Raw genomic sequence first — 57,671 nt, forward strand, 5'->3', positions numbered from 1 at the left:
CGGCATGAGTGGGGAATCGGTCTTGGCGAGATGGACTGGGTTACGTACCGTGAGGAACGGGTCCCGATTGCGACACCGGCCCGCCGGGGCGCGGGGGAGGATATCTTTGACGCGCTGGCCTCTGGAGAGGTCGATGCCATTATGACGGCGAGACGTCCTCCGGCACGCTACTTTCCTGCATCGGGCGAGGGCGGCACGCTGCGTCGGCTGATCCCGGAGGTCTGGGAGGCAGAGCGCGATTATTACCGCCGGACAGGTATTTTTCCGATCATGCATCTGGTGTCGGTCAAGGCGGAGACCGCCGAGCGGCATCCGGAGCTGCCGAAGCAGCTCTATGAGCTGATGCTGCAGCGCAAGGATGAGGGCATCGCCCAAGCGCTGGAGACAATCAAAAATCCAACCTCCGTGCCATGGCTGCTGGAGGCGGCTGAACGGAGCGCGCAGCTGATGCAGGACGACATGTGGCCTTATGGCCTGCAGGCCAATTGGCCGCAGATCGAGTTGTTCATGTCTTATCTGCAGGAGGACGGGCTGTTGGATCGCAAGCTGGCAGCCGAAGACATCTTTCACGCTTCTGTTCTGCATACGTAGCTCCTGCCCGTGCATAGGCTTGTGGAAAGAGCCGCTGCGGCGGTTCGTGTACGAGCCGAAACGGGGGGAGAGTCATGCGAGCCATTATAGCAGCATTGCGCCGCTGTCAGGAGGAACGACGTTCCTGCGTCATCGCCACGATAATCCAGGTGGAGGGTTCCGCTTACCGCCGGGAGGGCGCGCGCTGTCTCATTCATGTGAATGGCGAGATCACTGGTATATTAAGCGGCGGGTGCCTCGAGGAGGAACTGAGGTTGCAGGTCTGCACGGTGTTCGCTGACGGGGTCCCGAAGCGGGTCGCCTACGATCTCAGGGCAGGCGAGGACGAGCCATGGGGGCTCGGACAAGGCTGCAATGGTGCCGTGACGATCTGGCTTGAGCTGTTCGACCCTGTCCTTCGTCCGGAGGCAGCAGCTGTGATGCTCGCAGATGGCGAAGCAAGACTTACTAGCGAGATCCCTTACTGGGCGCTAATGGTAGTAAGTGCTGAGACAGGTGGGCCTTACAGACCTGGAGATCGCTTGAAAATCTCGGAAGAGGATAGGCAGTTGGGAAATCCGTTGGCAGCGCCTGACACCGTTACGGGCCTGCGTTCAGTTACTATAGAAAGACATTCCCTTGAGGTATTTACGGAGCACATCCGGTCAGAGCCGAGGCTGTACATTATTGGCGTCGGCGCCGATGTCGAGCTGCTCTCGCGGCTGGCAGGACTGATGGCATGGCCCGCTACCGTGGTCTATCATCAGACTTCGCGGGCGGATGAAGCCATGTTCCCAGCTGCTGAGCAGGTGCTTCACGTGCCGCGCGGGGATTTCTCTCGTCTCGGAGAACGGCCTGGCAGCTATGCCGTCGTGATGACGCATCAGCTGGAGCTTGACCAGGAGGCGGTGCGCCAGCTACTGCCGATGGCTCACCTCGCCTATGTTGGCGTACTAGGCTCTCGCAGCCGGATCCAGCGCATCGTGACGCATGCCGCGACTGCCTCAGGCTTCCGTGCCGAATGGCTGCACAAGCTGCATGCTCCTATTGGTCTGGATATCGGCGGCGGAACGCCTGAGACCATCAGCCTGAGCATTATGTCAGAAATGATGGCGCATCGTCATGGCAGGCTGGGCGGCTCACTGCGCGACATGGGCATGTTGCTATCTTCCGCAGAGGATGAGGCCCGTCTTGTGGCTGGAGGCGAGGAGCCAGGGGAGAAAGTGAGCCGAGAGCAGCGTTCGGGCCGGATCTTGGGCTGGAGCCCAGAGTTAAGTCCTGTCTCTCAAGACGGGAGGGCTACCGAATGAGGAAGGCGAAGCTCTGGCTAGCCATCATCGCGGCCGGACAATCGCAGCGTATGGGCTCACCCAAGCAACTGCTGCCCATTGGCGACGTGCCGATGCTGCAGCATGTCACACGCCGGGTCCTGAGGGCTAGGTCCGGCATTCTCTCGGAGGCTGGGGTTCCCTGCAACCAACTGTTTCACCTTGATTTGCCAGGGGCTGAACGTTCTCAGCGTAACCCCCAAGGGGAAGAAGGGACGCCTGAACATAACCTCTTGCCCACTGACATACGGTTGCTACAGGAGTCGGTACGGGAGCAATTGCATGTACAGGTCCAAGTGGCGGTCATTGCCTCAGCTGATCCGGAGCTTCGCGCCCACTGCCAGGAGCCGGGAGCCCTATGGCTTGTTAACGACCAGCCCCAGCTCGGCATGAGCCGCTCGATCGTAACGGCGGCCCGGCATGCTGCAGATGCTGGGGCGGATGCGCTGATGATCTTGCTAGGCGACCAGCCAGGCATTGAGCCTAACACTGTGGTGCAGGTGGCTGCGGCTTATCTGACGGAGGGTACGGTCATCGTGCAGACCCGTTATTTGGACGGGCCGGGTCACCCGGTCCTTTTCAATAGACAGTTGTTCCCCCAGCTGCTTCAGCTCCAAGGGGACCACGGGGCGCGGGAGGTGCTGCGGCAGCACCGGGAATCCATTCATTACGTCGACGTACCGGCCCGCGCCCCCGTCGATCTGGACACGCCAGAGGATTATGAAGGCTACTATACAAGTACTAAGGAGGGGAGCCAGCATGGCTACACTTGATTCATCCCAGCTATGGACGCCGCCTGAACCGCTGCATCACCCTGACAGCCCGTTGTCCAAAGCTTTTCAGCAGCCCTTGATGCTCGGTTTGTTCCTGCCTTTGCAGACCGGTGGCTGGTCGCAATCCACGCTGCCAAGAGGCACGGATTGGTCCTACGCGTACAATGCCAAACTGACCAAACAAGCGGAAGCGCTCGGCTTCGATGTGGTGTTCGGGCTCTCGCAATGGCTGCCCAAAGGGGGATTTGGGGGCGAGGCCCACTACCGCGAAAATTTCCTGGACCCATTTGTTTCTACTGTCGCGCTGGCTGCCGAAACCAAGCGCATCTTGCTGCTGGGTACGATTCATGTGTTGTACGGCCCGTGGCATCCGATGCATCTGGCACGCTTCCTCGCGACAGCCGACCATATCTCCCAGGGCAGGTTCGGGGCCAATATTGTGACGGGTTATGCCGAGAATGAGCCGCGGATGTTCGGGGCGACCCGACTGGATCATGACTCGCGCTATGATAGATCAGCTGAGTTCATACGCATCTGCAATGCGCTCTGGTCGGGCGAGGATAATCTGACGTACCAAGGCGAATATTATGCGCTGGAGGATGCCTATGTCTCGCCGAGACCGCTCTATGGGCGTCCGGTCCTGGCATCCGCCTCCGGATCGCCGGCAGGGTTTCAGTATGCGGCACGATACTCCGACATTGTGTTTGTCTCCAGCCCCGCAGGAGAGAAGCTGGCGGACGCCCTCCCCAAGCTGCCCGCTCATGTAGCAGCCGTTAAGGATGCGGCCACGGCACAGCAGCGCCAAGTCCGGGTTATTATTAACCCGACCATTATCGTACGACCGACGCGGGAAGAGGCGCTTGCGTATTATCAATCGATTATGGATCACGCCGATCTGGGCTCGATTCGCAATTTCTATGCTCGACACGCGGCGGGGGACAGTGTCTCGTGGCTGGAGCACTCGGCCAAGGGACGAGCCGTGGGCGGCCACCTGCATATCATCGGCTCGCCCGAGGAGGTCGCAGAGCAGCTGCGGCAGCTCCACGCAACAGGGATCGACGGCATCCAGATCACCTTCTACGATTACGAGCCGGAGCTCGCGTACTTTGGCGAGAGTGTCATTCCGCTCTTGGAGCAGGCCGGTCTGCGATTGCCGCTGGATGCTACTAATTAAGCGAAGTATGATGGCTAAAACTCAAAAAGGACTGATGGAAAGCATTCGTTTCCAACCAGTCCTTTTTGCATATCAGTGGGCCGGACTGCGCCGCTCCAACTTTGTATCTCCACAGCGCCCACATTGGGCTAACTAATTAGATCTATCGCGCCTTTGTTCCTATGCAGCTCCGAATCCAGCAAACTCATCCGATCCAACGCACCCTAGTTCCTCTGCAGCGTTACATTCGTTCGGGAAAGGTTTGGTGGAGGGTGTTAATGATATCGATAATAAGGATATGAGAGAGGGCTAACTGCTTGCCAGGAGTGCTTAGCATAGGTAGCATTTTTTCCGCTAAACGGTCTGTTTCGCGCATGAAATCAAAAATATGGAATTTATTTTCCGCTATTCACTGCAATCCATCAGATAACCAATGGTTAGTTAGCCAATAACGGAAAATATGCTCCTTATACCCGGCTGAACCACCGATATGAAGCGAATAACGGAACATATGCACCATAAGCATTCAACCTATCGAACACGCTCTCATGGCAAGCGTTAGAACGATTTCGAGCGGGTAAGCGTACGCGATAGGTTTGTCAAAGGCTTCACGATTACGTTGATGCAGTCAACTCGTAAAGATATTGTCCAGAAAGCAAAGTTATTGCTCTTTTCCCCAGATGTGCGCTCCTTATAATTAATAATGTAAGCGCATACGAACGTAAAGGGAGAGAGTATATGAAAACGATCAAGCAAAAAAGCCTCATGGTTATGCTGTGTCTGGCGCTGCTGCTGGAGGGCTGGGCTATTGGAGGTGCAGCCTCGGCAACGGAAGTAGAGGCTGGACCGCTGTCGGCAGCAACCACTTACTATGTCAGTCAATCGACTGGCGACGACAGTTATGATGGGCTGGCCCCGGAATGGGATGGCACGCATGGGCCATGGCAGACGCTCGCCAAGGCATCTACTGTCACCTACACCCCAGGCGATAGTCTTCAGCTCAAGCGTGGGGATGCGTGGAATGAACAGCTGACGATGCGCGGGAGCGGTACGGAGAGCGAGCCTGTCATCGTAACTGGCTACGGAGCCGGAAATCGTCCGTATATCTACCGGAATAATGGTGTGGACGACGAGGCCATTCGCATCGATAATGCGGACGGCTATCGAATCGAAGGGCTGGAGCTGGCCAACGCCAGGCGCGGCATCCGCATTATTGCCAACGGCAACGACAAGCCCCGCTTTGAGCATTACTGGATCGAGGATAATTACTTCCGTAACATCACGAATCCTTTCGGCAGCTTGCCCGGCGAGGAGGGCACGGCCATTGATCTCGTCACGGTGCCTGGAAACATGCCGGTGTTCGCCAATCTGACAATCAAGAACAACATTTTCCGTCGCACGGAGATCAGCTACATCATGTGGAGTGACGGCATCGCCCCGCGGCAGGAAAATGTACTCTTTGAAGGCTCGACCTTCCTGGAGAACGGCAGGAATCAGGTGTTTCAGTGGAGCGGGGAGAATATCGATCTCCGAAACAATTTGTTCTACTACAACTATCCCTGGAAATATTTTGGGGTCGGTCTGACCTCCGTTCTGACGGAGCATCTCTCTGGCGCACCCGGGGTGTACAACGAAGTGGACGGCAATGAATTCGGCTGGTCGGGCACTTATCCTGGCGACCACGACGGCACCGCCTACGATTTTGAGAAATCCGGTGACTACATTCATTTCACCAACAATTTTGTTCATGATTCGTACCGCTACGGCGTTATGTTCATGGGCGGTCAGACCTTTAACCACCTGGTAGTTGCCGATAACTTGTTCAAGGATAATACGCTGGGCACTAAGGATCAGCCGTACAACATCTGGTTGCGCGCGGACAATACAGGCTCAGGAGAGTTCACCAACAACCAGTTCTATAGTGATTCGGGTGTGACCGGCTTCTTCCAGAAGCCATCGAGCTTCACCTATACCAATAATACAGATCCGGCGACGACTCCAGGCTTCGTGGCGATGCCATTGGTCACCGAGCTGGCAGCACCGACGCCGCAATCCCGCACCTATACGTTTGAGAGTGCGACATGGGGAGCCGAGCTGCGCTATACGCTGGACGGCAGCGTACCGGACAGCAGCAGCATACTCTACACCGGACCGATTACGGTGTCGGACAAGTCAGCTGTCGTGAACGTGAAGGCCTTCGTCGCGGGGATGCACCCGAGCAAGACGAACGCCGTACTGGTGGACCTTAGAGAAACGGAGGAAGGCGAGGGTCCTGCTCATTGGTGGAAACTGGACGAAACTGCAGGCAGTACGGCAGCAGATACGGTCGGCGGCGCGGACGGGACGGTGACCAACGGCACATGGACGACAGGTATCATGAATGGCGCACTGGCCTTCGATGGTACAAGCGGTGGGGTTGATGTGAATGATGCGGCGCTGGCTGTGATCGAAGACGACTTCACGATGGCGTTCTGGGTGAAGCCGCAAGGGGAGATTACGCTGCCGCCAGAGGCTGGTGACGGCATTAGCGGCGATCAGGGCCAGCGCTACGCGATCGCTCCGTCTTACAGAGGCGGCGGAGTAGATAGCACGCATGCAGGAGTCGGCGTATCGGTAGGCACCAACGGCATTGCTGTGGTCGAGCACTCGGACGTGTATCTGCCAGCCCTATTAGTGGATGGTGGAATTTCACTGGACTCTGACAAGTGGACCCATATTGCGATCGTCTACAAAGATAAGCAGCCCTGGCTCTACGTCAACGGCATCTTCCGCAAAGCCGGTCATAGAAGCACCAAAATAGTTCATCCAAGCGGTGACATCGGCGGCTCCGGGCTGGGCAGATACACCGGGTCGATTGATGATGTGCGCATCTACGACCGACAGCTTGCAATCCAGGAGGTACAGACGCTCAGCCACTTTGCTCATGAGCCAGAGCTGCCAGAGTACGTCTCGCAGTGGCAGGTGTTTAACAGTCCGCTGGATGGCGGGCTATATCCCACGGGCTTCGGACTGGAAGCAGACGCCATTACCTTCTCGGGAGAAGGCTACTACACGATTACAGAGGGCGAGGTGGAGAGTGCCAACGGTGCTGTCTTCACCCCGTCGATTAATCCAGAGCACTATTCCGTTGTCTTCACACCGCAGCAGATTGCAGGCAATCAGGCTGCGGACGACGATTCATGGCTGGCACTCGCGCTGCTCGACGCGCCACGATACTTCAATGTGCTGAAACCGGAGCAGGCCCGGGGACTCGTGGTGCTGCTCCGCAACAGCAACAACCAGCTCCGGCTGGAGCCCTACAAGCTGGTCGATGCGGGCTTCCTTGCCCAGCCGGCACTTACCCTTGGCACCGCCGCAACTGGTCAGACCTACGAGCTGAGGCTGGCTGAGTCCGGTGGTGAATGGAAGCTGATGGTGGACGATACAGAGTTCACCGGCGATTACACCGATATCGTCTCGCTGCTGTCGAGCGACCCGGCATATGCGATGGTTGGTCTGTCTGACAAGGACGGCGGCGAGAATCGGATCGCCATCCATACGGTCAACGGTCAACAGGCGTACGGTACCCCCTCGTATCCGGAGTGGCGAGACGGCTACCTGAGCGTATCTGGCATTACCGATACAGAGGTGACGCTCGATTGGGGCGGGGCGGTCGACCGCGAGGGTGTTGACGGTTACCGGATCTATCGTGATGGCACAGATGTAGCGGAGGTTGAGGGCGATACGTCACAGTATGTCGTGACCGGATTAAACCCCGCCACCGACTATACCTTCCGCATTGAGGCTCGTAATGCCGCCAACGGCTGGAGTGTCGGTGGTCCGACCGCCCAAGTGACGACGGACTACGCTTTGCCGGAGGACCTGAGCTTCGCTGCTGACTGGCAGCTCTTCACCGGAAAGGCGAATGGCGAGGACGTGCCGACAGAGGTGCGGCTGGGTCATAACGGCATCGTCTTCATGGGCTCGGGCTACTACACGGTAGCTAATCAGGCGGTTGTTCCTAGCAATGGCGCGGTATTCACGGAGCCGGTCGACGTGAATCAATTCAAGGTGCGATTCACACCGGAGCGGATCGCCGGCAGCCTCAGCCGTGGCGATGATTCGTGGGTGGCGATCAGCCTGATGAGCAGCCCGGACTATTTTGATGTGCTGGACCCTGCGTCTGGAGAGGGGCTTGTCGTGCTGCTCCGCGATACGGATGGGCAACTGACAGTCCAACCGCATCTGCTGACAACCGGAGCAGGCTTCCAGGCGATGCCGGAGCTTACGCTGGATGCGCCTGTGCGGCAGCAGCACGAGCTGCAGCTCACGGCAGTTGATGGTGTGTGGCGACTCGGCGTGAATGGGATGCTGCTCCCGGGCGACTATTCCTACCTCGTTGATACAGTGCTGGGCGAGCAGGCGTATGTCCAGATCGGACTGTCGGACAAACAGCATCTGCAGAACCGCATCCGCGTGCATACGGTGAACGCTGCGCCGGCTCATGTGCCAGGCTGGGAGCAGCGGGCCATGCAGCCGTTCTGGCAGGGCAAGACGATGGTTGACGAGTCACTGCTCATGGTGGCAGGCGACAATGGTCTGCCAGAGGCAGATCTCTTGTTCGAGCCGACGGAGATTCTCTCCGTCCGCAGCGCGACGCTGGACAAGACCTATGTGGAGGGAGTGGACTGGACCTACGCTGACGGCAGGCTGCGGTTGCTGCCGGGTTCAACGATCCCCTTCATGACGGAGGCGCAACTGTATCCGGAGCAGGTCGTGCCAGGTGAAAGTGTGGACAGGCGAGGCGGCGGTGCAGTTTTGCTGCGCGAAGGCAGTTACTTCCATGAGCGGCAAATCGTTGTCACCTATCGTCATGCGGGCGGGGCCTGGGCAGGACCGGTCCCCGAGCTTCAGAGTGAACGTCTGCCGGTGACGCTCGGCAAGCTGCAGGACGGGGAGCCGTTGAAGCTGCTCGTCCTGGGTGACAGCATTGCCACAGGGGCGAATGCGAGCGGCGTCACCAACGCCTCGCCCTACTTGCCGGATTGGGCAGAGCTGCTGAAACGGGGGCTCCAGGCGCACTACGACGCCGATATTAACCTGATTAATCGCTCCAAGGGAGGCATGACCTCGATGTGGGGGATGGAGGAGGCGGAGGTGGCAGCGGGCGAAGCGCCTGATCTGGTTATCGTCGCCTTCGGCATGAATGACGGGGTAGGCAGCGACGAGCTCTATGCGCCGGCGCTGTTCCGTTCCTATATTGCAACGATTATGGATCATTTCCGTGCCGCCAACAATGAGGTGGAGTTCATCCTGGTCGGGACGACGCTGGCCAATCCCGAGACCTATTTTGACGGCAAGCAGCCGCTCTATATGGCCGAGCTGGACGCACTGGCCGAGGATGGAGCGGGGATTGCAACGGCAGACATGACTGGGGTGCATGCGGAATTGCTGACGCATAAGGCATTCCGGGATATGACGGGCAACCATGTCAACCATCCCAACGATTTCCTTGTCCGTTGGTATGCGCAGATGCTGTCTGGCCTGCTGATCCCTACCGCTCCTGAAGAAGGTCCGGGCGGCGGCGATGGCGGGACAGGTGGAGGGGATGGGAACGGCTCCGCTGGCAGCGGTTCAACTGGTAACAGTTCGGGTGGTGACGGGTCCTCTGGCAGTCCTTCAACCGGTAACGGCTCTGGCGGCTTGACCGAAGCGACAGAAGAAGTGGCGTTTCGTCTGCTGGGCGCACAGGAACGCTCCCAGCTGTTATCCCGAGCCGTCTTGTCCGGCTCAGTAAAGCTGCAGCTTGCAGGGGAAATGGTAGAGGTGACGGAGGCGGAGCTTGCGGGAGAGGCAGTCTACGAGCTGATGTTGCGTATGGAGCAATCCTCCGGGCACGTCGAGCTGACAGGCATCTACTATTGGGATGAGGCGCATGCAAGCTGGACCTATGTCCGGAGCTTCCGCAACCTGGAGGAAGGGAGCATTCGCGGAAACATCAACAAGCCCGGCATCTACGGCGTCCTCGTCTATGACCGTACGTTCGCTGATGTGCCAGCGACGCACTGGGCGGGAGAGGCGATCAAGGTACTGTCCGCCGCTCAACTGATCCAGGGCGTCGACGCATTGCATTTTGAGCCCAGTCGACAGATATCCAGAGCCGAATTTACCACGCTGCTGGTCCGACTGCTGAACCTTGAGCCGGGGCAGCCGGGCCCGTTCTCGGATGTCATGACCGGCGTCTGGTACGAGGCTGCAGCTGCGGCTGCTTATGAGGCGGGCATCGTCAAGGGCAACGACAAGCAGGAGTTCATGCCTCATCAGATAATTACCCGCGAGGAGATGGCCACGATGCTTGTCCGTGCTGCTGAACGGGGCAGCTTGCCGTTGCAGGCGGCTGCGATGGAGGAGCCTTCGGCCTTAACTGGCTACACCGATGCTGAAGCCATCGCTGCGTGGGCCCATCAGGCGGTTGCCACAGTAACAGCTGCCGGGCTCATGCAGGGCCTGGACAACGGCAAGTTCGGACCGGACGAGGGGGCCACACGCGCACAGGCTGCGACGGTGATTAGACGACTTGATGGAATGCTTCGCGCTCTGGAAATGCAGACTGTAAATAATGTTGCTACAAGGTAAAGATCTTTGTCTTATGCCACAAGGCATCATGCTCTAAGATAAAGATAAGCACGGAACGAAGCCAACACATGGGGGGACTTACAATGCCACGCAGACAACCATCCACAAAATCATGGCTGCATCTGTTGACGGTTATCACACTGACCACAACGGTGGCCTGCTCAACGGGCAATACAACGAATAATAATTCATCGGTGAATGATCCGGCCGCTACGCCGCCGGACAGCAACAATACGGTGCAAGAGGAGACGAACCTGGGGGCCTATCCGGAGACGGTCACGGTGTCGATCGGCGCCAGTGTCGGGGCAGGCATCAACTATCCTGAAGGCGAGAGTGTGGAGGATAACATCCACACCCGGCTGAACAAGGAGATGCTAAATATCCAGTACGAGAACAAGTTCGTGGTGGAAGCCTCCAAAATGTCCGAGAAAATCAATCTGGCAATCGCGAGCAATGACTTGCCAGATGTCCTGCTCGTCGGAGCCGAGCAGCTCCAGAAGATGATCAAGAACGATCAACTGGCCGATCTGTCGTCCGTATATGACAGTTATGCCTCTGACGAGCTGAAGCGTAATCTGGAATACCAGGACAGGGTATCCTTCGCGCCTGCCGAGATGGACGGTAAGCTCTATGGCATCCCCGCTCCCAAGGATTATGGCAACTCGATTCCGGTCATGTATATCCGGCAGGACTGGCTGGATGAGCTGGGACTCGAGCCACCGCAGACGATGGATGAGCTGACAGCTGTGGCCAAGGCTTTTGTGGAGAACGATCCTGATCAGAACGGTCAGAAGGACACGTATGCGATCTCCCTGGAGAGTGGCTTGAATACACTCGCGATGGATGCCATCGCTGCGGCGTATGGGGCTTATCCCGGGATTATGGTAGAGGATGAGAGTGGCAACATCGTATATGGCAGCACGCAGCCCCAGATGAAGGAAGCACTCGGTAAAATGCAGGAGCTGTATGCGCTCGGCGCTTTCGATCCGGAATTCGGCATTAAGGACTACTCTGTCACGGTGGAGAAAATCATGGCGGGCAAAGTAGGTATTCTGTTCGGAGCCTTCTGGAATCCGCTGTACCCTCTGAGACAGAACCTGGAGAACGAGCCGGATGCTCAGTGGAATGCCTATCCGATTCCGACACTCGATGGCGGGGAGCCCACACCCAAGGCGCTTCCATTCACGAACGAGTGGCTTGTGGTAAGCAAAGACTTCGAGCATCCCGAGGCGATTATCAAGTCGATGAATCTGTGGACCGACATGTTCATCAGCTCTACGCCAGAGCTGTTCCCTGAGGCACAGACACGCTGGTATGAGGCGCTGAGCGGTACGCACAAGGGGCTGGAGGCGCATAACTATGCCCGACCGTTCTTCTTCGATTCACCGTTTGGCAATCTGGAGGTAGGTCGGGAGCTGCGGGAGTATCAGGCAACGAATGATGAGTCGAAGCTGGTATCGGCCAAGGCGAAGGATGTGTACAACAACCAGATCAAGCCCGGAGGACTGCAAGGCTGGGCCATGGAGAAGATGTATTACGAAGCGGAGGCCGTGCTCGACAGCTACGAGTCGCTGACCTATCCAGCCTTTGTCGGGGCAGCGACACCTTCTATGCTCTCCAAGGGCTCCACGCTGGGCAAGCTGGAATCCGAAGCCTTTGTTAATATCATCATGGGCGCTTCGCTCGACACATTCGATGAGTTCGTCACCAAGTACCACAAGCTGGGCGGAGATGACATCTTGGAGGAAATCCAATCCGCATCCTAGCGACGGAAGGACACAATGAGGGCTGGGCGACCGTTGCCCGGCCCTCACTTGTTCGGGGGAGGAAAACGCATATGCTGCGTTACATTCGATTTAAGCCGGTAAATTGGCGGCGTAACTGGCCGCTGCATCTGATGCTGCTGCCGGGCTTGGCCATGCTGGCAGTGTTCCAATATGTACCGATGGTGGGGATCGTCATCGCCTTCCAGGATTTTGTACCTACCCGGGGCTTTTTCGGCTCGGAGTGGGTCGGGCTGGAGCATTTCGAGTTCATGCTGAGCTTGCCGGATACAGCAACGATTGTCATGAACACGCTCATCATTGCCGTAATGAAAATTATAATGGGCTTGCTCGTGCCGGTGGTTTTTGCCCTGCTGCTCAATGAAATTCGGCACCATCTGGTCAAACGCACGGTTCAGACGATGGTGTACTTTCCACACTTTCTGTCCTGGGTCATCCTGGGCGGCATCCTGGTCGACGTCCTGTCCATGAATGGTGGGGCTGTGAATCAGATCCTGTCGTGGTTTGGGCTGGGTCCGTATTTCTTCCTTGGCGATCCCGGTCTCTTCCGGGGGGTTATCGTTGTTACCGATGTATGGAAGGAATTTGGCTTCTCGGCCATTATCTATCTTGCTGCTCTGAGCGGTATTAATCCTGTGCTGTACGAGGCCGCAGTTATGGATGGGGCTACCCGCTGGCGGCAGGTGTGGCATGTGACGTTGCCTGGTATTATGCCCATCGTTGTCCTGATGGCGACGCTAAGCATCGGCGGCATTCTCAATGCCGGCTTCGACCAGATTTTTAACCTCTACAGTCCGCTGGTTTACAAGACCGGTGACATTATTGATACGTGGGTCTATCGGGCAGGTCTGCTTGATATGCAATATGGTCTTGCCACGGCAGTGGGGCTGTTCAAGTCAGTGGTCGGTCTTGTGCTTATCTCGGTATCCTACTGGGCCGCCTCGCGCTTTGCCAACTACCGTATCTTCTAGGAGGCCGTTATGAAAACCTATGATTCCAACGCCTACCGCCTGTTCTATGGGGTGAACCTGCTGTTTGTTATCGGGGTGGCCGTGCTGTGCGTGCTGCCGCTTATCCATCTGATGGCGGTGTCCCTTAGCGAAAAAGGGGCCGCTAACGCCAACCTGGTCGGCTTGTGGCCCGTAGGCTTCAATCTCTCAGCGTACAAGGAAGCGCTGGCTAACGAGAAATTCTATGACGCCTTTCTGGTCACGCTCCGAAGACTACTGCTAGGCACGACGGTCAACATGATCCTAACCTTCCTCATGGCCTACCCGCTCTCCAAGGAGGAACGCGCTTTTCCCTACCGCAACGTCTATGTGTGGGTGATTGTGTTCACAATGCTGTTCAGCGGCGGTCTGATTCCTGGTTACATGCTCGTCTCGCAGCTCAATCTGATTGACTCGATCTGGGCGTTAGTGCTGCCGTCAGCGGTACAGACCTTCCATGTGATCCTGCTGCTCAATTTCTTCCGGCAGTTGCCCAAGCAGTTGGAGGAGGCGTGCTACATCGACGGGGGCGGCCACTTCGTTACGCTCTTCCGGATCTATCTCCCGCTATCGATGCCGGCAGTAGCGACGCTGATCCTGTTCAGTATGGTCATGCATTGGAATGACTGGTTCTCGGGGTTAATCTATATGAACAAGGTTGATCTATATCCGCTGCAGACCTATCTGCAGGTGCTGCTGGATCAGACGAAAAAGGCCGTGACGATCGACGATGCCCGCAATGCGGCGGAAGCATCGCGGCGCTCGCTCTACTCGGCGCAGATCTTTATGGCCATGCTCCCGATTCTGCTCGTCTATCCGTTTCTTCAGAAGCATTTCACGAAGGGAATTGTTATGGGATCTATCAAGGAATAAGACTTACTTGGGATAGGGGGACTGTGAATGGGTTCCGTCAACATCATCCTGGATACTGATATCGGGCCCGACTGTGACGATGCTGGAGCAGTGGCAGTGCTGCATGCGCTAAGCAGGCTAGGAGAGGCACATATCGTCGGCATGATGCATTGCACGTCGAGCCGTTGGGGGGCCGGATGTCTGGATGCGCTGAACACTTATTATGGCCGCTCTGATATTCCGGTAGGTACGTTGAAGGATCAAGGATTCCTGGATGAGGAGCGCTATGCGTCATACAACAGGCGGATCGCTGTGCAGTTCCCGAATCGGTATCGAGGGGAGCATCTCGCGCCTGATGCCTTGGGTCTCTACCGACAATTGCTTACGGAGTCGGAGGATGCTTCGCTGGTCATTGCAGCCATCGGCCCGCTCCGCAATCTCGCCCTGCTGCTGCGCGAGGAGCCGGAGCTGGTGGCGCGCAAGGTGAAGACACTGGTCGTGATGGGGGGCAGCTTCCCTGCCGGCCGGGAGTGGAATTTCGAGATGGACCCGGCGTCTGCACGCCAAGTCGCTGCCGGTTGGCCGACGCCGATCCTCTTCGCAGGATACGAGGTTGGCTGTGCAATCCTCACGGGCAAGCGCCTGCTAACGGATGCGCCGGCTGATCATCCGGTGCGCCAGTCGTATGAGGCGTTCGGCGTAGGGGTGGCGGGACGGCCTAGCTGGGACCTGATCGCAGTCCTCCTGGCGGTGAGGGGTGTGCCGGAAGAGTGGCGCTTGTCAGACCCTGGAACGATTGAGATTGCCCCGGATGGCACCAACCGTTGGCTGCCTGGCGGGGGCCAGCATCGGTACATCACGGCCGTGGATGCTCCGGAGGCGATGGAACAGTTGCTGGAGTACTGGCTGGTTGATATGATGGGCTAGGGGTGGTATAGACATGAGGGCCATGGGGTCATGGGACAGAAGCGTTCGACTAAGTGTTTTCCTGAAGATCGTTATTGGCTTTATGCTGGTTACGATCCCTTTGCTCGTCTTCTCCCAGCTGGCGATCCGGGCCGGAATGGATGCGGCAGGGGACCGGGCGGAGGACTCATCGACAGTTCAGATGAATCTGTTTATGAAGATATTGGATGATGAGCTGACCAACATTGGACAGATGCTGATCGCCCTCAACAATGACCCTGATCTTCCGGCTTACTATCTGCAGCAGCATGAGAATTTCACCTTTCAAAACGTCTCTCTGTATCAGAACTTGAAGTCCAAGATGGGTCTGATCGCTTATGCCAATAATTATATTGCCGATGTATATCTAGTCGATCCGGAGTTGAACAAGGTTGTATCGTTTCGGGACGGCGTTCGTGAGATTGATGCAAGGAAGCAACAAATGATGGAAGCGGCTTCACGGAGCGAGACGATGTACAATCGCTACCTGGATCGGGATTATCTGTCGTATACCACACAGTTCTCCGGGCTCGGTGATGATCCGCTGAGCATCTCCTACTACTTGGGGGTCGACATCTATAAAGAACGAATTGTCGATGCGCTCAAATCGTTGGAGGAAGACAATGTGTTCCAGGTGTTCCTCGTTGAAGCTGGCTCCAACCGGCTAATTGAAGGTTCCTCGCGCCCGGAGCGTGATCGGGATATCTATGCAAGCATGGGACACGCCATACATGCCTCCGCTCATCCCTCCCGTGTCTCGTTTGGTGGCGACCATTATGTTGTCTATAATCGTACGACTACGGATCACTTATTCAGTATCGTAGCTTATGCCGACGAGCAGGAATTGCTCAAGCCCATGCATCAACTGCGACAATGGTCGACCTACCTGTGGATCGCAACAGGAATCGTCGTTTTGCTCTTTGCGTTCTTCATTTACAAGCAGATTCATTCCCCGCTAGGGAAGCTGGTTGCTTCGATGAAGGGGGTGGAGCAGGGAGATTACAGTGCGCGCATTCTGTTGGAGCAGGGCGATGAGTTTGGCTATGTCTACAAGCAATTCAATCGAATGGTTCATCAGATTCAGGTTCTGGTTGAGGAAGTGCTGCAGAAAAAAATGGAGCTGCAGGAGGCGCATTTGAAAATGCTGCAGTCCCAGATTAATCCACACTTTCTCTACAATTCGCTGTACCAGGGCTACCGGATGGCCAAGTCCGGCGAAACGGAGCATGTGGCCAGTCTGTGCAAATATCTTGGTGACTACTTCCGGTTTGTGACCCGCAACGCAATGACTGAACATGTCAGGCTTGCTGATGAGTTGCGTTTCACGGAGACCTACCTGGAGATTCAAAAGCTGCGCTTCTCTGACAGGCTCCACTCTCGTATTACGGTTGAGGATGGGCTGGAGGAGCTGCTCGTACCGGTACTAATGCTTCAGCCATTAGTCGAAAATGCGATTCTGCATGGGTTTGAGGACTACTCGAGCTTCAGTCAGATCGATATCGACATTGCGAGAACCTTGCATGATAGCGTGGTTGTAACGGTCAGGGATAATGGGGGCGGGATGTCGGCAGAGCGGCTGCAGGAAGTGAAGAAGCTGCTGGAGGCTCCCATCCTGGATCAGGAGCATTGCGGGATGTGGAATGTGCATCAGCGTCTGCTGCGCAGCTTCGCGGGCTCGTCAGGATTGATCATCGTGAGCGATGACAGCGGCACCGAGATTACATTTTCAATCGACGATAAGATTGCCACAGCAGGAATAACACCGTCGGAGGAGATGAGAGAGCATGTACAAGCTGTTGATTGTGGATGATGAGCCTTCCATTGTGGAGGGATTGGCGGAAATGATTGCTTCGCAGGATTTGCCCCTCAAGGAGATCCGATTCGCCTACTCTGCCGCAGAGGCGCAAAGCTATATCGAGCTCTCGCCTTTTGACATTATTCTGGCGGATATTCGTATGCCGAAGGCGACTGGTCTGGATCTGGTGGCCTCGATTCGGGCTGCCGGCTGGAATTGCAAGGTCATTCTTCTGACAGGCTACTCCGAGTTCGAGTATTCCAAGAAAGCACTCCAGTTAGGCGTCAGCGACTATCTGCTCAAGCCAGCGGACGACGAGGAGGTCGTTGCCAGCATCCGGAAGGTGATCGGCGAGCTCGACAGACAGCTGGAAGAAATGATGGCGTTAGAGAAGGCAAGACTGAAGCTGCAGGCCTCTGCCAGCCAGCTGAGGCATCAGATCCTGGCGGACTTGCTGCAGCCGTCCCGCGCTGCTAGCGGTGCCTCACTGCAAGCAACCCTGCAACTGCTGGATCTTGCGCTGGAGCATGGCAAGGAAGTCTATCCCGTCCTGATCCGCATTGATGACGGTGGTGGACGATTTAGTAGAGGCGACGCACCTCTGGTTCGTTTTGCGGTCCAGAATCTGGCGGAGGAAATGCTGAACCAGGCTTTCAAGGTGGAATCCGTGCATCTGGCGACCAGCCTCTCTGGCATGCTTCTCCAGCCGGTCACAGACCCGGGTCAGGAGAACCTGCAGCAGCATATTCGCATCGCCTATATTATGGAGAACGCCCAGAATACCATTTTTCGTCTACTTGGTGTGCATACCTCCATCCTGTTTCGCTCGCTGCCTGTGAGCTGGGCCGAGCTCGGACCGAATTTCCGGCTCATGAGCGATGATTTGCAGCGCCTGTCAGGGAAAGGGCTGTTAATCGACGCTGCGGATCAGACAGACCGGCTAGTGAAATCTGAAGAGGAGGCGTCCGGGTCGGTACTGATTGAGCAATTGAAGCTGTACATTGTCCAGCACTTAAATGAAGATTTGTCGCTGGATCAGCTTTCACGCCGTTTCCACGTCAATCCCACGTACTTGTCCAGGCTGTTCAAGCAAACGACGAATGAAGTACTCAGCTTGTATATCACCAAAGAAAAAATGGGCGCTGCCCGGCGCCTGCTGCTGCAGGATGGCATGAAGGTGGGGGAAGCGGCGAATCGGGTGGGCTATAACAATCCCAACTATTTTGCCAAGGTATTTCGCAACACGTTTGGCATGTCACCGCAGGAGTACAAGTCACGCATGTTCTTGTAACGAAGCATATAACCGACAGGAGGGCTGGCTTCATGGAACGTCAGGGCAGAATCGCGGTCATTGGAAGCATGAATCGGGATGTGGTGTTGAAGGTGAAGACGCATCCTCTGCCAGGGGAAACGGTCTACAGTGCGGATCTGGCTTACAACCACGGGGGAAAAGGCGCCAATCAAGCAGTGGCGGCTGCGAAGTCGGGCGCGCAAGTCGTCATGATCGGAGCAGTTGGCATGGATGACGCAGGGGCTGACTTCATCTCTTCCTTACAAGCCCAAGGCATCTGCACTAGCGGAATTAAGAGAAAAGAAGGCGATTCGGGGCAGGCATTTATCCAGGTCGATGAAGCAGCGGAGAACTGCATCATTCTGTCGCCTGGCGCAAACGGCAGATTGACGCCGGAAGACGTGCAGCAGGCTTGGACGGCTGCCGCTACCTGCAGTGCCGTATTCATCCAGAACGAAATCCCATATGAGACATCGATGGCAGCAATTATTCAGGCGGCAGCCACAGGCAAGCGTGTGTATTACAATCCTGCGCCAGCCATACGTCTGCAACAAGAAGCTTTGTCTGCCATACACTGCCTCATCCTCAACGAGATCGAAGCGGCTACGGTTCTAGAAGGAGATGGAATAGAGGATACAGACAGGGATGCGGAAGAGACTGTGCGACAGCTTCTCGCCGCAGGCGTGGAGAGCGTCATTCTCACCCTCGGCGCCCGTGGCGCTATGTATGCTGATCGGTCTGGACAATGGTATGAGGTAGCGGCATTTCAGGTGCAGGCTGTAGATACGACCGCTGCCGGCGATACCTTCATCGGCGCTTACGGAGCTATGCGGGAAATCGGTGAGGATGTAGCTTATGCGCTGCACTATGCCGCTGCTGCCGCTGCGCTATGTGTCACTCAGCACGGTGCCCAATCATCGATCCCAACCCGCACCCGAGTTGAATCCTTCCTCCAACATAACGTTACCTAAGCAGGCTTACCGCTTAAAAAACACATCCAACTCGCTCTTATTCACCGCAATGAGCCATTCCTCGGCGATGATGTCATGGCCAGCCGGGGTTGGATGGACACCGTCCCAGAGCCAGTATGCGGCGTCTGCCCGTTGGGCGGCGCGGTCGAAGGCACCTTGCAGCGGCACAAACACTGCGCCATAGGCCTCGGCCAGCCCCTGTAGTACTTCGCTGTAGTGCTTCACTTTATCCTGCCACTCGCTCCAGCCTTCCTGCGTCGCCGATCCCGGAAGCGCAAACGGTTCACACAAGACAAGTGAAGCGTCAGGCAGCACCTCACGCGTTTCCTCCAACAGATGACGATAGATGCGCTCGAAGCGATCCGTTACGCCACTGGGCAGGCCCCTCATGGTGCGCCAAACATCGTTAATTCCGATGAGGATGCTGATGAGATCCGGTTTCAGACTGATAGCGTCTTCATTCCAGCGCGCATACAAGTCGGATACCCGGTTGCCGCCGATCCCGCGGTTCAAGAACAACGGCTGCTGCTCGGCATACAGATTCCCCAGCTTGCTGGCAATCAGATTCGGATAGCCTTGGCCCAAGACGTGATTCTGATGCTCTTCTCTGCCCCTGCCACAGTCTGTGATGGAATCCCCTGTAAATAATATCGTTGTTGCCTGGCCCATACCCTCATCTCTCCCTTGTCCACAATTGATTGTCTTTTGTCTATCTTAAGCACTCGGCTTACGCTTGGCAATAGGAACAACGGAGTTCAAAATTTCCCTCGCCTGTCCAATCCGTCTTCATTCTGGCCGCTATCCTTTAGATTGTGCTATAATGAAAGGATGAACTTAGCATTCTAGAAATAAGTTAAAGGACGGGATGAGATGATTAGCACTAGCGGCGTGACGTTGCGTTACGGCAAGCGTCCGCTTTTTGAAGATGTAACGATTAAGTTTACCCCCGGCAACTGCTACGGTCTAATCGGGGCCAACGGAGCGGGCAAATCGACGTTCCTCAAAATACTCTCCGGCGAGCTCGAGCCCAATAGCGGCGACGTGCACATTACGCCAGGTGAGCGGATGGCCGTGCTGAAGCAGAACCATTATGAATATGATGAGTTCCCGGTACTAGAGACGGTTATGATGGGTCACGCACGTCTCTACGAGGTCATGAAGGAAAAAGACGCGCTCTACGCCAAAGCGGACTTCTCCGATGAAGACGGCATGCGCGCAGGAGAGCTCGAGGCAGAGTTCGCCGAGCTGAACGGTTGGGAAGCCGAATCCGAGGCTGCTGGCATGCTGAACGGACTGGGCATTCCTACAGACTATCATGATAAGCAGATGAAGGAACTCGAAGGTAACGAGAAGGTCAGAGTCTTGCTGGCTCAAGCTCTTTTTGGCAATCCACAGATCCTGCTGCTTGATGAGCCGACGAACCACTTGAACCTGGAGTCGATCCGTTGGCTGGAGAACTTCCTGCTTGATTATGAAGGCACCGTTATCGTCGTATCCCATGACCGGCACTTCCTGAACAAGGTCTGTACCCAGATTGCGGATATCGATTTTGGCAAAATCCAAGTGTATATGGGCAACTACGATTTCTGGTACGAGTCCAGCCAATTGGCGCTTAAGCTGGCGCGTGAGCAGAACAAGAAGAAGGAAGAGAAGATCAAGGAGCTGCAGGCGTTTATCCAACGCTTCAGCGCCAATGCTTCCAAGTCCAAACAGGCGACTTCCCGGAAGAAGACGCTCGACAAAATTACGCTGGATGATATCCGGCCTTCGAACCGTAAATATCCGTTCCTGAACTTCAAGCCGGAGCGTGAAGCTGGCAAGCAGTTGCTCACCGTGGATCAACTGAGCAAATCGGTGGACGGCGAGCAAGTCATCAATAACATCAGCTTCGTCGTCAACAAAGGCGACAAAATCGCTCTAGTTGGCCCGAATGGGCTGGCCAAGTCGACGCTCTTCGAAGTGGTTATGGGCGAGCTGGAGCCAGATGCTGGTGAATACAGCTGGGGCATTACGACCACACAGGCGTACTTCCCTAAGGACAACTCGGCTTATTTTGACGGCATCGAGATGAACCTGGTGGATTGGCTGCGCCAGTACTCCAAGGACCAGGATGAGACGTTCCTGCGCGGTTTCCTGGGACGGATGCTGTTCTCCGGCGAAGAAGCGCTCAAGAAAGCCAGCGTTCTCTCCGGGGGCGAGAAGGTCCGCTGTATGCTGGCGAAGATGATGCTCAATGGCGCCAACGTGCTGTTGTTCGACGAGCCAACGAATCACTTGGATCTCGAATCGATCACTGCGCTCAATAATGGCCTGATTGACTTCGACGGCACGATCCTGTTCACTTCGCATGACCACCAGTTCATCCAAACCATCGCTAACCGGATTATCGAGATTACGCCAAATGGCCTGATCGACCGGACGATGAGCTATGATGAGTATCTGGAGAGCGAAGAGGTGAAGGGGCTGCGCGAGAGCATGTACGCTACCGTGTAATCTGAAGCCTGGCGTTCTATTATGAATCAACCCCGCACCAGTCGAACCAAGGCTGCTGCGGGGTTTTTGCGTATGCGGACGAGGGGCTGGTTTTTTTTGTCGAGATAAGCCGTAATTTGTTTGAATGTTCCAGCGTATGTTTATTATAATGGTATTGACCAAGTTCCGTTTCTTATAAAGGCCTATCAAAGGAGAGAGCAGCGATGTCGTTTTTTAACAAAGTGAAGCAGGGCGCTTCAGACGCGGCCAAAAAAGCCCAGCAGACGGTTGAGATTACGAAAATGAAGAGTCAGATTTCATCCAAAGAGAAAGACATGGACAAAATCCAGCTCAAAATCGGCAAGGCGGTGTACCGTGCATTTGTGTCGGGCGACTTGGCCGAATCGGAAGTCGAGGTATTGGATTATTGCGAGGAGCTTGTCCTGCTCCAGCAAGATATTGATGCCATCGAAGACAAGATCAAGAACATGAAATCGGAGAAGACGTGTACATGCGGCAAGGTCGTGCCGATCGATCTGAAGTTCTGTCCGGAATGCGGCAAGCGGTTCCCCGATGAGCCGCGCGTCGAGGACACCACAGGCGACATTCGCGTCATCTGCCGCAAGTGCAGTGCGGAGAATGACATTGGCTCCAAGTACTGTATCCAATGCGGGGATGAGCTGTCGGAGACGCCAGTCACCTAACAGCAATCCGTGGTCTTATTTTGAGGTCTATGCGCCATGCGCATAGGCCTTTTTTAACCGCCCGCAGTAACGCACCTTTGTTCCTCTATTTGCTCGGCAACTCGCTGATTGGCTGCAGTAACGCACCTTTGTTCCTCTATTTGCTTGGCAACCTGCTGATCGTCTGCTGCAACACACCTTTGTTCCTCTATTTGCTTGGCAACCTGCTGATCGCCTGCTGTAACACACCTTTGTTCCTCTATTTGCCCGGCAACCTGCTGATCGCCTGCTGTAACGCACCTTTGTTCCTTTATTTGCTCGGCAACCTGCTGATCGGCTGCTGTAACACACCTTTGTTCCTCTATTTGCTCGCAACCCGCTGGTCGGCTGCTGTAACGCACCTTTGTTCCTCTATTTGCTTGGCAACCTGCTGATCTGCTGCTGTAACGCACCTTTGTTCCTCTATTTGCCTGGCAACCCGCTGATTGGCTGCTGTAACGCACCTTTGTTCCTCTACAGCTCCGTAAATCCGCTACCCATCCGCAGTAACGCATTTTTTGAATGCTATTATTATCTATTCGATTGGCTCGCCAACGTCACGTGACGAGCGTTGCAAAATAAGGCCGAATAGGGCCTGTGACAAGTGCTAGAGACGGGAAGGCTGTATGGGGACATGCCACTATAGGACGGCGAAGATGTTCTACTTTGCCCTTCTTATATGTGAACATTCTATGACAGAGACTGCGATTTTACTGTGACACAAGCGAGTCTGACATTTCTTCGATATGGGCAAACTGATAGACAGGCTGTACGTTTGCGTCAGTTGGGGGCTCGCAAAGAAGTTGCAGCGGTGCAGCTTTGTGCGTACCAGGTCAACACTGTTTCTCTAGACCCACAAGGGATGCGTCAGATAAGATATTTTTATTGGTGTTGAAGATATTGGAGGTGCCTGAGCTGGATACTTATGAGAACATCCGACAAGGGGAGCGGGGTGCGTGGCTGAGCATAGCCACTTATATTGTTCTCTCAGGACTGAAGCTGACGGTCGGCTATCTATTCCTGTCGGAGGCCCTGATGGCGGACGGGCTCAACAACGCAACGGATATTGTGGCCTCCGTTGCTGTACTCATCGGATTGCGGATCTCGCAGAAGCCGCCGGACAAGGATCATCCGTACGGGCATTACCGCGCTGAAACCATTGCTGCTTTGGTGGCATCCTTTATTATGGCGATGATTGGCATCCAGGTGCTGATCGGAACGGTCCGTTCGCTGTTTGGCGGCGCGCATGAAGCTCCAGGGATGCTGACCTTCTGGGTGGCGATCGGCTCATCCATCGTCATGTTTGGTGTGTACAGCTATAATCGCCGCCTGGCGCAGCGGATCAAGAGCCAGGCGTTGATGGCTGCGGCCAAGGACAATCTCTCAGATGCCTTGGTTAGTATCGGGGCTGCTATCGGGATCATTGGAGCTCGCATGGGCATGCCTTGGTTAGATCCGGTAGCGGCACTGGCCGTGGGCGTGATTATCTGTAAGACGGCGTGGGAGATTTTCTACAGTGCCACCCACGCGTTAACAGACGGCTTTGACGAGGAGAAGCTGCAATCCCTGCAAAGTGCTGTTGCCGGCATTAAGGGTGTACGTGAGATCAAGGATATCAAAGCCCGGATCCACGGCAGCAATGTGCTGGTGGATGTAATCATTCTCGTTGACCCGACGCTTACGCTAGTAGAGAGCCACCGAATCTGCGATGAGGTGGAGAAGAAAATGAAGCGTAAGCACGACATTATGAATATCCACGTCCACGTGGAGCCTTTCTTGCCCGCCACACCGTAATGCGGCGGATGAAGAGGCAGGGTAATGGGCGCCGGAGGAGATGCGATCTCTTCCGGCGCTTTTTTGTATGGAGAGCAGCAACCAAGGGCAAAAAGTTGCTTGGATTGTGGCTAAGTGTGCGAACGAGAGCAACCAAGGGTAAAAGGTTACTTGGATCGAGGGAAAGTAGGCGAACGGGAGCAACCAAAGGTAAAAAGTTACTTGGATCGAGGGAAAGTAGGCGAACGAGAGCACTAAAGGGCAAAAAGATACTTGGATCGTGAGAAAGTGGGCGAACGGGAGCAACCAAGGGTAAAAGGTTACTTGGATCGAGGCAAAGTAGGCGAACGGCGGCAACCAAGGGTAAAAGTTTACTTGAACCAGGCGAGGGCTGGCGATTGCGAACACGATCACACAGTAAGAGGATTCTGTTCCTAAAAATGGATTGACTGGTGATGCAACTCTGCCTGCATCAAGGTCGTCTAATCTGTATAGCGGCGCAAAAAGGCACCCTAAAGCGTGCAAGCTCCTAAGAACCAGTAAATCGTTTATTTTGTTCAATCCAGCTGTTTACCCATTCGAGATATGGTTTATATGTAAATATAGACATGTTACATAAAGCCGAAATAGCCCTCTGTGACGCTAGCAGAAGGGTCAATTTGGCTTGCCAATTTATTCCGGGTCCTAGATGGGGCTGGCGATTATATGGATCGCTGGTCCTATTTTTGTGCGTTCATAATCTTGCCAATTATATTTCATTCATTTGGTAATTTAATTGGCGATCCTTGGTTTGAAAGCGATATCATAAAAAATGATGAGAAATTATTCATCTTTTTCCCCCAGTTTCCAATGTCTTGTGAGGGCGAGTCGTGGGCTTGGGCAAATGGGCCTGCCGTTGGATGCAGGGGCGGGAGAGATGGCTCTAGAATGGAGACAGATTTCGACGAGAGGAGGACAGCGCACACCCCGATAATCCAGGATGGAGGTTGAGTTTTTTGAAAAAATCATTACTCACACTATTAATTATGGCCCTGTTGGTGCCGCTGCTGGCGGTCCCGGGACAAGCAGAGGCGGCAACACATATTCAAGTCAAAAAATCGGTCAGCTTTCGGGACCAACCCAATACTTCCTCGAACGTGAAGCGTTACTTGAAAGCAGGCGAACGACTCACTGTTCTTAGTCAGCCTAATTCTTACTGGTACCAAGTCCGCGATGCAGGCGGCACGGCAGGATATGTATCCTCCAGTTCACAATACATAACGGCGTCCTCCGGATCGTCCGGGTCCTCGGGCAGCGGTACGGGTCAAATTGTTAAATCTGTCTCCTTCCGGACCGGACCAGCGACAAGCGCATCACGAATTCGTTACATCGGCGCAGGGGAGACCGTAACCATCCTGAGCCAACCGAACTCTTACTGGTATCATGTACGAGATTCCAGAGGCACGACCGGTTACATCAGCAGTCAGTCCCAATATATTCGTGTAGGCGGAGGCGGAGGAGCTGCCGTACCACCATCTACTGGAGGCGGCTCCTCTCAGAACAACAATGTGGAGAAGGTCATTGCGGCTGGCGCGAAATTCCTTGGCACACCGTATCAATACGGCTCTAACCGCAACAGTACGGCTTCCTTTGACTGCTCGGCATTCGTGAGACGGGCGTTCCAGAACGGACTGGGCATCACGCTTCCTGCGGACTCAAGAGGTCAAGGCGCGCATGTCAAGAACAAGGGCAATGCCAAATCCAATTGGCGTCAACTGCAGCGCGGCGACTTGATGTTCTTCATGAGCTATCGCGGGACAAGCGCCTCCTCGTACAGCGGCATCAACAAATCCAGAGCGACAATCACACACGTGGGCATCTATCTGGGTGATGGCAAAATCCTGCACACGTATTCCAAAGAATCGGGTGGCGTGCGCACAGACAGCATTGCAGGCAAGCATTGGGAACATCGCTTCCTGTTTGGTGGCTCGGCGCTGTAAGTTCGACTCGGTAACGAGTTGACACGTGCGGCAGAATTCTTTAGTCTAAATGCATAAGCATACCACTGGTAAGGGAAGGGGAGTGTCCGGCAATGAAGAAAAGATCGCTATGCGCATTGGCTTCGGGTTACGGCTACTCCACGGCTGTTTTTTTCTAAACGCTCTATGACGGGATCCGTCTGTCTATTTAAGAGCTATAGGGGAACAGCACTTCCTAACCAGTGAGGATGTATGCACATGAGTAAATTAACAAGAAGCAATCCGGCAGGCGTGAGCCCGCCCGTAGGGAATTACAGTCATCTGACGAGGATTCCACAGGGGGCCACTCTGTATGTCAGCTCCGGGCAGGTCGGTACGGCTCCAGACGGTAGCCTGCCAGAGGCTATGCAGGAGCAGATTGCCAACACGTTCCGTAATATTGCAGCTCTGCTTCAGTCCGAGCGTCTGGAGGCCGCAGATATTGTGAAGGTGAATATCTGGGCAACCGAGGAGCTGGACTGGACGTATCTGTATGCGCAATGGGAGAATCTCTTCGGTAGCAGTTATCCGTCGATGACGGTGGGTTACCTTAGCGCACTTGGTTTGCCGGAGCTCAAGATTGAGATGGAGCTGTGGATGGCCCGTGTGGAGCTTGATGCGCACTAGAGCCTAGACGAAAAGGAAAGAGCCGCGGGATTATTCCCGCGGCTCTTTGCGTGCGACGCCGCTCTGAATGGCGGCCTGGATGACGCGGCGCCGGACTTCCTCGACGACCCGCTGATTGAATACGCTTGGGATAATGTAGTGCGGTCCCAGCTCCTCCGGCTCGATGACAGAGGCAATGGCCTCGGCGGCCGCCAGCTTCATCGGTTCGTTGATCTCGCTGGCCCGGCAGTCGAGAGCCCCCCGGAAGATGCCGGGGAAGCACAGCACATTGTTGATCTGGTTCGGATAATCGGAGCGTCCCGTCGCGAAGACAGCGACCAGCTCTTCGGCTTGCTCCGGTCGAATCTCCGGCTCTGGATTAGCCATCGCGAATACGATGGGCTGGTCGGCCATCGACCGGATATGGTCGCGGCTAAGGATGCCGCCCGCTGAGACGCCAATGAAGACGTCGGCCTGCTCCAGTGCCTCTGACAAGCCGCCATGCAGCCGGTCAGGGTTGGTATGCTCAGCATACCATTGCCACATCGGATGAGCATATGTATGGTCCGCGCTCAGAATCCCTTCCCGGTCGACGCCTAGGATGTTCCTGGCACCGCCGGCCAATAGCATCTTGGTGCAGGCGGTACCGGCAGCGCCAATACCGCAGACGACGATGCGAACCTCCTCAATTGACTTGCCAACCAGCTTGAGGGCATTAATAAGGCCGGCATACAGAACAACAGCGGTGCCGTGCTGGTCATCGTGAAATACCGGGATATCGAGTTCCTCACGCAGCCGCTGTTCAATCTCAAAGCACCGGGGCGCAGCAATGTCCTCCAGATTAATCCCGCCGAAGGCAGGGGCAATCGCCTTGACCGAGGCAATGATACTATCGGTATCCTGGGTATCCAGGCAGATCGGGAAGGCATCAACTTCTGCGAATTGCTTGAAGAGCATGGCTTTGCCCTCCATCACAGGCATCGCTGCATACGGTCCGATATTGCCGAGCCCGAGTACGGCACTACCGTCAGAGACGACAGCTACCATGTTGCGTTTCACTGTCAATGTGAAAGCCTTGGAAGGGTCTTCATGGATGGCTGTGCAGACGCGGGCAACCTCCGGTGTATATACCCGGGAGAGGTCGTCCCGGTTCTGAATCGGTGTTTTGGGAGCAATGGCGATTTTGCCGCCGAGATGAAGCAGGAATGTGCGGTCTGACACATTGACCAGGCGGATGCCTGGGAGCTCAGCGAGGGCCTTGGCTATTTTGTCCGTCATCGAGGCCGCCCCGACCTTGACCGTGAGGTCGCGGACGGTCCGCTCCCGTCCGGTCTGAATGACGTCGATAGCGACAACGTCGCCTCCAGCCTGTTCTATGGCTGATGCTGCACGGCTGAAATTAGCCAGCTTGGTGTCGAGCTCCAGTCGCAGGATAATCGTTTTTCCGTCAAGCGATTTGCCATTCATAGCAATTCCTCCGTTTTTTATCCTATTATGACACTGTATAAAAGAAAAACCGCCCTTTACAATATGTAAGCGGCGGTCGGTCTCTAGGAGTTGGTTATTGCATCATAGCCAGCACGGCTTGTGAGCATTTAGTTGGGCTATACTGCTGGTTGCGCTTGCTGATCAAGGTATGGCGGAACTGCGAGGACGCATAAGGCTCCTTGATCATGGTAAACCATTTGTCGATGGTCTCAGTGGAGGTCAGCATCTCACCGAAGCCATGCTGAATGAAGTATTCGCAGTTCTCTTCCTCCTGGCCGGGGATCGGCTCGTAGAATAGCATCGGGATGCCTTTGCTTAATCCCTCCGTACAGGTCATGCCTCCAGGCTTGGTAATGAGCAGATCCGAGACATCCATCAGCTTGCTGACGTCATTGGTGAAGCCCAGCACTTTAATATTGGGGTGCTGAAAGTTGGGGTCGGCTTGCAGCTTCTCTCGGACTTTGTCATTATTGCCAACGCAGAAGATCAGTTGTATGTTCTCCCGGTAGCGGGTCATATATTCCATGATGTGATTATTATCGCTGAGCAATCCCCAGCCGCCGCCCATAATGAGTACCGTCGGCATATTCTTGAGCTCGAACTCCTGCTGGATGGCCGGCTTGTCATAGGACTGCCAGAAGGTCGGATGTACAGGGATACCTGTCACCTCAATCCGAGTGGCAGAAATGCCGTGGGTCATCAGCTTTTTTTTCACGAGCGGTGTCGATACCAGGTATTTGTTCACTTCTGGACTCGTCCAGGTGCCATGCGCATCATAGTCCGTAATCAGGGTATATAGGGGAACATCCAGCCCCAGTCGCTTGAGCCGAGCCACAACCGCATTGGGCACCGGGTGGGTGCAGACAATCAGATCGGGTTTCAGCTGAGAGATGACTTGGGCGGTCTGGGTGTAAAATACGCGATGCAGCGCCAGCTGCGTAAAGCGGTTCAGCGATTTGTGGTACTGCGTGCGATACATCATGCCGACAAGCTTCGGCTGTTTGCTGACCGTCTTGCGATATGCAGACATGATCCAGGGTCCGACAACCGGATTAAGAAATTTGCCCAATTCAATGACACGAGCCTGAATGCCCGGAGAGAGCTGCTTCAGTCCCACGGCCAGCGCATAGGCGGCTTGGGTATGTCCAGAGCCGAATCCTTCGGAGAGCAGAAGCACTCTTTTCTTCCGCATCATCTCACCTACTTTTCCTAATTACCATATTACGACTTGAAAGCAGCCAAGACAAGATTAGAAATAGCACTTGCGCCTGTCTACTACATTAAATTATCCTAAAGGATAAGTAAACCATCCAATGAGAAGACAAATCATAGGAATCTGACCGACATGGGGGGATCTAGGCAATGAAAGAAACCGGACAGCAATTGGAGATCGGATCCACGGTAAAAATGGACTACAAAACCGGGGTCTATGTCGGAGAACTGATCGAAGTGAATGCGCCCCGTGGCGTCGTCAAGGTATTGGCGGTGCTCAAGCACCCGGACCAGGGGGACCTGCATAACCCCTACGATCCTGACGTGCCGATGTTTCATGAACGGCGGGCCCTCAGCTATACTGAAAAAGCGCTTACGCTGCTACGCGACATCAAGCCTTATGCTGGCAAAGTGCCGGAATACAAGGCGTCGCTCGCCCAAGCCCTTCAAGCCGAAATCGACATGCTGGACAAGCTCAAGCGCTGGGCCGAGCGTGGTCTGGAGCAGTTAGAGGGACTGGGCCGCGAATACAAGTAAGCTGACCAAGTATAGCATGCGATGAAATTGAAAATTAATCAAACGAATCGCGCTGGGGGCTCTGACGGCCACCATTGGTGGTCGTTAGAGCAGGGGAGGGTGGTTGTCCAGCCGGCGATCTACTGCTAGGCGTCGCCTACCCTGCGCGTCCTCGCTGCCCTTCCGGCTAACGGCCATATATGCGCTTATTTGCCTTCAAAAGGTAGCTCATCATTTCTAACGGCCATATATGCGCCTATTGTGGCCAAACAGACCACTGGAGCCTCGAAAACCTCCAATAAGTGCGCTGGTGGCCGTTAGAATTCAAAGTGACTCGATTTGGGCGAAATAGCGGCTGTGGTGGCCGTTACAAAATCTCTAGAAGCGCTCTGGCGGCCGTTAGAGCAGAAGTTACATTTCCTACAAAGGGGCCGTCCACCGTCAGCTTTCACTGACTTTTGGACAGCCCCTCTTGGATGTTGGAAAATTACTTATTAATGAAGGCCGTTTTTGTAGGTGCGCTGTATACGACTTGAAAACCGAGGCCGTCCGCGAGGACAGCGAGCGGAACGTAGGTTTTCATCTCCCCGTTCATTGGCTGCAGATAAGCCGGAGTATCGATAGTGACCGGCTGGCCGTTCACCCGCATGACGGACGAATCGATCTGCAGAACCACTTCGCGGCCGCCGCTGCGAATTGTCGCTGTCTTGGCCTTGCCGTCCCACACGGTTGTCGCCTTCATGGCATCAGCGATGTCCTTGATGGCCAGGTAGGTGCGATTTTCCTTCAATACTGGCCGGTTCACCGTAATTAATTCGCTGCCGTCGACGACGACAGAGATTCCGACGCCTTCCGGACGCGCAGCAACGACACGTTCTTCACCCCAGATCGACTGGGCAAAAGCACCCCCGATAGCGGCATAGCCTACCTGATTGGGATGGATGTCGCGGCGCATGATGTAGGTCATGCCCAGTTCCTTGCCTACGAAGGCTTCTGCACTGTAGGCTGCCCTTACATCGCTGCCATTATCAGTGAATCGCTTGACGACCTCGCCCAACCGGCCTTGAATTAGCCTGATGCTCTCTTGAAACAGCTGGTACTGGGCGTGGGTGACACCTGCGATGGCACTATTGGGGACCGGCGAGTAGAAATCAGAGATGACGATGCTGGCTTCAGGACGAACCTCCAGAATGGTCTGGATGGCAGACTCCATTGAAGCTTCATACTGATTCATTGTTTCTGTACGCCAGGCTTCAATTTCCTCTTTGCTCTTATTTACCATATCAATCAGTGCAGTGAAATTGTTGGCGCCAATCGTAATGACGACCAGGTCCGCCTGCTGCAAATCCTGTCCCAGCTGTGCCGTACGCGCCACAATCTGGGCAGCACGGGGATCCGTCACTGCGCCAGCTATGGCAGCAGGTGTGACCGTGCGTCCGTCACGGGCAGCTGCCAGCCAGGCTTCGAGACCTTCGATACGGAGACCCAGAATGCCGTAGTTGGCGACCTCAGCGCGGCCCCGGAACAGCGCTTGCTCATAGACCCGCTCTACATACCCGTAGGGGACGGAGGTTTCCGTGAATCCGAATTCATACCCGGCCGTGAGTGAATCGCCGATTGCAACGATCCGGTACGGTTCATAGGTGGCCGCCACATTCTCAGAGATAACTGCAGGTGCAGGGGCCGGAGCGGCAGCTCCCGCGGGCAGAGCGCCGAGCAGCAATGTGCCGGACAAGAGAGCGGCAGCAGAGATTTTACCCAGTTTCCTTAAGTTGCTATACAAATCGTCCACATCCTTTTGCTATAATTTTAAGAGGCCGCTTTTGATCACGAAGTGATGCATGGAAGTGAATTCGACATCGAATCTTGAATGCAGTCGGATAAGAGTTTCCGAAGGAAACTGGCTGCGTAAGCTTCTTCTTAGGTGCTCACGTAGCCACGCTTCCGAGGTCGTTTTCTTCGAAAACGTGGACCGCTCCTCATTTCCTCCTGCCTCCAACCTTCTCGGTGCTGAAAAGCGATCTTTTTAATCTTTTATTAAATTGACAAGCTGCGTTCAAAGAAACTTATCAAGATTATAAAAATATTAAATTGATATCGTTTTGGCGTAATGATAAAATAATGGAATACTAAAAACCCGCAATGGGACTGTTATGCTGCGGATGGAATGTGAACAATCTGTCCTTCATGGCAGCGAAATTCATGTGAATAGTACAAACTTTTCGTGATTTCCTGCATTATGTAAGGTTCGGTCACCGTGTATGCTTAAGTCCATGCTTAGGAACCACGTGACCCTGTTGTCTTCCTTTTGGCAGCACGGCCGGGACTTAGAGCGGTTGTTCAAAAAGATTCCAATTGATCACGAAGAGAGTCAGGAAGCTAACTCGACATCGAATCTTGCGTTTACCTTTGAAGTCCGGTGCTCATGTAGGTCTGCCTACACTCCGCTCCTCCTTCTTCAGGTTCTCGTAAGCCAAGACGTTTTCGCAGAAAACGTTGCTTCGTAAGCCTAAGCTTCGGTGCTGAATCGTGACCTTTTTGAACACGCATTTAGAGGTCCTGCGCCCACAGATTTATTTTAAGTTATAACGGGCTGGAGTGAAAGCTTTTTGTTGCTGAATACAAGTGTGCGGCTGGATTCTATCTTTTCGGCAAGCGAGAACTGATCCTTACGTTAGAATCCCAGCAGACTTTCAATAAGTCTGTACACTTGTGTTTTTGTCGCGGGCGCGTGCCGACCCTGAGGTCAGGGCACACCGGGGCGGCGAGCTTTGTGACTTCTTGTAACAGAAGTTATGTATAAGTACTACTCCAGCGGCGGACGGATGAACGAACGCTTTCGGATGGGCTGGATCAAATCTTTTGATAGAAAGGTTGCATTGCATACAATGAAAGATACACGTTATGGATTGCCGCCTAAGCAAGGCCTGTATGATCCGCAGTATGAGAAAGACGCTTGCGGTATGGGGTTTGTGGCGAACATCAAAGGCATCAAATCACACACAATCGTACGTCAGGCGCTCACGGTTCTCGAGAACATGGAGCACCGCGGCGGCCAGGGAAGCGAGCCGAACACCGGCGATGGCGCAGGTATTCTGCTCCAGATCCCGCACGGCTTCTTCACGCGCGAGATGGCCAAGGCAGACGTGGTCCTGCCGGCTGAGGGCGATTACGCCGTAGGCATGATTTTCTTCCCGCAAGACGAGCAGGCGCGCAGCGAGCATGAGCGCCGTCTCGAAGCGATCATCGCCGAGGAAGGCCAGACGGTGCTGGGCTGGCGCACCGTGCCTACCAACGACGAGAAGCTCGGTGAATCCGCACGGGCGGCTATGCCTTATGTGCGTCAGGTCTTTATCGGCCGTGCAGCAGGTCTTGAGGGTGAACTGCCGTTTGAGCGCAAGCTGTATGTCATCCGCAAGCGCGCCGAGCATGCGATCCGCTACTCGGGACTTGAGGGCGGAGATATGTTCTATTTCCCAAGCCTCTCGAGCAAGAAGATCGTCTACAAAGGCATGCTGACCACGGAGCAGGTCCGCTCGTTCTATGTGGAGCTGAACGATGAGACGCTGGATTCGGCGATCGCACTCGTGCATTCCCGTTTCAGTACGAACACGTTCCCGAGCTGGGAGCGCGCGCATCCTTACAGATATATCATTCATAACGGAGAGATCAATACGCTCCGTGGCAATGTGAACTGGATGCATGCCCGCCAGTCCCTGTTCGAGTCGGCGTTGTTCGGCGAAGACATGGCCAAGGTCAAGCCGATCATCAACCCGGATGGTTCGGATACGGCGATGTTCGACAACACCCTGGAGTTCCTCTATCTCTCCGGTCGTTCGCTTCCTCATGCAGCCATGATGATGATTCCAGAGCCATGGTCCAACCACGAGAGCATGGACGATGACAAAAAAGCGTTCTATGAATATCACAGCACATTGATGGAACCGTGGGACGGACCTGCGGCGATGGGCTTCACCGACGGTACCCGGATCGGTGCAACGCTCGACCGCAACGGCTTGCGCCCTGCCCGTTACTACGTGACCAAGGACGATGTCATCATCCTGGGATCGGAAGCAGGCACCGTGCCTGTAGATCCTGCGAACATTCTATATAAGGATCGTCTGCGTCCAGGCAAGATGCTGCTCGTCGATACAGAGCAAGGTCGCATCATTGCCGACGAAGAAGTCAAAGCTGAGATATCCGCGGAGAAGCCTTACCGTGAGTGGCTGAACGAGAACCTGATCAGTCTGCAGGAACTGCCGGAGGCGCCTGAGCTGCCGGAACCGGACCATGAGACGGTCAAGCGTCGTCAGCAAGCTTTTGGCTACACGTATGAAGATCTGCGCAAAATTATTGAACCAATGGCAAGCAGCGGCGTAGAGCCGATCGCTTCCATGGGCTATGACGCACCGCTGGCAGTGCTCTCCGAGCGCCCGCAGCGTCTGTTCAACTACTTCAAGCAGCTGTTCGCACAGGTAACCAATCCACCGATTGATGCGATCCGTGAGGAGATTATTACGGCCACTGGCACAACCATTGGCTCCGAGCGCAATCTGCTGGATCCGGAGCCTGAGAGCTGCCGTCATATCCGTCTGGATTCGCCGATCCTCTCCAACGAGGATTTCGCGAGACTGCGTCATGTACGCCGTCCAGGCTTCAAATCGATCACGCTGCCGATCTTCTTCCCGTCAGACCGTGGCGAGGAAGGGCTGCGCGCCGCCATCGAAGAGATGTGCACAGCTGCCGACCGCGTCATCGACAAGGGTCATAATGTACTGATCCTCTCTGACCGTGGTATCGATCGTGAGAATGCTGCGATTCCGTCGCTGCTGGCTGTATCGGCGCTGCACCATCACTTGATCCGTCAAGGTACGCGGACCCGCGTCAGTCTCCTGCTGGAGTCCGGCGAGCCGCGCGAGGTGCATCACTATGCCTTGCTGCTCGGCTACGGCGTGAGCGCGGTTAACCCGTATCTGGCCTTCGAATCGCTCGATGACATGATTCGCGAGAACATGCTGAACAATATTTCGCACGACAAAGCCGTGCGCAACTATATCAAGGCTGCAACGAAAGGCGTCGTAAAGATCCTCTCCAAGATGGGCATCTCGACAATCCAATCGTACCGCGGCGCCCAGATCTTCGAGGCTGTTGGCCTGCAGGAAGATCTGGTGGACCAATACTTCACCTGGACCCCATCCCGCATCGGCGGCATCGGTCTGGACGTCATCGCCCGCGAGGCGCTTGAGCCTCATCACCTGGCATATGACGACAAGGAAGGAACCGAGCGCGAGCTGTCCTCTGGCGGCGAGTACCAATGGCGCAAAGACGGCGAAGATCATCTGTTCAACCCGCAGACGATCCATACGCTGCAGATGTCTGCCCGTGCCAATGACTACAACCTGTACAAGAAGTATTCGGCACTTGTTCAAGGCGAAGATCAGAAGCACAGCACGCTGCGTTCTCTGCTGAGCTTCAAGAAAGACGGCAATGTCGTCCCTCTTGAAGAAGTAGAATCGGTTGAATCCATCGTCAAGCGTTTCAAAACGGGTGCGATGTCCTTCGGTTCGATCAGTAAGGAAGCACACGAGAGTCTGGCTATTGCGATGAACCGTATCGGCGGCAAATCCAATACTGGTGAAGGTGGCGAGGATCCGGACCGCTATACACCGGACGCTAATGGCGATCTGCGCCGCAGTGCAATCAAGCAGGTAGCTTCCGGACGCTTCGGGGTTACCAGTAACTATCTTGTCAACGCGGACGAGATTCAGATCAAGATGGCCCAAGGTGCAAAGCCTGGCGAGGGCGGACAGCTGCCTGGCCGCAAGGTGTACCCATGGGTAGCGGAAGTACGTGGCTCGACGCCTGGCGTGGGCCTCATCTCACCGCCTCCGCATCATGATATCTATTCGATCGAGGATCTGGCTGAGCTGATTCACGACCTGAAGAACGCGAACCCGCGGGCTCGCATCAACGTCAAGCTCGTATCGGCTGTAGGTGTCGGCACGATTGCAGCTGGCGTAGCCAAAGGCCGCGCAGACGTCATCCTGATCAGTGGCTATGACGGCGGTACAGGCGCTTCTCCGATGAACTCGGTGCGCCATGCCGGTATGCCGTGGGAGCTCGGCCTCGCTGAGACCCATCAGACCCTGATGCTCAACAACCTGCGCGATCGCGTCGTTGTCGAGTGCGACGGCAAGATGATGAACGGACGCGATCTGGCGATCGCTGCGTTGCTCGGTGCTGAGGAGTTCGGCTTCTCGACTGCGCCACTCGTCGTCATTGGCTGCGTCATGATGCGCGTCTGTCAGTTGGACACTTGTCCGGTCGGCGTCGCGACTCAGAATCCTGAGCTTCGCAAGAAGTTCATGGGCGATCCGGAGCATGTAGTTAACTTTATGTTGTTCGTTGCACAAGAGCTGCGCGAGATTATGGCAGAGCTGGGCTTCCGTACAATTGAAGAGATGGTTGGCCGTGTCGACAAGCTGGAGACCAAGCACCTGATCGATACGTACAAAGCCAAAGGCGTAGATTTGACGCCGCTGCTGCATCAATCCGAAGCGACCAAGGACGCTGTACGTTACAACGTACAACAGCAAAACCATGGTCTGGAAGAGTCGCTGGATATGCAAAAGCTGCTGCCGCTGGCTATGCCGGCGCTGGAGAATGGCGAGCAGGTTTCCGGCACGCTGGATATCTGCAACACCAACCGTGTTGTCGGCACGATCCTCGGCAGCGAGGTGACACGCCGCTACGGAGCCGCAGGTCTTCCGGAAGATACGATCAAGCTGCACTTTGTCGGTTCGGCCGGTCAAAGCTTCGGCGCCTTCGTACCCAAAGGCATCACGCTCTCCCTGGAGGGTGATTCCAATGACTACGTCGGCAAGGGTCTGTCGGGCGGCAAGATTGTTGTAGCGCCATCCCCTGCAGCGACCTTCGCAGCAGAGGACAACGTCATTATCGGCAACACAGCGTTCTACGGAGCGACTGGCGGCGAAGCGTACATCCGCGGCATCGCGGGCGAGCGTTTTGCTGTACGTAACAGTGGCGTGTCCGTTGTCGTCGAAGGCGTGGGCGACCACGGCTGCGAATATATGACGGGCGGCAGAGTCGTCGTTCTGGGTGAGACCGGACGTAACTTTGCAGCAGGGATGTCGGGTGGTATCGCCTATATCCTGGATCGCAATGGCGACTTCTACAAGCATTGCAACCTGGAGATGGTTGCCCTGGAGCGTGTCGAGGAAGAGCGCGATATCGCTGAACTGCGCAACCTGATCGAGCGTCATGTCGAATACACGGGTAGTAGCCCGGGTCAAGCGGTATTGGCGGACTGGGAGCAATCGCTGGATCAATTCGTCAAGGTTATTCCGAAGGACTACAAACGGATGCTGGCCCAGATCGATAAGATGGAGCAATCCGGTCTTGAGGGCGAAGCGGCACTGTTGGCAGCTTTTGAAGCCAACATGCGTGAGCTGGCTCGCGTAGGCGGCAACTAATCATTATGCATACAAGTAAGCGGAAGCCATCGGGCTTCCGCTTTTTTTGCGTTCAGCGAGTGGTAGCGGATCAGTGGCGCGTGGGCTTGGTCTTCCTGGTGCCGAGCCTGCATATACTGGTCAAAGAGGACGGAGTAGTGCGTAAATTTGAGGAAATTATGGATCTGGCGAGGGAAACTTTTGAGAAAGAAGAGAGTCTAATTCAATACATAGAAGTGCATGAGTATGCAAAAGGACAGCTAGATCGCATTCGACAAAGTGAGTCAAGCATACAGACCATAAGCTATATACCGGCCCTTCATTCGACAAAAAAAGATGAAAAAAGCGCAATCCGACAACGAGCATCCGACAGTCAAGTCTGCCAGTTTTTAGCTATAATACAAGTGTTGGTTTTGGAGATAGAGAAAATATAGGGATGGGGAATGGGAGTGCTGGTAATGGGGAATCAAGAGAAGAAAGAGGAGACCCTGGCGTCTTCGACTTCAGTTAGACTCGACATTAGGGACATCCTGCAGCAGTTGGGAATTAGCGAAGCCAAGCTTCCATATGACTTATCGGTACAACTTCAAAAACGAGAAAACCCCCGGTAACGGGGGTTTTGTACTGTAAGGTGTCCCGCCAACTGTAGGCAGTGCATCCTTACGACCCCTTCCGTCTACTTCATATTACGTTCAGCCCGGACAAAGGCAATAAACCGCCGCGATTCCTCAGGCGTCAGCTTGCGGCCGTCAATGGTCAAATCAAACTTCTCCAGGATTTCATCGTCTGACAGTTCCAGTCGGTCGACGAAGCTCCGGGTATCCTCGCTCAGAACCATATCTGAATTCTCAGTGCGACCGACCAGGTAATCGATGGACACCTTGAATAGATCAGCAAACTTGGAGAGTGTCTCCATATCAGGCTCACGACGGTTTTTCTCGTAATGCGATAATGCTGCCCGAGAGATGCCAAGTAGCGTCGCCGTCTGTTCCTGCGTCCACCCTTGTGCCTCGCGAAGCTGTGCAATTCGTCTACCAGTAATCATTATGCTCCTCCTAACCCTGTTAGCCTCATAATAATATGTAGAAACGACTATTGCATGCAATGATACAATTAGTCGCAAAAATCAAAAAAACTGTCCGAAAGGTCTTGACTTGTTACGTTCTGTATCGTAAAGTAAGGTTCATAATGATACGTTATGTATCACAATTCATCAGTATTCTCATTCTGTGACACATTTATTCGGGCCGTGTCATAATTTCGCGAACGGAAGTGGCGTATGATCATTCGCACCAAGACCAAAGTATCCCGGCGCAGGCATCTTCGACTGCAGCTGAGCCCGTCGCTGATCGCTGACATGGCAATCTGTGAGATTAGGGGACAGGCTATTGTTACTCGGTCAAGACCGGTACTTGTGCTCAATGCCAGCCAAGGAGGGTTGGCCTTCCTGTCGGTGCTGGATCTTCCTGTAAGCGGAGATTATACGGTGAAGCTGACCCTGCAGGAGCCCATGGCGTTAGAGCTGCGCGGACAGATCCGGTGGAAACGGCAGCAGGGCAATTTCTATGAGTATGGCATCGTCTATGTACCCGCACCTTCGGCCTCGCAACAACACAAGCTCATCTGCTTGCTGAACCGGCTGCTGCTGCAGCAAAGTCCGTCACAAGCCAAAATCCATTCTCTATATCAGCATCTTAGCGGACTGTCACAGCGCCCTGTGTGACCTCTTCAGGCTGCCTCCGCCCTGTGATGGGATTACAGAATCCTTACTTGCATCTCTAGTATTATAACGCAAAACGCGTAAAAAGTGGGAAACTGCCGCAAAAAAGGTCAACCCTCCTGCACCTTTATCACTGGAGGGACTCGGTCATGCTGTGGGCATTTGCGCGCCTTAGACGTAGATCGTCAAGGGTATGATGCGAGGTCGGGTTAGATGCCCGAGGATGGACCTCTCATATTTAGTAGAAGTCTATCCAATGCTTGAGCCCCTTTGTTGTTTGGATTCATTTCATTATAGAGCTCCTACGCAAGTAGAGCGTCCCCCAAAAAAGAGAATAGGATAGGTGATGGATGATGAAAAAAGTCAAAAAAGCCATTATTCCCGCTGCCGGTCTGGGCACCCGATTCTTGCCGGCAACCAAGGCGATGCCGAAGGAAATGCTGCCGATCGTCGACAAGCCTACCATTCAGTACATTGTGGAGGAGGCCATTGCCTCGGGTATTGAGGATATCATCATCGTCACAGGCAAAGGCAAGCGGGCCATCGAGGATCATTTCGACAATGCCTTCGAGCTGGAGCAGACGCTCTTCGAGAAAGGGAAGCATGATTTGCTTCGCGAGGTGCAAAAATCATCGGTGGTGGACATTCATTATATTCGCCAAAAGGAAGCAAAAGGTCTAGGGCACGCGGTCTGGTGCGCGCGTAACTTCATTGGTGACGAGCCGTTCGCCATCCTGCTGGGGGACGATATTGTCCAAGCGCAAGTACCATGCACTCGCCAGTTGATTGAACAATACGAGCGAGTTGGCTCATCGGTTGTTGGTGTACAGACCGTTTCCTACGAGCAGACCAATCGGTATGGGATTGTTGATCCAATGGGAGCTATCGACCGTCTGGTTCGGGTGCGGGAATTCGTAGAAAAACCACCTTTGGGCCAGGCGCCCTCCAATTTGGCCATTATGGGCCGCTATGTACTGACGCCAGAGATTTTCAATTATTTAGAGCTGCAGGAGACCGGATCGGGTGGAGAAATCCAACTCACAGATGCGATTCAGCGGCTTAATGAATCCAGTGGCGTCTATGCCTATGACTTCGAAGGTATTCGTTATGACGTGGGCGAGAAGCTGGGCTTTATTCTAACCTCACTGGAGTTCGCGCTTCGCAACCAGGAGCTGCGGGCACCGCTGGTCAATGCGTTGGAGAGCATCCTGGAGAAGGAGCTCATGAACAAGCTGGTATCCGTCCAAGGTGAATCTAGATGAGTCTGCCGACGCCAACTCAAGAACCGGAGCTCGTGACTGCGGAATCCAATCGTTATTATCCGCTAGCGGGGTCTGCCCAGTCCCTTGAGAGACGGAACTATCTTTTACTCAAACGCTGCATAGATATTCTGGGTTCATTAGGAGGACTGCTGATCCTTTCGCCACTAATCATTGTTGTTGCTGTACTGATCAAGCTGGAGGATCCGCGGGGACGCGTGTTTTACCACCAGACCCGTATTGGCAAGGATGAGAAGCCATTCCGGATGTACAAACTGCGTTCGATGGTCAGTAACGCCGACCAACTGCTGGAACAGCTGCGATCCCATAATGAGGTAAGCGGCGCGATGTTCAAAATGAAGCAGGACCCTCGCGTAACGCGGATCGGACGGCTGATCCGCCGAACCAGTATCGACGAGCTCCCGCAGCTGTGGAATGTATTGCGGGGTGAGATGAGTCTGGTCGGTCCAAGACCGCCACTGCCTAGCGAAGTCGAGAGCTATACGGCATTCGAGAAGCGGCGGTTATCGGTGGTACCGGGTTGCACGGGCCTCTGGCAAGTGAGTGGCCGCAGTACAATCGGCTTCAAAGAGATGGTCGATCTCGACCTCGAATATATTCGGGTACGCAGCACAATGTATGATCTCAAAATCATGTTCCGCACGGTGCGCGTGATGCTCGGAGCCAAGGACGCCTACTAATCAGTGAGAGAGTCCAACAGTCTGTTCGGATGGCAAGATTCCTTTAGAAGCGGCATACATATGAAGAAGACCATGCGGACAGAGGAGCTGACGAAGTGAAGATTTTGCCTACGGGACTGGAGGATGTACTGCTGATTGAAACGGCGCGCTACGGTGACCACCGCGGATATTTTGAGGAGAGCTACAACACAGACACATTTGCCAGTCTAGGTCTGACCATCGCATTTATACAAGACAATCATTCCTATTCAAGAGATGCTGGCACGGTTCGTGGCCTCCATTACCAACGCGCACCCAAGGCCCAGAACAAGCTGGTGCGAGTCGGCAGTGGAGCCATCTACGATGTGGCGGTCGACATCCGTCCGAGTTCACCGACCTATGGTCATTGGGTGGGCGTCATTCTGAGTGAGAGCAATGGGAGACAGCTGCTGGTGCCTGCTGGATTCGCTCATGGCTTCTGCACCCTGGTGCCGGACACACATGTCTACTACAAGGTGGATGCGCCGTACGATAAGGCATTGGACAGTGGAATCCTGTGGTCCGATCCAATATTGGGCATCGATTGGCCAGTAGCTACACCTACTCTCTCCGCGAAAGATGAGCAGCTGCCGCTCTTGCAAGTCGCGCGTGCTGACGGTGCACTGGATGACTAAGCTGCGGGTAGCGGTAACAGGAGCCCACGGCCAGCTAGGCTCTGATCTTGTCCAGCAGCTGATGGAAAGCGGGCATGAGGTCAGCGGTCCGGGGCGGGATGAACTGGATGTGACGGACTATGAAGCAACGGCTAACTGGCTGCGCCAGGTTCGTCCGGATACAATCATCCACTCGGCAGCTTTTACCGGTGTGGATCAGGCTGAGAGTCAGGCTGACAAGGCTTGGCTGGTTAATGCCGATAGTACACGTCATTTGGCAGTCATTGCTGAAGAGCTCGGCTCCAAATTGGTGTATATCAGCACGGACTACGTGTTCGGACGTAGTGGTCATACCACGCCTTACCTGGAATCGACGTCGGTGGAACCGATCAACGTGTATGGTCAGACCAAGGCAGCAGGAGAGGCCTATGTGCAAGAGCTGCACTCGCGCTATTACATTATTCGTACTTCCTGGATGTATGGCCGCCATGGCCGTAATTTTGTGGAGACGATGCTGGAGCTGGCACGGGGGGATATGCCGATTCAAGTGGTCGATGATCAAGTCGGTTCGCCCACCTGGACAGAGGATGTGAGTGCCTGCATTCTGCGCCTGCTGGCCACAGACAAATACGGGATTTATCATGTTACGAATGCAGGCAGCTGCTCCTGGCATGAATTTGCTTCGGCCATTTTTGAGTTAAGTGGCATCGGCAAGTCACCTGAGCCTGTGTCATCCGCTGAATTTCCCAGGGCGGCGCGTCGGCCCGCTTACTCTGTACTGGCACATGCCAGTCTGGCAGCTGGTGGATTCCCACCGATGCGCCACTGGCGGGAGGCACTGGCGGACTATCTCACGAAGCGTGTGTAACAACTAAGGATGATGATTTTAAATTGGATAGGTAAGGGGCGTTTGTGCATGAGATTAGTCTTATTATCCGGTGGTTCCGGCAAGCGGTTATGGCCGCTATCCAACGATGCCAGGTCCAAGCAGTTTCTCCCGGTGCTGGAGGACCCGGCAGGCGTCCAGGAATCGATGGTCCAACGCGTATGGCGGCAGTTGGCCGATGCAGGCTTGCAGGAGCAGGCATGTATCGCAACGAGTAAAAGCCAGGTGGAGATGATTCATGCCCAGCTCGGGCAGGATACGCCGATTGTGGTTGAACCACAGCGTCGAGATACCTTCCCGGCCATCGCACTAGCGGCAGCTTATCTGTACTCTGTCCAAGGTGTCAGTCTGGAGGAGACGATCGTGGTGCTGCCCGTTGATCCTTACGTGGAGACCGGCTTCTACCGGACGATTGCGAGCTTGCCGCAGGTGCTCGGAGATAGCGGTGCAGATCTTGCGCTAATCGGTGTACAACCGACCTATCCTTCTGAGAAATATGGCTATATTGTTCCCCGAAGCGGGTCAGCTGTCGCTGGAGACGGGGGAGAGAAGCCTTCCTACAGCCAGGTAAGCCGTTTTCAGGAGAAGCCCCGCCAGGAAGAAGCGGCAGCGCTGATTGAGCAGGCTGCGCTTTGGAATTGCGGGGTTTTTGCCTTTAAGCTGGACTATCTGATTAATCTGTTGATCGCAATGGAGCTGCCCATTCAGTATGACGAGATGGTGCGGCAATACGCCAAGCTGCCGATGATCAGCTTCGATTTTCAGGTCGTCGAGCGCGCGCAACAGATTGCGGTTACTCCTTATGCAGGAGAATGGCGGGACCTGGGAACATGGAACACACTCACTGAGGAGATGAGGCACCCATTGATGGGCAAAGGCATCCTGACCGAGGATAGTCGCAATACCCATCTCATCAATGAACTGGATATTCCAGTCGTGGTAGTCGGTTTGTCGGATGTGGTGGTTGCTGCCAGTCCCGACGGCATTCTGGTCTGCGACAAGTCTGCCAGTCCACGCATCAAGGAAGTGCTGAAGCCGCTGGAAGGCAGGCCGATGTATGAGCAGCGCCGCTGGGGCCATTATCGCATCATTGATCATCTGATCGCCGAGAGCGGGGACGAGGTATTGACCAAACGTGTCGCCATCCGGAGCGGCTGCAACCTGAGCTACCAGCTTCATCTGAAGCGCAATGAGATCTGGACGATCGTCTCAGGCGAGGGTGAGCTGGTCCAGGATGGGGAGCTGCGCCGTGTCGTAGCAGGCGATGTCGTGCGGATTCCTGCTGGGAGCCGTCACAGCCTAAGAGCTGTTACCAATCTCGAAATCATCGAGGTGCAATCGGGATCCGAGTTAATCGAAGAGGATATCATCCGGCTTCATATGGATTGGCAGGATATTGTGCTTTTGAGTAGATCATGAGGAGTGGAACGATGAGAATCGCGGTAATTGGAACAGGATATGTCGGCTTGGTGTCGGGCGTTTGCTTTGCAGAGCTGGGTCACCAAGTGACGGCGGTTGACCTCGATGCAGGCAAGATTGCCCGGTTGAAGCAAGGCGAGGTGCCGATCCATGAGCCGGGTCTGGAGGAGCTCCTGCAGAGGGGGCTGTCGGAGGAGCGGCTGAACTTTACGACGGAGCTGGCGACGGCGGTGGGTGGAGCCGAGCTGGTCATTATCGCAGTCGGAACGCCCCCGCTTCCGAGCGGCGAGGCGAATCTGGCATATATCGAGCAGGCGGCTAGAGAAATTGCACTTGCCCTGGAAGACTATACGATCATCGTGACCAAAAGTACGGTGCCGGTCGGAACCAACGAGCGGATTGCCGAAATCATCGACGGTCTCTCTGCTCATCCATTCGACGTGGTATCTGTGCCGGAGTTTCTCCGGGAGGGCTCTGCTGTACAGGATACGTTTCATCCAGACCGTATTGTCATTGGCGTGGAGAACGCGCGCCCGCTGGAGCTGCTCCGCCAGCTGCACAAGCCCTTAACCGAACAGATTTTTGTAACGGATATTCGCAGTGCCGAGATGATCAAGTATGCCTCCAACGCGTTTCTTGCTACCAAGATTTCGTTCATTAACGAGATCGCGAACATTTGTGAGAAGGTAGGGGCAGATGTAACCAAGGTGGCGCAAGGCATGGGATACGACCGCCGAATCGGGCCGGCCTTTCTCAAAGCGGGGATTGGCTACGGGGGTTCTTGCTTCCCTAAGGATACGCAGGCCTTGATTCAGATTGCCGGTCATGTCGACTATGAGTTCAAGCTGCTGAAGTCCGTGGTAGAGGTCAATACGGATCAACGATTGAATATTGTCCGCAAGCTGGAGTCGGTCTGCGGAGATCTGCAAGGCCGCACGATTGCCATCTGGGGATTGGCGTTCAAGCCGGATACCGACGATATGCGAGATGCTCCCGCGCTCGATATTATCGCAGAGCTGGTCCAAAAAGGGGCGGCAATTCGGGCCTATGATCCGATTGCCATTCCGAATGCTCGGCATATAGTAAAGGATACAGCGATTGTATGGTGCGATGAAGCGATGGCCGCACTGGATGGGGCAGACGCGCTGTGCCTGCTGACCGAATGGCAGGAATTCGCAGGCTGCGATTGGGATGCGATGAAGCGGCGGATGCGGCAGCCGGTGTTAATCGATGGCCGCAATCTCTACTCTGAAGCGGATGCGGCATCCTCTGGCTTCATCTATCGCTGCGTCGGACGTCCTCGGCTGGAAGACGCTCCACAGAATGTAGCCCCGCAAGCGCCGGAGCAGCTACAGTTATGAACAGGAAGCGCAAGGTGCTGATTGGCTGTGGCGTGCTGACCGCGCTTATTCTGTTTGGGGGACTGGCCTATGGCTGGCGCATGTACAATGCTGTAGAAGATACTGTCTCGCTGATGTATGAGCAGGTGGAAGAAGTCAAACCGCTCTATGTCAGCAAGGACCCGGAGGTGAAGCAAGCGACGAGTGCGCCTGCGCCGGAGCGACTGGCCAACCGAGAGTCGGTCACGATCCTTGCACTTGGTGTGGACGAGCGGGCAGGTGACCGCGGTCGTTCCGATACCATGATTGTGCTCTCCATTAATCCGGTGAAAGAAACGATGCTGATGTTCAACATCCCCAGGGACACGCGAACGGAGATCATCGGACGTGGCAAAGCGGACAAGATTAACCATGCGTATGCCTTCGGCGGTGTTGAGATGTCGCTGGCCACAGTGGAGCATTTTCTTGACTTCCCGATTGACTATTATGTGAAGGTCAACATGGATGGCTTTGCCCATCTCGTCGACCTGTTCGGCGGGGTCGAGGTCAACAACGATTTTGCATTTCAGTTGGACGGGCAATCGTTCGCAGCAGGACAACTCAGTCTTAATGGTACGGATGCACTGGCTTACTCCAGAATGCGGATGGATGATCCCCGGGGCGACCTGGGACGCAATACACGCCAGCGTCAGATCATCCAGGCCCTACTGCAAGATGCCATGCAGCTCTCGACTGTAACCAAGCTGGACCAACTGCTGCATACAGCGGGAGAGTATGTCCGGACCAATGCAAGCTTTCAGGAAATGCGTAATTTTGCAATGGGCTACCGTAATGCGCTGCGCAGCAGCCGTTCGGAAGAGATTAATGGCGAAGGCCGGAAGATTGGCGGCGTCTGGTATTACATCGTGGACGATCAGGAGCGTACGCGTATCCACGAGCTATTGAAAGCGCAATTGTAAAGTAGAGCCATCGAAGCAAGGTAGGACGAAGGAAGTGCAGCCATAGGCCATTATTCCTCGACAAAAAGTGAGAAAATGTGCCTATTTATAACAATATGTGACATCCATTATCATAGACTAGTAATCGTTACTAGTATTGGTAGTCTATGTTCGCAGTAGAGCCTCTACAACATGTGACAATCAACGATAGAGGGGCTTGATGCGTGATGAAAAAAATAGGTTGGTATTTAATGATTGGGTTACTGATTCTCGTAATCGGGTGCTCAGGATCCATTGCTGCTACGACTACCTTAGTCAGTCAGGAGGCGACAGGATTGCCAAACAACCAGCCCTATGAAGATTGGCGTCAACAAGAAGTGCCATTTGGACAGCACTCCTATTATCTGACGCCTTGGCGTGCTTATATGGACACATGGGATAAGAATAAATACCTGAATAGTTTGGGGGTTGTATTTAATGGTGTAACTGCAGCAGAGGCTGATGCTACTGCGCAGGTGCTGTCAGAGGCGGGAATTCGCCATGCGCGAATCGAGGTTGGTTGGGGGTCGCTCAGCTATGAGGATGACAATCGACTGCGACCTGCAACGGAGGAAGATTTACGGGCTCGCCTGCAAGCCTTGGCCAAGCATAATATTCGTCCGCTTATTTTGTTAAACTCACATTCTGGGGGCCCTGCCCCAAGTGTGGAATGGAATACGGTTCTCAAACAAAATGCAGCCAGTGGTGCACGGGAGATTTACTTAGAGTCAGTGGAGGGAATCGTGCCTCGCTATACTGGCCTCACAGGTTTATCTCATATGATGTATCCTGTGATAACCGCAATTGACTCTTCTACCGGTAAGGCAACCTTATCCGCTCCGCTCCCGAGGGCGTTACCTAAGGGGAATATTCGCTTGGCCAAGATTAAGTATCAACCATTTTCAGGCACAATTTGGGCTGATGGTAAACCCAACCCTGTAGCGCAGGAAACCATCAACGGGTGGTTAAAATACGTTGCTACGGTTACTTCTTTCGTAAAGAGCACATTGAATAACGGCTCAACTACAGATGCTGGGTTCGATGTCGAAGTATGGAATGAGCTTTCTTTCGGTTTTCACTTCTTGGATATTAATAATTATTATAATCCGAAGCTTCAATTCTCGCAGCAGCCCACCTACACCGAAGGCAATCTAAAAGTCGAGGGCGCTCAAGTTATCTTTCCATTAACAATTAATTATGTAAATAACCCTGCACATAATTTGCCTGGTGTTCGAGTCATTAATGGCTTCTCCAACCAAAGACCGTGGGACAATGGCACAGAAATGTGGAAAGACCAAGACGGCTTCAGCCGGCATTACTATACAGGAACGGATTTTCTGAGTTCTAATATGAGCATAAATAATATGAACCTGAAACGGGACTCCATGCTGGATGCACAAGGCAAGCCCCTCACCACTCCGTTCATCCCTAGTCATACAAGTTCGTTTCCGGAACGATGGTACCATGCCTACCAGACAGAATTTGTTGTAAGGGACCTTCAGCCCTTTCCGGGACCTCGGGGCCACCATCATCGTTATGCCCACCCAGGGAGTGGAACACCAGCGGAAGTATGGATGACGGAGTCAAACTTGTATAGAGATCCTTTTGCTCAGTTTCTTAGTTTTAGTAGCAAGGTTTCGTTAACGGATCCACGCATGGTTCACTTAATGCATCACATTGGAGCAAAAACCACACTGCGAAACTATATATTTCAATCGCATAAGGGACTTGAGCGAATATACCTTTACTCAGCTAAAGAGAAAGATCATTCTTTTGCATTGCTGCCAGAGTCGTTTTTTACAGAGCTGCAGAAGAACAATTACAAACTAACGGAGAGCGTGCGCCGTCAGACGGGAGCTCAATTGGAAGTTATTTCTAACGTTACGAAGCTTATGCAACAAGGCAGCTCGATAGAACAACCTCGCTCCATCCGAGTAGACGAGATACGGGCTCAGCAGCCACAGATTGTCTTTAAAGGGAATGGGACAGCATCCGCTCCGGATCGTTACCAGGCTGAAGATCTTGCTGTATTACCTTATCAATTACAACACAACCAGTTTGCCGTTGGTTACTATATTGTTACGCGCAATGTTACTCAGTCTTGGGATAGTCGCAAGGATGCACTGGACCCTGGCCGTTATGATATGCCAATTCAAAGTTATGATATTAAATTGTCAAACGTTAAAGGGAGCGGCGCCAAAGTTCAGGCATATGATCCGATGACTGGAAGAACGATGCCTGTAACTATCAAGCAAGCAGGAAACGACTGGATCTCCGTCCAGTTGGAGGTTACTGACTATCCTCGATTCTTGATTATTCAAGAGGATGGAGTAAAGCCACTTGTATTAAATCCTGTCTTAAATAAAAACGTAAAAGGGGCTGAATTATCATTCACGAGTAACGTTGATGCTAATGCAGTTGTAACTTGGGGCGCATATCCGTTCCGTTCAAGTGGAGCTTTTGAGCAGGAAGCATTCGCTAGTGATTTGTTCCGAGATTCGTTGGGAGCCACTTTAGTTAACAAAATTGATTTTCGTGATTTGCCCGCTCGAAAAAGCTCGTATCGATGGAAAGGTGAAATTAGCCCTAAATATTCGGAGAAATACACTTTTATCGTTGATGCAGACACCTGTAATACTAAGGTATGGGTCAATGAGAAGCTAATTGTTGAGGGATGCGGAAAGAGCAATATGGGGGACATTGAACTTAAGGCTGGTCAATCCTATAAATTAGTTGTCGAGTACGCTAATCCTTATGATTACTTGCATCGCGTCGCTCTTTACTGGGGTAGCTCAAGTCAATCAAGAGAGACTGTTTCACCTGTAATAGATACTTCTAAACAGCAAGCTTTTTCAGTCAAGGCTGGTGAAAGAGTTAATTTAAGTATACCAGAGCTTCTTTTAGGTGAAGGAGTTAAAATTAATCTGGAAAGTCAGGGTATTACAACCACTTATCCTCGATGGAACTATGATGTGAAGGGCGTAATTTGGAAATGACTATATAGATAAGAAGTATTTAAGGCTTCCCATAGGGGAGCCTTTTTTATGTGGAGGTGGCTGAGAATGCGTATTAATAATGCTTGGAATAAAAAGTATAGCATTGTCTTGTTATTCATCATCATTCTTACTACATTAATTTTTGTGAAAGGTAACAGTGATTCTTCATCATTGCCTGCGGATACGATTTCTTTAGACGGTCCTTATGTTGACTGGTCTCAACAGGAGATACCATTTGGATGGCACTCCTATCAACATGCGCCTTGGAGAGCTTATATGGACACACGGGACTCATCCAATTTCTTGGAAGCTTTGGGGGTCGTTTTTAATCCAGCTCCTGAAGAAGCTGATGCAGTGGCACAACTCCTTGCAGAGGCAGGAATTGTATCTGCTAGAGTTGAAATCGGCTGGGGAGCGCTAGATTTCGAAGATGATAAAAAAATAAATCAGCACCAGCAGGAGGATATGCTCAAAATTCTCAAAGCTCTACGTAAACATAAGATCCGGCCGTTGATACTCCTAAACAGTCATTCGGGATCACCTGCACCAGGGAAAACGTGGGAAACTACGCTCGTAAAACCTGCCAATGCAGGGGATACGGAGTTGTATCTAAAAGACTCTAAATCAATCGTGCCACATTATACGGGTCTTCAAGGTATCGCTCAGTTTATGTATCCGATTTTTACTGCAATTGATCACAAAAATGGCCGTGCAACATTGTCAGCACCACTGCCTAAAGCTTTGCCAGCTGAGATGATAAAAATAGCACAATTGAAATATCGACCATTTTCTGGAGAGATTTATTCTGATGGGAGAAATAACATTTCTGCTCAAGAAACTTTAGATGGATGGATGAGATATGTTCAAACGGTAACGAGCTTTGTTAAGGGTGCAATGGGCACGGAAGGATTAAATGATGCCGGCTTTGATGTTGAAGTTTGGAATGAACTTTCATTTGGCTATCATTTTTTAGATATTAATGAATACTATGACCCGCCCATTTCCTTTTCACAGGAACTCACTTACAGCATTGGAGACAAGAAGGAAGAAGGATCGCAAGTGATTTTTCCCTTAACTGCCGAATATATTACCGATCCTGTTAATAACTTACCAGGTGTTAAAGTCATTAATGGTTTTGCTAACCAGAGGCCTTGGGATAATGGTGCAGGACTGTGGCCAGGACAGGCTGGTTTTAGTCGTCATTATTATACAAATTGGCATCCTGTAGGATCAGATATAAGCCCTAATAACACCTCTTTGAAAACAGATAAAATGCTTAATGCTAGAGGCGAACCGGATCAACAAGGATTCATTCCTGAACATATCAGTGCTTTTCCTGAAAGATGGTTTTATGCTTATCAGACAGAGTATGTTGTGCGAGATCTTCAACCGTTTCCTGGACCATGGAAGGATCACTTTCGATTTTCTCATCCGGGCAATGGAGTACCAGCTGAAGTTTGGATGACAGAGAGCAATCTGTACCGAGGACTTTTCGCAAAACAACTAGCTAATCTTAGCAATGTTAATGAGCAAGATCCAAGAATAGCTAAAGTAATGCATCACATAGGAACAAAAACTACAATGCGGAACTATATCTTTCAGAGTCATAAGGGGATTAAGACTATTAATTTGTATGCAGCAAAAGCCAGTGATAATGAGTTTGCTTTACTTCCAGAAGCGTTCTATTCTGAATTAGAGCGTGCCAATTATGAACTTACTAACAAAGTACGTGCTAAGGCTGGGCCACAAATAATAGCTATTCAAAATATAGTTCGTTTAATGAAGTTAGGTGAGAACATTGAACAGCCAAGATTTATTAACATAGAAAATATCACAACATACGATGAAGCTCTAGCATACGAAGGTAACGAAAGCTTAGAGGCATCCGGCCGAAATTTAATTGAGGATATTGCAGTCCTCCCATACCAGTTACAAAATGATTTCTACGCAATTGCTTATTATATTGTAACAAGAGATCTCACTCAAACATGGGAGAGTGAACGTGATGTCTTAGATCCGTTAAGATACGATATGCCTGAAAAATATTATGAGGTGACAATCTCTAATATTGCTGGGGAAGGAGCTGAACTAACTATTTATGATCCACTTGAAGATAGCTCCAGTAAAATAGAAATTCTTGAATCAACCGAAACTACGTTGACAGTAAGGCTACCTGCAGCAGATTACCCGCGTTTTTTGCTTGTTAAAGAAAAGGAATTACAACCATTAATAATAGAACCAGAAATACTAGTATTAGAAGGGGAAACGAAGTTTTCATTTACGCCTACAGTATCAGGAGAGGTTGTACTTCAATGGGGAGCATATCCTCTACGTAATGGAGGAGGCTTCAAAGAGATCGCTTATACAGATGATTTGTTGCAAGATTATAAAGGGTATAGAGAATTGGACCATATTAGTGTGAATGATCTACCTGCTAAAAAAAGTTCATATGAATGGAAGGGGAAAATTGAACCTAAATATAGTGAAGAATATACATTTATTATTGAATCTGATTCTTGTCAAGTAACGCTGTGGATAAATAATAAACAAGTGATAGATGAATGTTCAAGTTTTTCCAGAGGTCAAATTGTGCTAGAAGCAGGGCGAAGCTATGAACTAAAAGCTACTTTTAGAAGTCCCTATAATCATGAGCACCATATTGCTATTTACTGGGCTAGTAAGAACCAGCCAAGAGAAGTTGTTGCTCCTATCTCTGATAAAAGTAGTCAAACAGTCAAAACAGTAAACGCTGGAGAGAAGTTTGCTATTAATATTCCAGAATTACTCCCGAGGGAAGCTATTAAACTTTACTATACTTCCAAACACGGAATCCAGACCCAGTACCCACATTGGAATTATGATATTCGCGGTGTTTACTGGGGTGAAGACAGCCCGTAGTGATGCGTTTCGCAGTGAACAGGCTTGTTTTCTAAAAACGCTTGACGGCAGAAAATGAATTTAGTATGATTTCCATATGATACAAATTGTATCGAAAAAAAACTAGAAAGGGTGAGAAAAATGAAGCCATATGTCAAGCCGAGCGTTTTGACACACAGTCAGGTTAAATTTGAGACGGTCATCTCAAATTGTGTTCCGCCTAGTTTTCCTGGGCAGTATCCTGGAGGAAACATTTGCGTTCATCCGGATGGAAGCTGGAGCCCACTGCCGTAAATCGATTCGACAGTAGCTGTATGGCATCATACATGAGATTAACCGGCACATGTCGGTTAATCTTTTTTTTGCTTTTCATGGAATTTAAGGAAAATAAAGCTTGACAGTCATTCAGGAGATAGACTACATTAAAATTATGATACAAATTGTAACAATTATTGGCGGTGACTATATTCGATCTCGGAGGAAGATGCAATGATCGCGTTGTTGAATGCTTTATATAATGACCAGCAGCCTTTGCCAGAGCAACATTGGGGTCAATTAATGCAGGACATGGAGCTTTTCAGCATGCAGGCCCAGTTGTATCATCTTCTTCAACAAAATGTGAGGCATAAGGAGTCTGTACCAGAACATGTCATGAAACGACTTCGGAGTGAACACGACAAAGTAATTGTCCAAAATTTGATGCTGCAGCACACCGAGCGCCAAATTCTATCCTTATTCGACCAACAGAAGATTGCTGCTATGCCGCTTAAAGGCACACGCTTTGCCCAGCGCTTCTTCGGGTCATTGGCGGCCAGAGCTACGTCTGATGTCGATTTGCTAGTGCAGCCCTCCAATCTGGAGTCGGCCATTAAACTGGTTCAAGGACTGGGATTCAAACTGGACAAGAAAGTACATAATCATGCGGTCCTATATAGGTTAATCACCCCACAGATACCACTCATGATTGAGCTGCACTGGACAATGGATAAACCTCATCTTTCGGACCTTCAGGATGCTCCGTTTTGGACAACGGCCATACCTATGAATGGCTATGACGGTGTCCTTGAGCTAGACAGTATATCGACCTTTTACTTCATGATCCTGCATGGGATGCGACACCGAATGGACTCTCCCCGTTATCTACTTGATCTGGCACAGATGATCTTTTGTCACGGATCTGAAATTGATTACGACATGCTAGCGGCACGAGCGCAACAAGATCGGACGTTTCGTCGTGTACAGGCAGCACTGTCCATTGTCTACAATCAGTTTCCGGTTCTCCATGAACGCAAACCGTTGCCCTTCCCGCTGCTTGAGACATATTGGACCTATGAAGCAGTACGCGACCGCAAGCTTGGAAAACGTGGGCTCAACGACTACAAAAATCGAATGTTCTTCCGTTTTGGCATCTTTGATACCTGGAAGCACCAGATCATGGCACAACAGCCGGTCTATAAGCGCTTGAGTAAGCGCCATTCCGAATCGTCAACAAAGGAGATTCCCTATGGCTGAGATGAAGCTTCATATTGGAGAACATGTATTCCATATCATTACGTATTCTTCTGATGTCCAATCGTTTTTTGAGCAGCATTACCTGCCATGTGAAGATACCGCCGCGAATGCGGATATGACTGTAGTCGTCCATGATGGTTATGGTAAAGCTTTTGATACCTATGATGTAGAGATTGCTTCTCGTGAAGGCGTGATTGTGTATACCAGAACAGACTACCGAATTGATGTAGATGACAGCTTCACTCGCGCTTCATTGCAAGTGCAAGATGTTTTCGCCCTCAAGCACGCCATGATGAACTTATTCAGTGCCTTTGCAGCTCATCGCGGCTGGGGATTGCTCATTCATTCTTCCTGTATTATGGATCGCGAGCAAGCCTATCTGTTCGCGGGGCCCTCTGGTGCAGGCAAGTCTACTGTAGCACTGCTCTCGCGCCCCAGACAGGTGCTCTCTGATGAAGCGACGATTGTGAAAATCACGGATAGTGAGGCAGTCATTTATGATTCACCCTTTCGCAGTGATCTGGGTCTACCGAGTCGTCGGCAGGGGACACCGTTGCGCGCAATTCAATTGTTAAGACAGGCTACGGAGAACCGCAGGGAGCCGCTGTCACAGGTGGAAGGAATGATGGGTGTCATGGACAAAGTCTTCTTTTGGAGTCCGAATGTGACTTATACGCAGCGAGTCATGGGGTTATGTCACCGTTTAGCTACGGTAGTACCTGTGTACGAATTGTATTTTCAAAAAAACGATACATTCTGGGAGGAAATTTGCTGATGAAGCATTATGTGTGGAATGAAGCCTGCAATGAAGCGGTAGAGATGGATGACGCTTGGGTTATCTTGAACCCGGCTACCTTTACAGTCACCAAGTTGAACGAGGCAGGAGGATTATGCTGGAACATGCTGCGGGAGCCTTGCAGTCCAGAGACACTAGCAGAAGCGCTCAGAACATCCTATGCCATCTCAGCAGAGGAAGCCAATGCGGATGTGCAATCATTTTTGGAGCAAATGGAACACATTGGTCTGGTCCGGCATGCAGGTTGACAAAGAAACGATTCAGATTGTGAAGCTGACCGTTGAGAAGCACGGCTTTATCGATCTGCCATCCAGTGGTCAGAGCATGTTTCCCTTGATACGGACAGGCGATTTATGTCGTTTTGTTCGTTGTGATCGGAACGAGCTTGTACCTGGGGACATCCTGCTATTTCGTTCACGGGAAGGGGCACTCGTAGGTCATCGATACTTGCATAAGCGGAAGCAAGGGGATGAGCACGTCTTGATCTGTAAGGGAGACTCTAATTTAACTTGCGATGCGCCTGTTCCCTATCGGGAGATCATCGGCAAGTTGCTCTGGATTAAGAAACCACAACGGTTAATTCTCTCCACGCATTACCGTGCGCGCGTTCTAGGCAAAGCCTTGATCCGTTTTCCTAACTGGTCCCGTTATATAGCTATGTATCTGCGATGGAAGAAAACTCTGTGAAGGCCGAGGTATCGACCATGAATATCCTCTCCAAGCTACTGTCACGCCTGAAAAAACTGCTCGAAATCGGTGAAATGAGAGAACCTATAAAGTTGATCTACAGCTATATGAAGCGCTACAAGTCACTTTACATCGAACTGTTTATATTTATGATAATTGGTATTGCCTTAACGATATCCTACACTTGGTTTTTGAAACAAATTACCGATTCGGCGCTGATCGGTGATGTGGCTACCATTAAGCAGTTAATTCTGATGGGCGTGTTATTCATTCTAATTAACGGCATCATTAATTATCGCGTACTCGTAGCTGGCGCTTCTGCGATTCATCAGGTCAAGCGGGATCTCAAGAATGATCTGCTCCATCGTATGCTTCGTTTTCCCGCAAGTCATTACAACAAGCATCATTCCGGTCAGATGGTATCTCATCTCACCAATGACATCAACGGTATGGATGGAGCGATCGGTACGAATGTACTGGAGATGATTCGACTACCACTTATGGCTATAGCAGCTTTTATTTACCTGGCTACGATAAATCTTGAACTGACGTTGATTTGCATTATGATTGGACCGTTGGCCGCTATTTCAGGAGCGATTTTTGGCAAGCTTCTTAGGCGTCGCAGCCGAGAAATCCAGGGGTTGTTAAGTCGCATTCAAGTCTTTCTTAATGATACCTTTTCTGCTCATACGGTCATTCGATCCTTCCTGATGCAAAAAAAAGTCCACAAAACATATAACAGTCATAATGAGTCCCTGCTTAAGCTGGAGATGGGAATGGCCAAACTCCGCGGCTGGTTCCAAGTGGGGTCCGGGGCGGCAGGAACAGTCGCTTTTTTCATGAGCATGGGCCTTGGGGCACTCTATGTTGCGGACGGTCGAATGTCCGTCGGTGCTCTGCTTGCTTTCGTCAGCCTGATGCAGTATTTGATATCTCCGATGACTGGAATGGCATCATTATGGGGTTCCTTTCAACGTTCTCTCGCCGTTGTAGAACGGCTGGTGGAGGTGCTCCGTACGAGTACAGAGACGAATGAATTACCCTCTCCTGTCAAACCGGCTTCGCAGGCGCCTAGCCTAAGCTTCGAGCGAATAACATTTGGGTATGGTGACGGTAGTCATGTTTTTGACCAGTTTAATCTTGAGGTCCCATCTGGAAGTGTGGTGGCGCTGGTAGGCCCCAGTGGTTCGGGCAAAAGCACGCTTTTTAATCTGGCACTCGGCTTTTACAGCCCGGAGCAAGGGAATCTCCGGATGGATGGTAAAGATGTAGCAGCTCTTTCGCTGGAAGAATGGAGGAGTCATATGGCCTATGTTCCGCAGGATACGTATCTCTTTACCGGGTCAATTGGCGATAACATTGCTTGTGGCAGGGAAGGGGCAAGCCAGGAGGATATCAAAGAGGCAGCGAAAGCAGCTGGGATCCATCGTTTTATCGAGTCTTTGCCGGGTGGGTATCAGACAGAGGTTGGAGAGCGGGGGATCAAGCTCTCTGGGGGGCAAAGGCAGCGAATCGCGATTGCTCGCGCCATCCTGAAGGATGCACCGATCCTCCTGTTAGACGAAGCCACTTCTGCGCTTGATAGTGAAACGGAACAAGAAGTACAGGATGCACTGGAGCGATTAATGAAGAATCGGACCACCTTGGTCATCGCTCACCGACTCTCTACTATTAAGCATGCCGATACCATTGTAGTACTTGATAAAGGGCGAATCTCGGAGCAGGGCGGGCATCACCAGCTTATGGAGTCCAAAGGCGTGTATTATCGTCTCTTCAATCTTCAGTATCGCCAGCAAGACTTGGGAGAGGGGCTGCGGTTAACAGCAAACTCATAATCTCAAAGATACATTTTGTATTATTTTGAGGATTCATAGAGAAAAAACATTTGACATGATACAAAATGTATCATATAGTTACCGATAAGAGATGTTACATTTTGTAGCATGATTTTGGAGACGCGGAGGGAAATGACATTGGAAATCAAAGAGTATGCCCGTATTCTGTTCAAGCGACTCTGGATTATCGTTGCTTGCGTCGTCGTTGCTACGGTTACGACTGCCTACTATACGTATTCTTCGTTCCAGCCAGTGTATGAAGCGAATACCAAACTGATTATTAACAGTACAATTGGCCAATCGGGCAATGAGCAAATCGACTATGGTACCTTAACCTTTACCCGAATGTTCCTTGATACTTACCGAGAGATTATCAGTACACCAGCAATCATGGAGAAGGTTGTAGAGAAGCATCCTGAACTGAGGTTAACGGCTAATCAGTTGATTCAGAGTGTCCAAGTTATTACCAATAATACGTCTCAAGTGATGACGCTTCGCGTATACGACATGAGCTATGAACGGGCAGCAACCGTCGTCAACGCCGTCTCTAATGTGTTCAAGGAGCAAGTGCCGGAGATTATGAAAGTAGACAACATCACCATTCTTAATGAAGCACCGCTCATTGGAAATCCACCTCCAGTCAATGACACCGTTAACCGGACAATCGCTATGAGCTTTGCGATCTCGCTCTTATTCGGCATTGCGTTATG

Annotated in this window: 43 protein-coding genes (2 of these 43 only partly in view); 38 read left to right on the top strand and 5 right to left on the bottom strand. The window is 52.7% G+C overall.

Translation table 11 applies throughout. From position 1 onward, the window contains the following. The 12 genes from F556_RS0119695 to rbsK all read left to right on the top strand — a co-directional run. Window positions 1-591: the 3' portion of a substrate-binding domain-containing protein gene (locus tag F556_RS0119695; RefSeq protein ID WP_020618714.1), read on the top strand. Its footprint begins 369 nt before the window's first position; the window shows 591 of its 960 coding nt (coding positions 370-960); its start codon lies off the left edge, out of view; the stop codon is at window positions 589-591. A gap of 74 nt (window positions 592-665) precedes the next feature. After that, window positions 666-1,880: an XdhC family protein gene (locus tag F556_RS0119700; RefSeq protein WP_020618715.1), complete on the top strand. Its 1,215-nt coding sequence runs from the start codon at window positions 666-668 to the stop codon at window positions 1,878-1,880. Beyond that, entirely contained in the window at window positions 1,877-2,671 is a 795-nt protein-coding gene (locus F556_RS36445; RefSeq protein WP_020618716.1) for a nucleotidyltransferase family protein, read from the top strand. Before F556_RS0119700 ends, F556_RS36445 begins: the two co-directional genes overlap by 4 nt. Then, on the top strand, window positions 2,658-3,845 hold the full coding sequence (locus F556_RS0119710) for an LLM class flavin-dependent oxidoreductase (RefSeq protein WP_020618717.1): 1,188 nt from the start codon (window positions 2,658-2,660) through the stop codon (window positions 3,843-3,845). Before F556_RS36445 ends, F556_RS0119710 begins: the two co-directional genes overlap by 14 nt. Before the next feature lie 717 nt (window positions 3,846-4,562). Next, window positions 4,563-10,439: an S-layer homology domain-containing protein gene (locus F556_RS36450; RefSeq protein WP_020618718.1), complete on the top strand. Its 5,877-nt coding sequence runs from the start codon at window positions 4,563-4,565 to the stop codon at window positions 10,437-10,439. Between the two features lie 83 nt (window positions 10,440-10,522). Continuing rightward, window positions 10,523-12,205 (top strand): extracellular solute-binding protein, encoded by a 1,683-nt coding sequence (locus F556_RS0119720; protein ID WP_020618719.1) that lies wholly within the window; start codon window positions 10,523-10,525, stop codon window positions 12,203-12,205. Window positions 12,206-12,276: 71 nt separating this feature from the next. Further along, window positions 12,277-13,194 (top strand): ABC transporter permease, encoded by a 918-nt coding sequence (locus F556_RS0119725; RefSeq protein ID WP_020618720.1) that lies wholly within the window; start codon window positions 12,277-12,279, stop codon window positions 13,192-13,194. 9 nt (window positions 13,195-13,203) lie between these two features. Further along, window positions 13,204-14,085: a carbohydrate ABC transporter permease gene (locus F556_RS0119730; protein ID WP_020618721.1), complete on the top strand. Its 882-nt coding sequence runs from the start codon at window positions 13,204-13,206 to the stop codon at window positions 14,083-14,085. Between the two features lie 27 nt (window positions 14,086-14,112). Continuing rightward, on the top strand, window positions 14,113-14,991 hold the full coding sequence (locus tag F556_RS34610; RefSeq protein WP_020618722.1) for a nucleoside hydrolase: 879 nt from the start codon (window positions 14,113-14,115) through the stop codon (window positions 14,989-14,991). A gap of 13 nt (window positions 14,992-15,004) precedes the next feature. After that, window positions 15,005-16,819, top strand: a complete 1,815-nt coding sequence (locus F556_RS0119740) for a sensor histidine kinase (RefSeq protein WP_020618723.1) — start codon at window positions 15,005-15,007, stop codon at window positions 16,817-16,819. Next, on the top strand, window positions 16,794-18,095 hold the full coding sequence (locus tag F556_RS0119745) for a response regulator transcription factor (protein ID WP_020618724.1): 1,302 nt from the start codon (window positions 16,794-16,796) through the stop codon (window positions 18,093-18,095). The genes F556_RS0119740 and F556_RS0119745 overlap by 26 nt, the downstream gene beginning before the upstream one ends. Before the next feature lie 32 nt (window positions 18,096-18,127). Further along, window positions 18,128-19,066 carry a ribokinase gene (rbsK, locus tag F556_RS0119750; RefSeq protein WP_020618725.1) on the top strand — a complete coding sequence of 313 codons (939 nt, stop codon included), beginning with the start codon at window positions 18,128-18,130 and terminating at the stop codon, window positions 19,064-19,066. A gap of 6 nt (window positions 19,067-19,072) precedes the next feature. Here rbsK and F556_RS0119755 read toward each other — a convergent pair whose 3' ends face one another. Continuing rightward, window positions 19,073-19,735 carry an SGNH/GDSL hydrolase family protein gene (locus tag F556_RS0119755; RefSeq protein ID WP_020618726.1) on the bottom strand — a complete coding sequence of 221 codons (663 nt, stop codon included), beginning with the start codon at window positions 19,733-19,735 and terminating at the stop codon, window positions 19,073-19,075. 201 nt (window positions 19,736-19,936) lie between these two features. On the opposite strand from F556_RS0119755, the gene F556_RS0119760 reads away from it, so the two are divergent. The 7 genes from F556_RS0119760 to F556_RS0119790 all read left to right on the top strand — a co-directional run bounded on the left by F556_RS0119760 (window position 19,937) and on the right by F556_RS0119790 (window position 26,657). Continuing rightward, entirely contained in the window at window positions 19,937-21,559 is a 1,623-nt protein-coding gene (locus F556_RS0119760) for an ABC-F family ATP-binding cassette domain-containing protein (protein ID WP_020618727.1), read from the top strand. 203 nt (window positions 21,560-21,762) lie between these two features. Beyond that, on the top strand, window positions 21,763-22,242 hold the full coding sequence (locus F556_RS34615) for a zinc ribbon domain-containing protein (RefSeq protein WP_020618728.1): 480 nt from the start codon (window positions 21,763-21,765) through the stop codon (window positions 22,240-22,242). Between the two features lie 29 nt (window positions 22,243-22,271). Further along, window positions 22,272-22,655 carry a hypothetical protein gene (locus F556_RS37945; RefSeq protein WP_157272850.1) on the top strand — a complete coding sequence of 128 codons (384 nt, stop codon included), beginning with the start codon at window positions 22,272-22,274 and terminating at the stop codon, window positions 22,653-22,655. Continuing rightward, on the top strand, window positions 22,625-22,825 hold the full coding sequence (locus tag F556_RS37950) for a hypothetical protein (RefSeq protein WP_157272851.1): 201 nt from the start codon (window positions 22,625-22,627) through the stop codon (window positions 22,823-22,825). The genes F556_RS37945 and F556_RS37950 overlap by 31 nt, the downstream gene beginning before the upstream one ends. A gap of 323 nt (window positions 22,826-23,148) precedes the next feature. Further along, window positions 23,149-24,054: a cation diffusion facilitator family transporter gene (locus tag F556_RS0119775; protein WP_020618730.1), complete on the top strand. Its 906-nt coding sequence runs from the start codon at window positions 23,149-23,151 to the stop codon at window positions 24,052-24,054. Window positions 24,055-25,028: 974 nt separating this feature from the next. Then, the gene (locus F556_RS0119785) at window positions 25,029-26,012 is read left to right on the top strand and encodes a C40 family peptidase (protein ID WP_020618732.1); all 984 of its coding nucleotides are present in this window, start codon (window positions 25,029-25,031) and stop codon (window positions 26,010-26,012) included. Window positions 26,013-26,249: 237 nt separating this feature from the next. Continuing rightward, the gene (locus F556_RS0119790) at window positions 26,250-26,657 is read left to right on the top strand and encodes a RidA family protein (protein WP_020618733.1); all 408 of its coding nucleotides are present in this window, start codon (window positions 26,250-26,252) and stop codon (window positions 26,655-26,657) included. A 30-nt stretch (window positions 26,658-26,687) separates the two neighbouring features. On the opposite strand, the gene F556_RS0119795 is transcribed toward F556_RS0119790, so the two are convergent. Continuing rightward, complete coding sequence (locus F556_RS0119795; RefSeq protein ID WP_020618734.1) at window positions 26,688-28,103, bottom strand: NAD-dependent malic enzyme; 1,416 nt, start codon at window positions 28,101-28,103, stop codon at window positions 26,688-26,690. Window positions 28,104-28,197: 94 nt separating this feature from the next. Beyond that, a complete protein-coding gene (locus F556_RS0119800; protein ID WP_026297390.1) occupies window positions 28,198-29,316 on the bottom strand; it encodes a UDP-N-acetylglucosamine--LPS N-acetylglucosamine transferase in 1,119 nt (372 codons plus the stop codon). A 170-nt stretch (window positions 29,317-29,486) separates the two neighbouring features. On the opposite strand from F556_RS0119800, the gene kapB reads away from it, so the two are divergent. Continuing rightward, on the top strand, window positions 29,487-29,873 hold the full coding sequence (kapB, locus tag F556_RS0119805; RefSeq protein WP_020618736.1) for a kinase-associated lipoprotein KapB: 387 nt from the start codon (window positions 29,487-29,489) through the stop codon (window positions 29,871-29,873). 466 nt (window positions 29,874-30,339) lie between these two features. Here kapB and F556_RS0119810 read toward each other — a convergent pair whose 3' ends face one another. Then, entirely contained in the window at window positions 30,340-31,635 is a 1,296-nt protein-coding gene (locus F556_RS0119810; RefSeq protein ID WP_020618737.1) for a stalk domain-containing protein, read from the bottom strand. 1,105 nt (window positions 31,636-32,740) lie between these two features. Here F556_RS0119810 and gltB point away from each other — a divergent pair. Together gltB and F556_RS0119820 are read left to right on the top strand one after the other, a co-directional pair. Continuing rightward, window positions 32,741-37,345, top strand: a complete 4,605-nt coding sequence (gene gltB, locus F556_RS0119815) for a glutamate synthase large subunit (protein ID WP_026297392.1) — start codon at window positions 32,741-32,743, stop codon at window positions 37,343-37,345. Between the two features lie 137 nt (window positions 37,346-37,482). Beyond that, window positions 37,483-37,758, top strand: a complete 276-nt coding sequence (locus tag F556_RS0119820) for a hypothetical protein (RefSeq protein ID WP_157272852.1) — start codon at window positions 37,483-37,485, stop codon at window positions 37,756-37,758. Window positions 37,759-38,000: 242 nt separating this feature from the next. Here the strand turns inward: F556_RS0119820 and F556_RS0119830 are convergent, their stop codons facing one another. Next, window positions 38,001-38,369, bottom strand: a complete 369-nt coding sequence (locus F556_RS0119830) for a helix-turn-helix domain-containing protein (RefSeq protein ID WP_020618741.1) — start codon at window positions 38,367-38,369, stop codon at window positions 38,001-38,003. A 234-nt stretch (window positions 38,370-38,603) separates the two neighbouring features. Here F556_RS0119830 and F556_RS0119835 point away from each other — a divergent pair, with 234 nt between their 5' ends. The 16 genes from F556_RS0119835 to F556_RS0119910 form a co-directional block, all read left to right on the top strand. Further along, a complete protein-coding gene (locus tag F556_RS0119835; RefSeq protein ID WP_020618742.1) occupies window positions 38,604-39,047 on the top strand; it encodes a PilZ domain-containing protein in 444 nt (147 codons plus the stop codon). Between the two features lie 350 nt (window positions 39,048-39,397). Further along, window positions 39,398-40,306: a UTP--glucose-1-phosphate uridylyltransferase GalU gene (gene galU, locus F556_RS0119840; protein WP_040717332.1), complete on the top strand. Its 909-nt coding sequence runs from the start codon at window positions 39,398-39,400 to the stop codon at window positions 40,304-40,306. Beyond that, window positions 40,303-41,004: a sugar transferase gene (locus tag F556_RS0119845; RefSeq protein ID WP_020618744.1), complete on the top strand. Its 702-nt coding sequence runs from the start codon at window positions 40,303-40,305 to the stop codon at window positions 41,002-41,004. Before galU ends, F556_RS0119845 begins: the two co-directional genes overlap by 4 nt. Window positions 41,005-41,099: 95 nt before the next feature. After that, complete coding sequence (gene rfbC, locus F556_RS0119850; RefSeq protein ID WP_020618745.1) at window positions 41,100-41,657, top strand: dTDP-4-dehydrorhamnose 3,5-epimerase; 558 nt, start codon at window positions 41,100-41,102, stop codon at window positions 41,655-41,657. Continuing rightward, complete coding sequence (rfbD, locus tag F556_RS0119855; RefSeq protein WP_020618746.1) at window positions 41,650-42,504, top strand: dTDP-4-dehydrorhamnose reductase; 855 nt, start codon at window positions 41,650-41,652, stop codon at window positions 42,502-42,504. The genes rfbC and rfbD overlap by 8 nt, the downstream gene beginning before the upstream one ends. A 48-nt stretch (window positions 42,505-42,552) precedes the next feature. After that, window positions 42,553-43,941, top strand: a complete 1,389-nt coding sequence (locus F556_RS0119860; protein WP_020618747.1) for a sugar phosphate nucleotidyltransferase — start codon at window positions 42,553-42,555, stop codon at window positions 43,939-43,941. 11 nt (window positions 43,942-43,952) lie between these two features. Beyond that, window positions 43,953-45,302, top strand: a complete 1,350-nt coding sequence (locus F556_RS0119865) for a UDP-glucose dehydrogenase family protein (RefSeq protein ID WP_020618748.1) — start codon at window positions 43,953-43,955, stop codon at window positions 45,300-45,302. Next, window positions 45,299-46,240 (top strand): LCP family glycopolymer transferase, encoded by a 942-nt coding sequence (locus F556_RS0119870; RefSeq protein ID WP_020618749.1) that lies wholly within the window; start codon window positions 45,299-45,301, stop codon window positions 46,238-46,240. The genes F556_RS0119865 and F556_RS0119870 overlap by 4 nt, the downstream gene beginning before the upstream one ends. A 206-nt stretch (window positions 46,241-46,446) precedes the next feature. Further along, window positions 46,447-49,254 carry a PA14 domain-containing protein gene (locus tag F556_RS0119875; RefSeq protein ID WP_020618750.1) on the top strand — a complete coding sequence of 936 codons (2,808 nt, stop codon included), beginning with the start codon at window positions 46,447-46,449 and terminating at the stop codon, window positions 49,252-49,254. Between the two features lie 66 nt (window positions 49,255-49,320). Next, window positions 49,321-52,152 (top strand): PA14 domain-containing protein, encoded by a 2,832-nt coding sequence (locus F556_RS0119880; protein ID WP_020618751.1) that lies wholly within the window; start codon window positions 49,321-49,323, stop codon window positions 52,150-52,152. 468 nt (window positions 52,153-52,620) lie between these two features. Then, entirely contained in the window at window positions 52,621-53,643 is a 1,023-nt protein-coding gene (locus F556_RS0119885) for a nucleotidyltransferase family protein (protein ID WP_020618752.1), read from the top strand. Beyond that, window positions 53,636-54,418 (top strand): hypothetical protein, encoded by a 783-nt coding sequence (locus tag F556_RS0119890; RefSeq protein WP_020618753.1) that lies wholly within the window; start codon window positions 53,636-53,638, stop codon window positions 54,416-54,418. Before F556_RS0119885 ends, F556_RS0119890 begins: the two co-directional genes overlap by 8 nt. Continuing rightward, the gene (locus F556_RS0119895) at window positions 54,418-54,687 is read left to right on the top strand and encodes a PqqD family protein (protein WP_020618754.1); all 270 of its coding nucleotides are present in this window, start codon (window positions 54,418-54,420) and stop codon (window positions 54,685-54,687) included. The genes F556_RS0119890 and F556_RS0119895 overlap by 1 nt, the downstream gene beginning before the upstream one ends. Beyond that, window positions 54,677-55,126 (top strand): signal peptidase I, encoded by a 450-nt coding sequence (locus F556_RS0119900; protein WP_020618755.1) that lies wholly within the window; start codon window positions 54,677-54,679, stop codon window positions 55,124-55,126. The genes F556_RS0119895 and F556_RS0119900 overlap by 11 nt, the downstream gene beginning before the upstream one ends. After that, window positions 55,123-56,961 (top strand): ABC transporter ATP-binding protein, encoded by a 1,839-nt coding sequence (locus F556_RS34620; RefSeq protein WP_020618756.1) that lies wholly within the window; start codon window positions 55,123-55,125, stop codon window positions 56,959-56,961. Before F556_RS0119900 ends, F556_RS34620 begins: the two co-directional genes overlap by 4 nt. Before the next feature lie 138 nt (window positions 56,962-57,099). After that, window positions 57,100-57,671: the 5' portion of a YveK family protein gene (locus F556_RS0119910; RefSeq protein ID WP_169447612.1), read on the top strand. 181 nt of this gene lie beyond the right edge of the window; the window shows 572 of its 753 coding nt (coding positions 1-572); it begins with the start codon at window positions 57,100-57,102; the stop codon falls past the right edge of the window.

Origin of the sequence: Paenibacillus daejeonensis DSM 15491 (assembly GCF_000378385.1) — a bacterium.
Taxonomy (GTDB): Bacteria; Bacillota; Bacilli; order Paenibacillales; family Paenibacillaceae; genus Paenibacillus_D; species Paenibacillus_D daejeonensis.

Excerpts from the sequence above, each read along its gene's own strand:
- F556_RS0119700 (WP_020618715.1), top strand. The coding sequence starts at position 666 with ATGCGAGCCATTATAGCAGCATTGCGCCGCTGTCAGGAGGAACGACGT.
- F556_RS36445 (WP_020618716.1), top strand. The coding sequence starts at position 1,877 with ATGAGGAAGGCGAAGCTCTGGCTAGCCATCATCGCGGCCGGACAATCG.
- F556_RS0119710 (WP_020618717.1), top strand. The coding sequence starts at position 2,658 with ATGGCTACACTTGATTCATCCCAGCTATGGACGCCGCCTGAACCGCTG.
- F556_RS36450 (WP_020618718.1), top strand. The coding sequence starts at position 4,563 with ATGAAAACGATCAAGCAAAAAAGCCTCATGGTTATGCTGTGTCTGGCG.
- F556_RS0119720 (WP_020618719.1), top strand. The coding sequence starts at position 10,523 with ATGCCACGCAGACAACCATCCACAAAATCATGGCTGCATCTGTTGACG.
- F556_RS0119725 (WP_020618720.1), top strand. The coding sequence starts at position 12,277 with ATGCTGCGTTACATTCGATTTAAGCCGGTAAATTGGCGGCGTAACTGG.
- F556_RS0119730 (WP_020618721.1), top strand. The coding sequence starts at position 13,204 with ATGAAAACCTATGATTCCAACGCCTACCGCCTGTTCTATGGGGTGAAC.
- F556_RS34610 (WP_020618722.1), top strand. The coding sequence starts at position 14,113 with ATGGGTTCCGTCAACATCATCCTGGATACTGATATCGGGCCCGACTGT.
- F556_RS0119740 (WP_020618723.1), top strand. The coding sequence starts at position 15,005 with ATGAGGGCCATGGGGTCATGGGACAGAAGCGTTCGACTAAGTGTTTTC.
- F556_RS0119745 (WP_020618724.1), top strand. The coding sequence starts at position 16,794 with ATGTACAAGCTGTTGATTGTGGATGATGAGCCTTCCATTGTGGAGGGA.
- rbsK (WP_020618725.1), top strand. The coding sequence starts at position 18,128 with ATGGAACGTCAGGGCAGAATCGCGGTCATTGGAAGCATGAATCGGGAT.
- F556_RS0119755 (WP_020618726.1), bottom strand. The coding sequence starts at position 19,735 with ATGGGCCAGGCAACAACGATATTATTTACAGGGGATTCCATCACAGAC.
- F556_RS0119760 (WP_020618727.1), top strand. The coding sequence starts at position 19,937 with ATGATTAGCACTAGCGGCGTGACGTTGCGTTACGGCAAGCGTCCGCTT.
- F556_RS34615 (WP_020618728.1), top strand. The coding sequence starts at position 21,763 with ATGTCGTTTTTTAACAAAGTGAAGCAGGGCGCTTCAGACGCGGCCAAA.
- F556_RS37945 (WP_157272850.1), top strand. The coding sequence starts at position 22,272 with ATGCGCCATGCGCATAGGCCTTTTTTAACCGCCCGCAGTAACGCACCT.
- F556_RS0119790 (WP_020618733.1), top strand. The coding sequence starts at position 26,250 with ATGAGTAAATTAACAAGAAGCAATCCGGCAGGCGTGAGCCCGCCCGTA.
- F556_RS0119795 (WP_020618734.1), bottom strand. The coding sequence starts at position 28,103 with ATGAATGGCAAATCGCTTGACGGAAAAACGATTATCCTGCGACTGGAG.
- F556_RS0119800 (WP_026297390.1), bottom strand. The coding sequence starts at position 29,316 with ATGCGGAAGAAAAGAGTGCTTCTGCTCTCCGAAGGATTCGGCTCTGGA.
- kapB (WP_020618736.1), top strand. The coding sequence starts at position 29,487 with ATGAAAGAAACCGGACAGCAATTGGAGATCGGATCCACGGTAAAAATG.
- gltB (WP_026297392.1), top strand. The coding sequence starts at position 32,741 with ATGAAAGATACACGTTATGGATTGCCGCCTAAGCAAGGCCTGTATGAT.
- F556_RS0119830 (WP_020618741.1), bottom strand. The coding sequence starts at position 38,369 with ATGATTACTGGTAGACGAATTGCACAGCTTCGCGAGGCACAAGGGTGG.
- F556_RS0119835 (WP_020618742.1), top strand. The coding sequence starts at position 38,604 with ATGATCATTCGCACCAAGACCAAAGTATCCCGGCGCAGGCATCTTCGA.
- galU (WP_040717332.1), top strand. The coding sequence starts at position 39,398 with ATGAAAAAAGTCAAAAAAGCCATTATTCCCGCTGCCGGTCTGGGCACC.
- F556_RS0119845 (WP_020618744.1), top strand. The coding sequence starts at position 40,303 with ATGAGTCTGCCGACGCCAACTCAAGAACCGGAGCTCGTGACTGCGGAA.
- rfbD (WP_020618746.1), top strand. The coding sequence starts at position 41,650 with ATGACTAAGCTGCGGGTAGCGGTAACAGGAGCCCACGGCCAGCTAGGC.
- F556_RS0119860 (WP_020618747.1), top strand. The coding sequence starts at position 42,553 with ATGAGATTAGTCTTATTATCCGGTGGTTCCGGCAAGCGGTTATGGCCG.
- F556_RS0119865 (WP_020618748.1), top strand. The coding sequence starts at position 43,953 with ATGAGAATCGCGGTAATTGGAACAGGATATGTCGGCTTGGTGTCGGGC.
- F556_RS0119870 (WP_020618749.1), top strand. The coding sequence starts at position 45,299 with ATGAACAGGAAGCGCAAGGTGCTGATTGGCTGTGGCGTGCTGACCGCG.
- F556_RS0119875 (WP_020618750.1), top strand. The coding sequence starts at position 46,447 with ATGAAAAAAATAGGTTGGTATTTAATGATTGGGTTACTGATTCTCGTA.
- F556_RS0119880 (WP_020618751.1), top strand. The coding sequence starts at position 49,321 with ATGCGTATTAATAATGCTTGGAATAAAAAGTATAGCATTGTCTTGTTA.
- F556_RS0119885 (WP_020618752.1), top strand. The coding sequence starts at position 52,621 with ATGATCGCGTTGTTGAATGCTTTATATAATGACCAGCAGCCTTTGCCA.
- F556_RS0119890 (WP_020618753.1), top strand. The coding sequence starts at position 53,636 with ATGGCTGAGATGAAGCTTCATATTGGAGAACATGTATTCCATATCATT.
- F556_RS0119895 (WP_020618754.1), top strand. The coding sequence starts at position 54,418 with ATGAAGCATTATGTGTGGAATGAAGCCTGCAATGAAGCGGTAGAGATG.
- F556_RS0119900 (WP_020618755.1), top strand. The coding sequence starts at position 54,677 with ATGCAGGTTGACAAAGAAACGATTCAGATTGTGAAGCTGACCGTTGAG.